45 protein-coding genes and 2 tRNA genes (1 of these 47 running past the window's edge) are annotated in these 57,671 nt (G+C 53.5%); 26 read left to right on the forward strand and 21 right to left on the reverse strand.

Features of this window, described 5'->3' with window-relative positions:
• Both HNQ64_RS23825 and HNQ64_RS23035 read right to left on the reverse strand, forming a co-directional pair.
• Positions 1–237 (reverse strand): hypothetical protein (locus HNQ64_RS23825; RefSeq protein ID WP_221305547.1); only part of this gene is annotated, 237 nt, incomplete at its 3' end.
• 264 nt (positions 238–501) lie between these two features.
• Positions 502–1,479 carry a D-alanyl-D-alanine carboxypeptidase family protein gene (locus tag HNQ64_RS23035; RefSeq protein WP_184213073.1) on the reverse strand — a complete coding sequence of 326 codons (978 nt, stop codon included), beginning with the start codon at positions 1,477–1,479 and terminating at the stop codon, positions 502–504.
• A gap of 181 nt (positions 1,480–1,660) precedes the next feature.
• On the opposite strand from HNQ64_RS23035, the gene HNQ64_RS23040 reads away from it, so the two are divergent.
• From HNQ64_RS23040 to HNQ64_RS23055, 4 genes are all read left to right on the forward strand, one after another.
• Positions 1,661–2,551, forward strand: coding sequence for a TerC family protein (locus HNQ64_RS23040; RefSeq protein ID WP_184213075.1), 891 nt, complete (start codon positions 1,661–1,663; stop codon positions 2,549–2,551).
• 89 nt (positions 2,552–2,640) lie between these two features.
• Entirely contained in the window at positions 2,641–3,534 is an 894-nt protein-coding gene (locus HNQ64_RS23045; protein ID WP_184213077.1) for a peptidylprolyl isomerase, read from the forward strand.
• A 92-nt stretch (positions 3,535–3,626) separates the two neighbouring features.
• Positions 3,627–4,577: a prolipoprotein diacylglyceryl transferase gene (gene lgt / locus HNQ64_RS23050; protein ID WP_184213079.1), complete on the forward strand. Its 951-nt coding sequence runs from the start codon at positions 3,627–3,629 to the stop codon at positions 4,575–4,577.
• Between the two features lie 83 nt (positions 4,578–4,660).
• Entirely contained in the window at positions 4,661–5,701 is a 1,041-nt protein-coding gene (locus HNQ64_RS23055; RefSeq protein ID WP_221305548.1) for a hypothetical protein, read from the forward strand.
• Between the two features lie 10 nt (positions 5,702–5,711).
• Here HNQ64_RS23055 and HNQ64_RS23060 read toward each other — a convergent pair whose 3' ends face one another.
• The 4 genes from HNQ64_RS23060 to pyrF are packed head-to-tail and all read right to left on the reverse strand — an operon-like array spanning position 5,712 to position 13,330.
• Positions 5,712–7,574, reverse strand: coding sequence for a tetratricopeptide repeat protein (locus HNQ64_RS23060; RefSeq protein WP_184213081.1), 1,863 nt, complete (start codon positions 7,572–7,574; stop codon positions 5,712–5,714).
• Between the two features lie 29 nt (positions 7,575–7,603).
• Positions 7,604–10,618 (reverse strand): excinuclease ABC subunit UvrA, encoded by a 3,015-nt coding sequence (locus tag HNQ64_RS23065; RefSeq protein ID WP_184213083.1) that lies wholly within the window; start codon positions 10,616–10,618, stop codon positions 7,604–7,606.
• 59 nt (positions 10,619–10,677) lie between these two features.
• Positions 10,678–12,672, reverse strand: coding sequence for a lysophospholipid acyltransferase family protein (locus HNQ64_RS23070; RefSeq protein WP_343075921.1), 1,995 nt, complete (start codon positions 12,670–12,672; stop codon positions 10,678–10,680).
• Positions 12,575–13,330: an orotidine-5'-phosphate decarboxylase gene (pyrF, locus tag HNQ64_RS23075; RefSeq protein ID WP_184213087.1), complete on the reverse strand. Its 756-nt coding sequence runs from the start codon at positions 13,328–13,330 to the stop codon at positions 12,575–12,577. The genes HNQ64_RS23070 and pyrF overlap by 98 nt, the downstream gene beginning before the upstream one ends.
• Before the next feature lie 74 nt (positions 13,331–13,404).
• On the opposite strand from pyrF, the gene purE reads away from it, so the two are divergent.
• Both purE and HNQ64_RS23085 read left to right on the forward strand, forming a co-directional pair.
• Positions 13,405–13,902, forward strand: a complete 498-nt coding sequence (gene purE, locus HNQ64_RS23080; protein ID WP_184213089.1) for a 5-(carboxyamino)imidazole ribonucleotide mutase — start codon at positions 13,405–13,407, stop codon at positions 13,900–13,902.
• Positions 13,903–13,997: 95 nt separating this feature from the next.
• Positions 13,998–15,140, forward strand: a complete 1,143-nt coding sequence (locus HNQ64_RS23085) for a 5-(carboxyamino)imidazole ribonucleotide synthase (RefSeq protein WP_184213091.1) — start codon at positions 13,998–14,000, stop codon at positions 15,138–15,140.
• Positions 15,141–15,162: 22 nt separating this feature from the next.
• On the opposite strand, the gene hisF is transcribed toward HNQ64_RS23085, so the two are convergent.
• Positions 15,163–15,924 (reverse strand): imidazole glycerol phosphate synthase subunit HisF, encoded by a 762-nt coding sequence (hisF, locus tag HNQ64_RS23090; protein WP_184213222.1) that lies wholly within the window; start codon positions 15,922–15,924, stop codon positions 15,163–15,165.
• A gap of 140 nt (positions 15,925–16,064) precedes the next feature.
• Here hisF and xerA point away from each other — a divergent pair, with 140 nt between their 5' ends.
• The 5 genes from xerA to HNQ64_RS23115 all read left to right on the forward strand — a co-directional run bounded on the left by xerA (position 16,065) and on the right by HNQ64_RS23115 (position 20,268).
• Positions 16,065–16,967 carry a site-specific tyrosine recombinase/integron integrase gene (gene xerA, locus HNQ64_RS23095; protein WP_184213093.1) on the forward strand — a complete coding sequence of 301 codons (903 nt, stop codon included), beginning with the start codon at positions 16,065–16,067 and terminating at the stop codon, positions 16,965–16,967.
• Positions 16,968–17,023: 56 nt separating this feature from the next.
• On the forward strand, positions 17,024–17,896 hold the full coding sequence (locus tag HNQ64_RS23100; protein ID WP_184213095.1) for an alpha/beta hydrolase: 873 nt from the start codon (positions 17,024–17,026) through the stop codon (positions 17,894–17,896).
• A gap of 157 nt (positions 17,897–18,053) precedes the next feature.
• Positions 18,054–18,680 carry an RNA polymerase sigma factor gene (locus HNQ64_RS23105; protein WP_184213097.1) on the forward strand — a complete coding sequence of 209 codons (627 nt, stop codon included), beginning with the start codon at positions 18,054–18,056 and terminating at the stop codon, positions 18,678–18,680.
• Positions 18,677–19,471, forward strand: a complete 795-nt coding sequence (locus HNQ64_RS23110) for a hypothetical protein (protein ID WP_184213099.1) — start codon at positions 18,677–18,679, stop codon at positions 19,469–19,471. The genes HNQ64_RS23105 and HNQ64_RS23110 overlap by 4 nt, the downstream gene beginning before the upstream one ends.
• 56 nt (positions 19,472–19,527) lie before the next feature.
• The gene (locus HNQ64_RS23115) at positions 19,528–20,268 is read left to right on the forward strand and encodes a LamG domain-containing protein (RefSeq protein WP_184213101.1); all 741 of its coding nucleotides are present in this window, start codon (positions 19,528–19,530) and stop codon (positions 20,266–20,268) included.
• Between the two features lie 70 nt (positions 20,269–20,338).
• Here the strand turns inward: HNQ64_RS23115 and HNQ64_RS24225 are convergent, their stop codons facing one another.
• From HNQ64_RS24225 to HNQ64_RS23130, 3 genes are all read right to left on the reverse strand, one after another.
• Positions 20,339–21,529, reverse strand: a complete 1,191-nt coding sequence (locus HNQ64_RS24225; protein WP_184213103.1) for a TIGR03943 family putative permease subunit — start codon at positions 21,527–21,529, stop codon at positions 20,339–20,341.
• 27 nt (positions 21,530–21,556) lie between these two features.
• A complete protein-coding gene (locus tag HNQ64_RS23125) occupies positions 21,557–22,579 on the reverse strand; it encodes a permease (RefSeq protein ID WP_184213105.1) in 1,023 nt (340 codons plus the stop codon).
• 99 nt (positions 22,580–22,678) lie between these two features.
• Positions 22,679–23,548: an alpha/beta hydrolase gene (locus HNQ64_RS23130; RefSeq protein ID WP_184213107.1), complete on the reverse strand. Its 870-nt coding sequence runs from the start codon at positions 23,546–23,548 to the stop codon at positions 22,679–22,681.
• Positions 23,549–23,835: 287 nt separating this feature from the next.
• Here HNQ64_RS23130 and HNQ64_RS23135 point away from each other — a divergent pair, with 287 nt between their 5' ends.
• A complete protein-coding gene (locus HNQ64_RS23135) occupies positions 23,836–24,567 on the forward strand; it encodes a hypothetical protein (RefSeq protein ID WP_184213109.1) in 732 nt (243 codons plus the stop codon).
• A 28-nt stretch (positions 24,568–24,595) separates the two neighbouring features.
• Here HNQ64_RS23135 and HNQ64_RS23140 read toward each other — a convergent pair whose 3' ends face one another.
• The 3 genes from HNQ64_RS23140 to HNQ64_RS23150 all read right to left on the reverse strand — a co-directional run bounded on the left by HNQ64_RS23140 (position 24,596) and on the right by HNQ64_RS23150 (position 29,329).
• Positions 24,596–26,017, reverse strand: coding sequence for a cryptochrome/photolyase family protein (locus HNQ64_RS23140; protein ID WP_184213111.1), 1,422 nt, complete (start codon positions 26,015–26,017; stop codon positions 24,596–24,598).
• Between the two features lie 76 nt (positions 26,018–26,093).
• Positions 26,094–28,577 (reverse strand): PSD1 and planctomycete cytochrome C domain-containing protein, encoded by a 2,484-nt coding sequence (locus HNQ64_RS23145; RefSeq protein WP_246431177.1) that lies wholly within the window; start codon positions 28,575–28,577, stop codon positions 26,094–26,096.
• A 71-nt stretch (positions 28,578–28,648) separates the two neighbouring features.
• On the reverse strand, positions 28,649–29,329 hold the full coding sequence (locus HNQ64_RS23150) for a class I SAM-dependent methyltransferase (RefSeq protein WP_184213113.1): 681 nt from the start codon (positions 29,327–29,329) through the stop codon (positions 28,649–28,651).
• A gap of 170 nt (positions 29,330–29,499) precedes the next feature.
• On the opposite strand from HNQ64_RS23150, the gene HNQ64_RS23155 reads away from it, so the two are divergent.
• From HNQ64_RS23155 to HNQ64_RS24515, 6 genes are all read left to right on the forward strand, one after another.
• Positions 29,500–30,240 carry a hypothetical protein gene (locus tag HNQ64_RS23155; RefSeq protein ID WP_184213115.1) on the forward strand — a complete coding sequence of 247 codons (741 nt, stop codon included), beginning with the start codon at positions 29,500–29,502 and terminating at the stop codon, positions 30,238–30,240.
• Positions 30,241–30,345: 105 nt separating this feature from the next.
• The gene (locus HNQ64_RS23160; protein ID WP_184213117.1) at positions 30,346–33,549 is read left to right on the forward strand and encodes an ABC transporter permease; all 3,204 of its coding nucleotides are present in this window, start codon (positions 30,346–30,348) and stop codon (positions 33,547–33,549) included.
• Between the two features lie 9 nt (positions 33,550–33,558).
• The gene (locus tag HNQ64_RS23165; RefSeq protein WP_184213119.1) at positions 33,559–34,131 is read left to right on the forward strand and encodes a DUF3592 domain-containing protein; all 573 of its coding nucleotides are present in this window, start codon (positions 33,559–33,561) and stop codon (positions 34,129–34,131) included.
• Positions 34,132–34,154: 23 nt separating this feature from the next.
• Positions 34,155–34,595, forward strand: coding sequence for a hypothetical protein (locus HNQ64_RS23170; RefSeq protein WP_184213121.1), 441 nt, complete (start codon positions 34,155–34,157; stop codon positions 34,593–34,595).
• Between the two features lie 598 nt (positions 34,596–35,193).
• On the forward strand, positions 35,194–35,403 hold the full coding sequence (locus tag HNQ64_RS23175) for a hypothetical protein (protein WP_184213123.1): 210 nt from the start codon (positions 35,194–35,196) through the stop codon (positions 35,401–35,403).
• A 3-nt stretch (positions 35,404–35,406) separates the two neighbouring features.
• Positions 35,407–35,697, forward strand: coding sequence for a type II toxin-antitoxin system RelE/ParE family toxin (locus HNQ64_RS24515; RefSeq protein ID WP_184213125.1), 291 nt, complete (start codon positions 35,407–35,409; stop codon positions 35,695–35,697).
• 594 nt (positions 35,698–36,291) lie between these two features.
• Here HNQ64_RS24515 and HNQ64_RS23185 read toward each other — a convergent pair.
• Positions 36,292–36,366, reverse strand: a tRNA-Val gene (locus HNQ64_RS23185).
• 107 nt (positions 36,367–36,473) lie between these two features.
• Here HNQ64_RS23185 and HNQ64_RS23190 point away from each other — a divergent pair.
• On the forward strand, positions 36,474–38,120 hold the full coding sequence (locus HNQ64_RS23190) for a S10 family peptidase (protein WP_246431178.1): 1,647 nt from the start codon (positions 36,474–36,476) through the stop codon (positions 38,118–38,120).
• A 234-nt stretch (positions 38,121–38,354) separates the two neighbouring features.
• On the opposite strand, the gene HNQ64_RS23195 is transcribed toward HNQ64_RS23190, so the two are convergent.
• Both HNQ64_RS23195 and HNQ64_RS23200 read right to left on the reverse strand, forming a co-directional pair.
• Entirely contained in the window at positions 38,355–38,888 is a 534-nt protein-coding gene (locus HNQ64_RS23195; protein ID WP_184213127.1) for a hypothetical protein, read from the reverse strand.
• 203 nt (positions 38,889–39,091) lie between these two features.
• Complete coding sequence (locus HNQ64_RS23200; RefSeq protein WP_184213129.1) at positions 39,092–39,871, reverse strand: SDR family oxidoreductase; 780 nt, start codon at positions 39,869–39,871, stop codon at positions 39,092–39,094.
• A gap of 142 nt (positions 39,872–40,013) precedes the next feature.
• Between HNQ64_RS23200 and HNQ64_RS23205 the strand changes: the two genes are divergently transcribed.
• From HNQ64_RS23205 to HNQ64_RS23220, 4 genes are all read left to right on the forward strand, one after another.
• Positions 40,014–40,376: a hypothetical protein gene (locus tag HNQ64_RS23205; RefSeq protein WP_184213131.1), complete on the forward strand. Its 363-nt coding sequence runs from the start codon at positions 40,014–40,016 to the stop codon at positions 40,374–40,376.
• 16 nt (positions 40,377–40,392) lie between these two features.
• Entirely contained in the window at positions 40,393–41,085 is a 693-nt protein-coding gene (locus HNQ64_RS23210; RefSeq protein ID WP_184213133.1) for a hypothetical protein, read from the forward strand.
• Between the two features lie 36 nt (positions 41,086–41,121).
• Complete coding sequence (locus tag HNQ64_RS23215) at positions 41,122–42,696, forward strand: ammonium transporter (protein ID WP_184213135.1); 1,575 nt, start codon at positions 41,122–41,124, stop codon at positions 42,694–42,696.
• A 424-nt stretch (positions 42,697–43,120) separates the two neighbouring features.
• On the forward strand, positions 43,121–43,429 hold the full coding sequence (locus HNQ64_RS23220; protein WP_184213137.1) for a hypothetical protein: 309 nt from the start codon (positions 43,121–43,123) through the stop codon (positions 43,427–43,429).
• 145 nt (positions 43,430–43,574) lie between these two features.
• Here the strand turns inward: HNQ64_RS23220 and HNQ64_RS23225 are convergent, their stop codons facing one another.
• Positions 43,575–47,135 (reverse strand): pyruvate carboxylase, encoded by a 3,561-nt coding sequence (locus HNQ64_RS23225; RefSeq protein WP_184213139.1) that lies wholly within the window; start codon positions 47,133–47,135, stop codon positions 43,575–43,577.
• Positions 47,136–47,386: 251 nt separating this feature from the next.
• Here HNQ64_RS23225 and HNQ64_RS23230 point away from each other — a divergent pair, with 251 nt between their 5' ends.
• Complete coding sequence (locus HNQ64_RS23230) at positions 47,387–48,178, forward strand: PIG-L deacetylase family protein (RefSeq protein WP_184213141.1); 792 nt, start codon at positions 47,387–47,389, stop codon at positions 48,176–48,178.
• 69 nt (positions 48,179–48,247) lie between these two features.
• Here HNQ64_RS23230 and HNQ64_RS23235 read toward each other — a convergent pair whose 3' ends face one another.
• From HNQ64_RS23235 to HNQ64_RS23245, 3 genes are all read right to left on the reverse strand, one after another.
• Positions 48,248–48,688, reverse strand: a complete 441-nt coding sequence (locus tag HNQ64_RS23235) for a host attachment protein (RefSeq protein ID WP_184213143.1) — start codon at positions 48,686–48,688, stop codon at positions 48,248–48,250.
• A 107-nt stretch (positions 48,689–48,795) separates the two neighbouring features.
• Entirely contained in the window at positions 48,796–54,753 is a 5,958-nt protein-coding gene (locus tag HNQ64_RS23240) for an Ig-like domain-containing protein (RefSeq protein ID WP_184213145.1), read from the reverse strand.
• Positions 54,754–54,787: 34 nt separating this feature from the next.
• On the reverse strand, positions 54,788–55,687 hold the full coding sequence (locus tag HNQ64_RS23245; RefSeq protein WP_184213147.1) for a tetratricopeptide repeat protein: 900 nt from the start codon (positions 55,685–55,687) through the stop codon (positions 54,788–54,790).
• A gap of 243 nt (positions 55,688–55,930) precedes the next feature.
• Between HNQ64_RS23245 and HNQ64_RS23250 the strand changes: the two genes are divergently transcribed.
• Positions 55,931–57,208, forward strand: a complete 1,278-nt coding sequence (locus HNQ64_RS23250; protein WP_221305550.1) for a hypothetical protein — start codon at positions 55,931–55,933, stop codon at positions 57,206–57,208.
• 70 nt (positions 57,209–57,278) lie between these two features.
• On the opposite strand, the gene HNQ64_RS23255 is transcribed toward HNQ64_RS23250, so the two are convergent.
• Positions 57,279–57,368: transfer RNA gene (locus HNQ64_RS23255), tRNA-Ser, on the reverse strand.
• A gap of 133 nt (positions 57,369–57,501) precedes the next feature.
• On the opposite strand from HNQ64_RS23255, the gene HNQ64_RS23260 reads away from it, so the two are divergent.
• On the forward strand, positions 57,502–57,671 hold the start of the coding sequence (locus HNQ64_RS23260; protein WP_184213149.1) for a TonB-dependent receptor. Its footprint extends 1,243 nt past the window's final position; 170 of the gene's 1,413 nt are visible here — the first part of the coding sequence; it begins with the start codon at positions 57,502–57,504; its stop codon lies beyond the right edge, outside the window.

Below are 57,671 nucleotides of genomic sequence, written 5' to 3' on the forward strand. Positions count from 1 at the left end.
GTTCTGAACGTACTTCTCCAAATCAAAGATACGCTGTTCAACGGTAGGTCCGGCCGGGGCCGCAGGAGCTTCAGCGGCTGGAGCAGCCGCAGGAGTCGGTGCGGGGGCTGGGGCAGCAACTGGCGCCGGTGCGGGCGCTGGTGCTGCGTCTTGGGCATGGAGAGCGCCGGTCAGGAGAGCGGCGGATGCCAGGAGTCCGCACGTGAACGTGCGCCAGTGGGGCAGGATTCGCATCATGTTTATGGGTTGGATCGGTGTTGTTAGGGAGAGGTGGCTACCTGGGGGTTATCCCTGGTTTCCGCCACTCCCGAGATGCAGAGCATTGGCCGTGCCAAGTTTCTGCATCATTGCTCACTTGTTCCTTATCCCATCATGGACGGTGGTCACTCGGGGAGTGACCTAACCATGGTTGCGCTGCGTTCAGCGATAAGCTGAAGGCTATTGTTGATGTTAATATCTTTTGTTAGACCGTTCGCAAGTTGCCAGTGCGGCATTGCCTTCTTAAAAGTTGGAGGCGGTCAATCCCCCCCCTTTGGCTCTTTGCAGGCCCCAAGACATGAGCAGACGGCCATCGTCCCAAATGTATTTTGTCTTTGTGCCGAGCTGCACCAAAATGACGTCGCGTCCGCGTGAGCTGGCGGTTGAGATAAGGCAGCGCCCGCTCGCCACGGTATAACCTGTTTTCATACCATTGCATTCCGGCATGCTGCCCAACAAATTATTGGTGCTCTTAAGGGTGACTGTGCTCCCGCTGTTTTTGCGGAAAGTATAATATTGACGACGCACGGCATCGCGGATGAGTGCGTTGCGATAAGCTGCCATGGCGATGCGTGCCATGTCTCGAGCTGTGGAATATTGCCCTGGAGCTGTAAGCCCGTGAGGGTTTTTGAAATTGGAGTTTGAGCAACCGAGAGACCTGGCCTTGGCGTTCATTTTGGAGGCGAAGGCGCTGATGCTCCCCGCATTGTCTCGAGCTAACACATTGGCGACGTCGTTGCAGCTTTTAATCAAGAAGGCGTACAGCAGATGTCTGCGTGTGTAGGTTTCTCCAGGGCGAAGCCCCAAGCAGGTGGGCTCCACTTTAACATCGGAGGCTGTAACGGTGACACGCTTGTCGAGGTTTCCTGCATCCAGCACCACGAGAGCAGTCACAAGCTTTTGTGTACTGGCCACAGCACGGGCGGTTTCGGCATTTTTAGAGGCCAGGTGTTTTCCTGTATGGGCATCTATCAATAAATATGAGGAAGCACGAATGTAGGGGGTATTGGAAGCCGCCGCAAACATGGGCTCCGCCTCCACCTCCCAGCCGGGGTTGTAAGCTACAGGCTGGGCGGTTGGATAAGCTGTCTGGACGTAACTGCGACCACTGAGGTCCCCGCCAGAGCGCATCTGCTGTTGAGTGCTGGAACAAGCTGAGAGAAAAAGGATCAGTAGTGAGGGGACTGTCAGATGTAAAAAACGAGTGAATGAAGAAGACATGGAGAAGGGGGGCTTAGACGAGGTAGCGTAGGCTATGGATACCGCTAAAAAAACGTTTTGCATCTAGGCGGGCGGGTCGCCTGGTGTCAACCTTGACTCCCTGCATCCGTTAGGCTAATAAACGGGAACTTGGCGATGCGCTTTCAACACTGAGAAGCGTATCCAGGTCATATAACAACTGATGCTTGCGGAAATATTCTCTCCTGCTGTTTGGCAGATTCTCACCGAGGCCCTCCCGGTCATTCTGTCATTGATCATTATTGAAGGTCTTTTATCGGTGGACAATGCGCTAGCTATTGCCGCCATGGCAGCCCACTTGCCGCATCACCAAAAATTCTGGGCACTGCGGGTGGGAATTATTGGGGCCTATGTTTTCAGGGGACTTGCATTGCTTTTTGCAGGATACATTATCCAAAACCCGTGGCTGAAGCTGGTGGGGGCTGCCTACCTGATTCATTTGATGGCTCACCATTTAGCCACTGCCCACAAAAATGCTCATGCTGAGCAGAATGGCACTGATACGATTAAACGAGGGTTTTGGGGAACCGTGGCTTCGATTGAGCTTATGGATCTGAGCCTAGGGGTGGACAATGTGGTGGCTGCCGTGGCGCTCAGTGATGAATTCTGGGTGGTCTGTACAGGGGTTTTTATTGGGATCCTGGCGCTGCGTTTTGTCGCGGGTTACTGCATAGGGCTCATCGAAAAATTCCCAATCTTAGAACACACGGCCTTTATCCTTATTGGTTATGTGGGGCTGATTCTCGTCACAGAGCTGACTTTTCACGTGGATATCACCACCTTGATGAAATTTGTGGGAATCGTGTCCATCATCGGCTTTTCGCTTCTTTATTCACGAAATGAGTCCGTGAAGGCGATTTCGAAGCCTATTCTACGATTTCTCATGCTGCCGATTCGGCTTTATGACCTCATCATTGGCAATTTGTTCATGGTCTTGTTCATTCCCTTCAAGTCGGCTTCGTCCCTCGTTCACCGGATTTTACCCCGACCGAAAACAGTGCCTGAAACGCCCAAAGAGGAAGAGCCAGGGCCTCCTCAGCCACCCTTGAGCTAATAACGCGTCAGACATCTCTCCCACCTACTTGGCCTGGAGAATAATACTTTCGCCTTGCCTGACTGCTGCCTCCGCGCTCCGTGTGCGGCATGGCACTGATCATTAATGGCGAAGAGATTGACGACGAAGTCATCGAAGGAGAATTCCGCAATGTCAAAGGGCACTACGAGCGCACGCTCCAGGTAGCCTGCTGCGAGCGTGATCAGGAATTCCGGGGCTACGCCAAGGATAATCTGGTTTCTCGGGTGCTCCTGAATCAAGAGTCTCTCAAGCGTTTTCCCACGGTCTCAGAAGAGGATGTTACCAACCGATTGCAAAAGCTCATTGAGGAAGCTGGTGGCGAAACACAGTTCTACATGAACATCGGCATGCCCTATAAGGATGAAGCCGTCGTCCGTGAGAATGTTAAGGGGGGCGTTCGTTTGGACAAAATGTTGGGGGACATTTACGGTGCAGATCCTGATTTCAGTGAGGAAGAATTACGCGCTGCTTATGAGCGCGATCTTGCCCTTTACATGACGGAAGAAATCATTCGCGTGGCGCACATCACGAAAAATCTGCAAGGAGCACAGAGCCGCACGGAAGTCTTCAAAACGATGCGTGAACTGCGCTCTCAACTGCTGGCTGGAGCGGATTTCATGACTCTGGCTGAGGAACACCGTGCAGATGAACAACAGCAAATTGACCTGGGCTGGTTCAAGCGAGGTGAATTCATGGAAGAATTCGAGGTCATCGCCTTTTCCATGAATGATGGGGAAGTAAGCCCTGTTTTCACGACGCAATTGGGATTTCATCTTTGCACGGTGCTTGGTCGCAAAGTGCCAGAGGCTATCCCTTTTGCGGCGGTGAAGGAAGCGGTGCGGCAGCGACTGCTGGAGGCACACAAAGACACAAAATTTAATGAGTTGATCGCTCAACTCAAAAAGGAAGCGAAGATCGAAGACACGGATCCTGATGAGTCTGGCGAAACGGCCCATCATTAGCCTGACCACGCACGACGAGGTGACTCTGGCGTAAGCTTGCGCATCCGTCGCTTGCCAGAACTCTGTTTTGACTCGAAAGCCTGCCTGTCCGCATGACCGATCTACTTGCCTACTATCTGCACGATCTCAGCCCCTACGTCGTCCGTTTCACGGATAGTTTTGCCGTGCACTGGTATGGACTGGCTTATGTCTTGGGTTTTTACCTCGCTTATCGAGTGATGCTCTTCCTGGCGAAACGGGGACTATCAGAGATCAAACCTGATCAAGTGGCCGATTTTATCACCATGGTGGCTCTATTTGGAGTCGTCCTGGGCGGGCGCCTGGGTTACATGTTACTGTACGATTGGGATCACTTTGTGACGGCCCCTTGGAGCCTTTTTTTACTCAATCAAGGTGGTATGGCTAGCCATGGCGGTATCGCTGGCGTGGCTCTATTCTTGCTCTGGTATGCCCGTAAGAACAAGATTTCCTGGACGGGCTTGGGGGATACGCTGGTGTGCGGTGCTCCATTAGGAATCTTCTGCGGTCGTATTGCAAATTTCATCAATGGAGAGCTCTTTGGTCGTGTCACCACGGTTCCTTGGGCGATGAAGTTTCCCACGGAGTTACGGCACGAGGATTTTGTTGCTCAGGGGGGAACCCCAATTTCCCTGCCTCCCGGCTCACAGCATAGCCCAGACATCATCGCTTTTTTCCAAACTCAGCCTGAGGGTGTAGCTGGGCTGGAATCCATCCTCCATCCTCGTCACCCTTCACAACTTTACGAAGCCTTAGGGGAAGGTTTGTTTCTTTCCGCCATCCTTTTGGCTGTGCGTCTGCGTTACCCTCGACTGCCTCATGGCATTTTGACTGGGCTGTTTTTTATTCTTTATGCGGTGGCTCGCATCAGCCTGGAATTCGTCCGGCAGCCGGATTCGGGCTCTGCGATGATCATGGGGCTCACTCGCGGACAATTCTTTTCGGTTTTTATGATTGGCATTGGAGCTGCATTTATCGCCTTTGGCTGCTTCCGTGGTCCGACTAAAGCAGTTCCTGCCCGATGAGATTGCCTTTCAAGGTGTGATTTTAAACCGGACAGCATTTTTATGCTGCTGCTGGACTGAGGATTGCACCTCCGCCATGGTCCATGATGGACACCGACGTTCAGATCACCAAACGCAAAGACTTCCTGCCGCTCACGGAGGAACTGGAGACTTACCTGGATGAGTTTGGGCGTCATTATTCGCTACCTGCCTCATATAAAGACTTGTTGGGTTTTACTGAGAGCTACCCTTTGGATGATAAAAATGGCAACCCAACCCACTGGGCCAGTGTCTTGTATCCACGAGAGCTTCAAGATGAGCTCTACCCTCGACTGACCAGCATTTACTCCCTGCTACGCACCGGGGATTTGCATGCTGTGCCGCATTTGTTTGTCGAGCGCGTAGACTATTGCGAATTTGGCAACTCAAGGCCTTTCCGAGTCAGGGTGGTCAATCAGTATAACGACAACTATGACCATTTTTACGTCAAGACGGCGGATGCCTCTCGCGTCTATGGTTTGGAGTTGGAGCATTTGCTTTCGCCCAATCGAATCAACTATCTAGCCCAGCGCAATACTTTGGTGGAGGAGCACATCGCTGGTGTGCCTGGAGACGTGTTCATACGTGATCACCTGGATCGTCCAGATGTGAACAAGGTGCGCATCGCCAAAGAATTTGTGAAGTTTAGTGAGCGCTGTTTTCTGCGATTGCTGGGAGATATGCGCAGCTACAACTACGTGATTGATATCACTCCAGACTTCGAAGATGTGCAGTATCGAGTGCGGGCGATAGATTTCGACCAACAAAGCTACGAAGGGCGTCGCAGCCTGTACTTGCCACAGTTTTTCAAAGAGAATAATCCAGTCGTGTGGCTGTGTGGAAAGTTGCTGAACTTACCCACGATGAATCAATACCAGGATGAAGAACGCAGCCTGATCGCTCGCCGTTACATCAGTGAGCATCAGCGCATCACGGCCCTGCTTCAGATCATGAAAAATAACCCTCGCGAACCTGCTGAAAAGGTCGCGCAACTGGCACGTGAACTCGGGGAATACCACCACTCAGATGCTTTTGACACCTGCGATAGTATGGGCGCTGTGGTTGAACGAAATTTGGAGGTGACACTGGGAAGACACCTGGTGTGATGATCTTCCCTTATCGCAAGGCTTTGGCCAAAAACGCACGCTCTTCAGGCAGCATTCTGTCCTGAGGCCCGATCGTCTGAACCACACTGCGTGCCGCATCCGCCGCGTTCCGTGCGTCACTCCCTCGCGCAATGCCAGCGAGAATGGCACGTTGCCCAGGCGATAGGATATTGACGTCCAAATTTTGCAGCAAAGCCGTCGCAGATTTGACATCGCCTAACCGCCAATGTGATAAAGCCACCAGAAGGCGGCGCAAATGATCGTCGGGACGTTGCTGGAGCAGTTTTTGAGTCTCATCCAGCGTCAATTCCAGTTGGCGACCCGTGAGCAAATTGATATACAAAAAACGTTCTACAAAGACGGGATCATCCGGCCAGCGACGTGCAGCCTCTGTAGCAGCTTCGAGCAGCCCCTCTGTATTACCATTGGCTTCGGAGGCGCGAATCAATCCTTGATAACCCTGCCGGTCTGTTCGGGTATTCAGAGCGGCACTTTTGTAGGCGCTTTCAGCGATGTCGGCATAACCACGCGCTTCGGCGTATTCGGCAATTTTCATGCACAATTCCCCACGCCGTTCGATGTCTGCGGCGTTCTTGGCTGCGGTCAGAGCACTTCGTACTTCTTCAGTGGGTTTGCGGGTGACAAAGGCTAAATGAGCTCGGTAAAATGCACTCACACTCTGGTTGAGGATGGATTCGACTTTGGGATCCTTCACCAAGCGTTCTAATGCTTCAAATCGCTGCAACATCGTCAGGGCTGTGAGATAGTTTTCCAAGAGAGGTTGGTACTCTTTGGCGTCTTCTTCATTCACAAGAGCCAAAACCTGAAGGAACTCTTTTTGTTCGACCAACCAGCGTACCATGGGCACCAGATCCTCGCGTTTTTTACCCTTGGCCATCTCAATCGCTTCCTGAACAAGCTGCACCTGCTGTGCAGGGTTCATTTGGAGTTTGCGCTTTAGAGCGGCTACTTGGTGCCAGCCTGTCGCTTTTGGGTGGCTGCGCAGTTTTTCAATAAGCCGATTTGCCTCATCGGGGGGTAAAATCTCAAAGCTATCGAGAAACTCGATGGCCTCGAGGCCGATGGCATCTTCTCGTTCTGCGACCGCCCAGGCACGGCGCATACCATCCGCTTGCTCACTGGGGTTTGCTGAGTCAGTTTGGATTTTGGCTACTCGCAGGCTGTGTGCCGCATCTTCGGGATGTTTTTCGGCATAGTTTTTGAGGGTTTTGAGGAGAATGCTGTTTTTCTGACTGCTGCTCCACACCTCTTCCGCCAATTTCATCGAAAGTGGATCCGTGGGAGACAAACTGAGCACTTCCTCCAAAAGACTAGCGGCTTCTTTGCCCCGGTTTAGATTCATCAGGGCTTTGACACGAGTTTGCTTGTCCTTCAACTCAGTCGCTCCATTGGCCTCCAGACGATCTAGGAAAAACAGGGCTTCAGGCCGTTTCATCGCGGTAAGATATTCCGTATTGAGGCGGATCGCACCGATGTTGTCAGGTGCCAGTTTGTAGGCTTCTTGGGCCTTAAAAACGGCATTCACGATCTGGCCATCTTCCGCCATACGACGGGATTCAGCGACCATCTTGTCCGCTTTCCAGTCCTGGTAAGTGTCCTGGATGGGTTTGGCATAATAGATGCCAAATCCCATCAATGTGAGGCAAAAAGTCGCGACGCCGATCCTTGCTGCCCAGCGTGCTGTTTTGGATTGACGATCCCGATGTGCCTGCGTAGGCGGCACCAGCCAGTGCCACAGGGTGACAAAAGGACGGAAGAGAATAAAAGGCTTCGGCTGTCCGTTTTGGTTCGGATCAATCGTCTGGTTGGTGAGCACTGCGGAAAAGAAGGGGCGGTTGGGGGAGTGTGCCAAGATAACGAACGCTTCCCACCTCGTCACGGTTAAATTTCCTCTTTGAGAAACCGCCCCGTCGCGCTGGACTCTACCTTAGCCACCTGTTCGGGAGTACCTTCGGCAACAATGCTGCCGCCTTGGTTACCACCGCCAGGCCCTAGGTCCACAAGCCAGTCCGCACAGCGAATCACATCCAGATGATGCTCGATGACGATGACCGTGTTCCCCGCATCCCGCAGGCGGAACAGCACCTGGAGCAGCGTCTGAATATCCGCAAAATGCAGGCCCGTGGTCGGCTCATCCAGCACATAGAGCGTGTTGCCAGTGGCCCGCCGGGCCAGTTCAGCAGAAAGCTTGATCCGCTGCGCCTCCCCCCCCGAGAGGGTGTTGCCAGCCTGCCCCAGGCGGACGTAACCAAGGCCGCACTCCTCCAGCGTGCGGAGCTTTTCCGCAATGGCACTGGCCTTGCCAAAAAAGCGAGAAGCCTCGCTGACGGTCATCTCCAGCACTTCGGCGATGTTGCGCCCCTTGAAGGTGATCTCTAGCGTCTCGGCATTGTAACGTTTGCCGTGGCAGTGGTCGCAGGTCACGTACACATCCGCCAGGAAGTGCATGTCTATTTTGATCTGGCCGTCGCCCTGACATTTTTCACAGCGCCCCCCAGCCACATTGAAACTGAAACGACCTGCTTCATAGCCACGCACACGAGCCAGAGGCAGATTGGAAAAAAGTTCCCGGATCGGGCCAAAGGCTCCCGTGTAGGTGGCCGGGTTGCTGCGCGGGCTGCGGCCGATGGGGGACTGGTCAATGACCACCACCTTGTCAAAGGCCTCAATGCCAGTGATGCCCTCGTGCCTGCCGGGTTCATCCTTGGCATGGTAAAAATGCCGCTGCAGAGCACGCATGAGGATGCGGTTGATCAGGGTGGACTTGCCACTGCCGGAAGGGCCTGTCACAGCGGTCAGGCAGCCGACGGGAAAAGAGGCCGTGACATGCTTGAGGTTATGCTCGGTGGCATCATGGATGGTGAGCCAGTCGGCAACCATGGGCACTGCACTCAGAGCAAAGGCCTCAGCTCTAGCCTTCTTTTTAGCTTGGGAACTGAAAATGGAAGCCTCTGCCCTGGGGGCAGCACGGCTGCTGCCCAGCGGACCTTTCGGGGACACTCTGCCTGAGGGGGGGGAGATGCGAAGTTGCTCACTCAGATAGGCCCCGGTGAGGCTGGCCTGGGTGGCCATGACTTCAGCGGGCGTGCCCTGGGCGATGAGCTGCCCGCCGTGAACCCCGGCTGCGGGTCCCATTTCGATGACATGATCCGCAGCACGCATCATGGCCTCGTCATGCTCCACTACCAGCACAGTATTGCCCAGATCCCGCAGACGCAGCAGCGTGCGGATGAGACGTTCCGTATCGGCTGGGTGAAGGCCGATGCTGGGCTCATCCAGCACATAGAGCACACCGGCCAAACCTGCGCCGATCTGAGTGGCTAAGCGAATGCGCTGCATCTCCCCGCCGGACAGCGTGCCGCTTTCGCGGTTCAGCGCTAGGTAGCCCAAACCCACCTGCTCCAGAAAGTCGAGCCGCTTGAGAATCTCTTTTTGCAACTCTTCCACGTAACTCCGCTGGTGTACGGTCAGCGTCAATGCCTGGACCCAACCGAGCGCATCTCGTATGGGGAGTGAACACAGGTCATGGATGTTGAGCGAACTGCCTTTTTTTTCAGTATCTTTGGTTAGGTGGCCCCCTCCAGTGAACCCAGAACTCAGCACCACGGCCAAGCTTTCCCGCCGCAGCCTTTTGCCTGCACAGGCAGGGCAGGGCAGGGGATTCATGTAGCGGGTGAGTTGGGTGCGCAGCGCGTCACTCTCCGCATTCGCGTGGAGTCGTTCGGCCTCCTTCAGGAGGCCCTCATAGGGTTTGGCCAGACTGCGTTTATTGGCTCCGGTGGTCAAGCCGGTGGTGATTGCCTGCTCCCCCGTCCCATGAAAAAGAGCTTCTTTGAAGGCCTTCGGCAACCCCTTAAAAGGCACCTCAACAGAGACCCCCATGTGTTTGGCCAGTGCCTCCACACCACGCTGGTGAAGTGCCTTCAACTTGGGGTTTCGCGACCACCAAGTCTTCACCGCGCCGTCTTTGATGGAAAGCTCAGGCTCTGGCACGATCAACCCTGGATCAGGGGCCATCAGTGTGCCTACTCCCTCGCAGGTCGGGCAGGCCCCGATGTGGGTATTGAAGGAGAAGTGCTGGGGGGTTAGCTTTTCAATGACAAAACCTGTGCGCGGATTTGCATAGGCCGTGGTGAAACTGAGAATCTCTTCGGGAGAAGCGCTGGTGCGTTCGCCTCCGCTCACCAGAAACTGCACCTCATTTTCATTCCAGCGCAGGGCGGCCTCGATGCTCTCCATGAGCCGTGCCTTCACGCCTTCGCGGATGACCAGGCGGTCCACCACAATTTCGACCCGATGTTCTTCACGCAGGCTGGGTTTCAGCTCTTCCTCCAGTTCCACTATTTCGCCATCCAGGCGCACGCGAACGAACCCCTGGCGGCGCAGCTTTTCAAACAGCGCCCGCAGAGTGGCCCCATCCGAAGGAGCCTGCGGGGATAGGACAACCACGCGGGTGCCTTCGCCCAGTTGCAGCAAGCGCTCGCCAATCTCCGCCGGGGTGTTTTTGATCAATCGTTCCCCGGTTTCTGGATCATGCGGTTGCCCGGTCACGGCATAAAGAACGCGCAGGTAATCGTAGATCTCCGTGACCGTGGCGATGGTGCTGCGTGGATTGGGCGCGCTGTGCACCTGCTCAATGGCCACCGCTGGAGACAGCCCCTCAATGAAGTCCACGTCCGGTTTTTCTAGCTGATCCAAAAACTGCCGCGCATAGGCTGAAAGGCTCTGCACATAGCGTCGCTGGCCCTCGGCATACAGAGTGTCAAAGGCCAGGGATGACTTGCCGCTACCGCTGACGCCGGTGAGCACGACGAGCTTGTGCCGTGGAATGTCCACATCAACGTTTTTCAGATTGTGCTGCCGGGCACCCCGCACCCGGATAAAGTCCTGCGCCATGCTCTATGATAAAGGGCGGTCAGCGGCTGGGCGCAAGCACTATGGCAAAGGCCTGGAGGTCAGCTTTGCTTATGATGCCGCGCCAGATAGCTGCGACAGTTATCCTCCCCCATGTATTTGGCCAGCAGTTTCGGGTCAGTCTCGGTGAGGTCCACGAGAATGAGGCCGTCGATGACGGAGGAGAAATCTTTGTCCACATTGAAGCTCAAGATCGTGCCGTTGAGCCGCAGGTAGTGCTTTAGCAGAATGGGGATGCCTTTGCCGTCGGTCTCAACACTGGAGATGAGGGCGGAACAGTCGTCCACGTCCTGCAGATTGGCGCTGATGAACTCACGCATCAGCCGGCGGCTTCGCAGATAACGGAAAGGATTGCGCGGTTTGACAAAACTGGCGAGGTCCTCGTGCAAGCAATTGCCCTGGAGGAATTCGACCATCATTTTGCGGCTCAGACTGTCGTAGTCCTTGCTGATGCTGACGGGACCGAAAAGCTTCCTGTAACCAGGATTACGCACCATCCAGTGCGCGATGCCTTTCCACAATAAAGGCAGGGAAGATAGATTCCGCTGATATTCCTTAATGATGAAACTGCGCCCCATCTCCACCGCACTTTCGAGGTGCGCAAGGAAGGGTTTTTCAAACTTGAAGAGAGTACTGGTATACAGTCCCTTCGGGCCGTATTCCCGCAGAATGATGTCTGCCCGCCCCAGGCGATAGGCACCTGCGATTTGCTGTTTATCCTCATCCCACAAAAACAGATGCTGGTAGTAACGATCGTACTTATCCAAGTCCACCTCGTTACCGGTGCCTTCACCTACATGCCGGAAGGTCACTTCGCGAAGACGCCCAATTTCCTGAAGAGTATCCGGGATCTCATGGGAATGGGCAGCATAAACACTGAGATTGCCTTGACCGGTGAGACGACCTCCGCGCTCCGCCAGTGCCTGCACTTCATTAAGAATGCGAGCACGATGCTCGGCTGCTAGAACGACCTCTCTCGAGGGTTTTGCCGAAGCTACAGAGGCTTCAACCGATGCAATGATTTTGCGTCGATTGGCCAAAACAAAGGTGTGGATCCGTAGATATTTGGTCAGTGTTTCGTCATCTTCAAACTTCCGCAGCTTCGCAAATGGAATGGGGGTGCCGACCCGCATCTCCACTTCGCTATCGCGTTTGTTGCAAAATTCACGCAGTAAAAGCCCTGTGCGCAGACGCGGGTGCAGGAGACCAGCAGCATGGAAAAGCGGGCTGTTGCTACCTGGGAAAAAAACAGGCAGTACTGTCGCCTGAGTGCGCCTAACCAATGAGCCGACATGGGAGCTCCAAACCGGCTCTTCGATACCAGATCCTGGCTTATAGCCAGAAACTTCACCCGCAGGGAAGATCACCAGGGTGCCACCCGTCTTCAGATGCTTCAGTGCTTCTTTCATCGCACCCACATTGCTACGTGCAGCGGCCTCACCCCCGAAAGGATTGACGGGAATGATGTGCGGACGCAAGGCTGGAAAGGCGGCCAGCATGGAGTTCGTCATCACCTTGACTTCCGCCCTCTGAGTGGCCGCGTAGTGGGCAAGGATAACTGGGTCCAAAATGCCGTAGGGATGATTGGCGATGACGATCAAAGGTCCTGATTTTGGAAATTCGAAATCAGTCGCTGCATCCACCGCATAGGTGGCATTCATGGTTTTTAAGACGGACTCGAACCATGTCTGACACGTTTGTCCCTGCGCATGATTTTTTTGAAGCTCGCATGCTCCATTGTAGATCTCATCCAGTCCGCGCAGTCCCAGAGTCCGGTCAAGGACAGGGCCAAGGATCTGATATGCACCACGTTGAAGCGGAGTGCGCAAATAGTCACGGAGATCGAGAATCATCGAAAAAACAGGCGGCAAGCTTGCGGGTGATTGCAAACTCGCAAGCAGACAAAGAGTGCCTTTCTTGTCACTTAAATCGCCTTTATCAAGCCAGGGCTTCTTGGATGCGGAGTTTCCAGTCGGCTGCGACTGTGGCAAAACCACTGCGCTTTTCCTGGTGGTACATGATGCCGCGGGAGACATTCACCAGCACAGGGGCCTTGCGACCACTGCCTTTTAAGGAAGATAAATCGCCACCCTGGGCACCAAGACCAGGGATCAAAAGCGGTACGTCTGGAGTGCGCTGTAAAACGTCTTGAGCGGCGTTGGTGAGGCCGATAACTAAACCGACTTCGCGGCTGACTTGAGTCATGTCTGCCACCAGTTCAAACACTTTACGATCACCGGTCGGTTGCAGTTCCACATCCACCGCGCCGGGGTTTGAGGTCACTCCCAGGAGATAAATACCCTTATCGGCATACTTCAAAAAAGGCTCCAGGGTGTCTTTGCCCATGTAAGCATTCAGCGTCACCGCATCTACACCGTAGGAATCATAAGCAGACTGAGCGTAGTAACCTTGCGTCTCCCCAATATCCCCACGCTTCACGTCGAAAATGACTGGGATCTCTTTGGGGATCTCTTTGAGGACCTGGGAAAGAATCCTCATACCCTTCCACCCCATCGCTTCGTAGTAAGCAGAGTTCGGCTTGAAGGCTGCCGCGTGGGGGGCAGTCTCCTCAATTACCTTGATAATGAACCGCTTGGTGGCCTCATCAGCCTGATCCATGCGCACGTCTAGGCCTACGCAAAGATTTGATCCCGTGGCAGCGATTCGTTTTTCCAGTTTCTCTCTGAAGGTCATGTCTCCCTATCATGGAAAGGGTAAGTGATTTTGGCAAATGGTTGCAGCCGCGATTTCTTCGGGCTAGTTGCGTTATGAGTTCACCCCTTGTTGGTATCATCATGGGCTCCAGTTCAGACTGGCCCACTTTGGAAAATGCAGCCCGCGTGTTGCAGGACTTTGGCGTACCCTTTGAAAAAAAGGTGGTCAGCGCACATCGCACACCTCAGTTGCTTTATGATTACGCCACCACCGCACAACCGCGTGGCTTGAAATGCATCATCGCTGGGGCAGGTGGCGCTGCCCATTTGCCTGGCATGACCGCTAGCATGACCACGATCCCCGTTCTTGGTGTGCCGGTGCAGAGCAAAGCACTCAGTGGTGTGGACAGTCTGTACTCCATCGTGCAGATGCCCGGGGGGATTCCCGTAGCCACTTTTGCCATCGGCAATGCCGGAGCTCTGAATGCCGGACTTTTTGCGGTCTCCATGCTGGCCAACGAGCAACCAGAACTGGCTGAAAAACTCAAAGCCTTCCGGGATAAACAAACGGCCAAGGTACTCGAGAGCCAGGCTGAAATCGAAAAAGAGTAATGCTATTTCTGCCTCGCACGGGCTCTTTTGTTTCACCTTCACTCATTCGCTCCGAGAGTCCTTTGAGGATGCTGAGTGAATCCGATTCTTATTCCATGTCTCCTTCTCCTCTCCTCCCTCCTTCCACGATCGGCATCCTTGGCGGTGGTCAACTGGGCCGCATGCTAGCCCTGGAAGCCCGCCGCAATGGTTATCGTGTGGTGATTTTCACCGATGAACCGAAGGGCTGCCCTGCAGGCCAGTTTGCCGATCTCGAAATCAATGCCGCTTACGATGATCGTGCAGCGCTGGATCGTTTCTTGGCCGAGGTGGATGTGGTGACGGCCGAGTTCGAAAACATCCCCGATGCTTGTTTGCAAGCAGTAGAAGCCGTCAAACCCCTGCGTCCGGGGAGGAAAGCTATCTACACGACCCAACATCGGGAGCGGGAAAAGTTGTTCCTGCGCGAACAGGGGATTGCCTGCGCCGAATTTCGAATCGTTGAAACCCTGGCTGAATTAGAAAAAGCTGTGGGGGAACTGGGCCGTCCGTGTGTCATCAAAACAGCGGCTTTCGGCTACGATGGCAAAGGTCAGGCCAAGGTCGTGGCGGAGACGGATCTCGCGGAAGCGTGGAAGGCTTTTGAGGGTCATCATGCCGTGGTAGAGCAGTGGGTGCCATTTTTGTGTGAGGTCTCGGTGGTCGGCGCTCGCAGTGTGGATGGCCGCATGGCCACTCATGGAGTAGTGGAAAACCAGCATGCTCATCACATCCTTGATGTCACTCTAGCCCCGGCCCGTGTAGATGCCAGTATCGTCGAGCAGGCTTTGGAACTCTGGGAAGCGGTGGCCGAGGGTTTGGATTATGTCGGCACAATGGCGGTGGAGCTTTTTGTCACCGCTGAAGGGCGGGTCTTGGTGAATGAAATCGCCCCGCGCCCACACAACAGCGGCCATTACACGATTGATGCCTGTGTGACCAATCAGTTCCAGCAGCAGTTGCGTGCGATCTGCGGTCTTACATTGGGAGATCCTTCGCAGCACAGCCCTGCCGTGATGGTTAATCTCCTGGGCGATGTCTGGCCTTCAGAACTCGTGCATCCAGATTGGTCCCCAGTGCTGAATCATCCTCGTGCCCACCTGCATCTGTACGGCAAGGCGAGTGCCCGGCCAAAACGCAAGATGGGTCATTATACCGTGCTAGGCGATACGTTGGAAGAAGCACTGGATTCTGTGGAACAGATCCGTCGGTCATTCTAAAGGCTGCGTTTGAGCGGAGGTGTTAAAGCCTCCGCATAGGCACACCTTGGAGGCCCAGGTACTCTTTCACGTCACCCACAGTGTATTCGCCGAAGTGAAAGATACTGGCGGCCAGAACTGCATCTGCTTTGCCCCGGCTGAGGACATCCGCCATGTGCTGCATATTTCCAGCACCGCCGCTGGCGATGACAGGAATGCTCACAGCTTCACTGACAGCCCGTGTCAGAGCGATGTCATACCCAGCCTTGGTGCCATCTGAATCCATGCTGGTGAGCAAGATTTCGCCTGCGCCACGCCGGCAGACTTCAGCCGCCCACTCTACGGCATCAAGTTCAGTTAAACGACTCCCGCCATGCGTGTAAACACTCCATGAGCCGCGCTCGTTGCGCTTGGCGTCGATCGCCACCACCAGACACTGGCAGCCGAAGGCCTCAGCGGCCTCGTCAATGACTTGGGGAGTGGAGACCGCAGAGGAGTTGATGCCCACTTTATCCGCCCCAGCGAGCAGCATTTCACGCATGTCCGCCACGGTACGGATCCCGCCCCCAACTGTTAGTGGCATGAAGCAGGACTCTGCCGTGCGGGCCACCACATCTACCATGGTCTTGCGCTTTTCATTGGTAGCGCTGATGTCTAGAAACACCAGTTCATCCGCTCCTTGTGCGTTGTACACTTTGGCGCATTCCACCGGATCGCCTGCATCTCTGAGTTGTAGGAATTTTGTGCCTTTGACCACACGGCCTTCTTTGACGTCGAGACAGGGAATGATGCGCTTGGTGAGCATGGGAATTTGCAGATTAAAGGCTGCTAGGGGAGAGTCAAGGGGCAGGGGAGTTCCCATGTCCTCATTCAACATCACGGCAACGGGCCTTTCATTTGGACACTGCTACGTTATGTTTAAGTCAGTCATTCGTCTTTACCCTCATGCCTTCACTGCACGCGCCTGATGTCCTTTGCGAGGCTTTCTTCCAGTTCATGGAAGTAGAGAGGAGGTCCTCTCCCCGCACTTTGGAAAACTACGCACACGCCCTAAAGACGTTTCGGGAAAAGCAGAAAAAATTTACGAGTTGGGAGGCACTCACGGCGGATGACTTTCGCCGCTATTTATTTGATCAAATGAAGCGTGAGATGAGCCGAGCCACCATTCGCCTGCATTTCTCCGCGCTGCGTTCTTTCTTCAAGTGGCTGACTCGCCGCCAGGGCTGGAAGACGAATCCTTTGCTGGATGTGCAGCTGCCCAAGCAAGAAAAAAAGCTGCCTGTGGTACTCACCGTGACGCAGGTCACTGAGATGCTGGATCTGCCGATGAAAACAGAGAAAGAGCGCACCGCCCCAGCCTGGGCTCAGGAGCGAGATGCGGCCATCCTCGAGCTCTTTTACAGCACCGGCATGCGTCTCAGTGAATTGGCTGGATTGAATGTCGAGGATGTGGACTCCTACAGCGATACGGTGCGCGTTTTTGGCAAAGGCAGTAAGGAACGGCTTTTACCCATCGGCACACCTGCGATGGAGGCGATTCAACGATACCGAGTGAAGGCTGGTGTGCACAGCGGGCCGCTTTTTCTCAGCAAGCTTCGCAAGCGGATCACCAACCAAGCTATCGGCGATGTGGTGGAGAAGTACTGGAAGAAGTCCGGGCTGCCAGTGCACATCACACCGCATAAACTGCGCCATAGCTTTGCCACGCATTTGCTGAACAATGGTGCCGACCTACGCAGTGTGCAGGAACTCTTGGGCCACGCCAGCCTCAGTACCACGCAGATCTATACCCATGTCTCCACTCAGCGAATGAAGGAGGTCTATGATGCCTCGCATCCGCGGGCCTGAAAAGCTATCTGGCTGGACGCAATGTTGTCTAAACCGAGTGCGTTAATGAAGTTTTTATGAAGTGCTTCCTTTGTCTTTTCACGGCTCTTGTTTTCACCGTTATCAACGCCAAGGCCCAAGTGAAGAAGATGGATCCCGTGGATGAGTTAGCGGCTACTCTGACGCCGACTCGCTCAGTGATTTACAAAAAGGTCGCCGATCGTGAACTGTCTCTCCATGTTTTCGAACCAGACGGGCATCTGTCAACTGACCGGCGAGCTTGTTACATCACGATCCATGGCGGCGGCTGGACAGGTGGAAATGCCAAACGCATGTATCCATTTGCGGCTCACTACAGAGAAAGGGGGCTCGTAGGTATCAGTGTGGAATATCGTCTGCATCAGCCCAAAGAAGGCGTGACTGTCTTCGACTGCGTGAAGGATGCCCGAAGTGCTTTGCGCTATGTTCGTGCGCACTCGCAAGACTTCGGGATAGATCCCCAGAAAATCATTGTCAGTGGGGGCTCTGCGGGTGGCCATCTGGCTGTGGCAACGGCTTTATTTGCGGATGTGAATGAAGCTGGGGAGGATACATCTATCTCGGCTGAGCCCAATGCACTTGTGCTTTTGTTCCCGGTGATTGACTGCTCTCCAGACGGGTATGGACAGGTCAAAATTGGCAAAGACTGGAAAAAGATTTCTCCGGTGCATCAAGTGAAAGCAGGTTTACCTCCTACCATCACCTTTCATGGTACCGGCGATACGGTGACGCCATTCATCGGTGCTCAACGGTTTCATGACTCCATGCTGAAGTTAGGAAATCGCAGTGAGCTGGTCGTCAATGAGAGCGGAACTCATGGTTACCTCATGCGAGATCGCGTTTTATTGGACGATACTTTCGTTCGCAGTGATGCATTTTTGACCTCGTTAGGACTGATGGTTTCACGCTGAGTCAAAGGACTAGCAAAGTAAATAGAGCGGTGAAACGAAACGAAGATCAAAGAATTCTGGAATATCTGCGGAATTCATTCTCACACTTTTGGCCAGGCAAGTCGCCAACGCGGCCTATTTTTAATTGTGTTCCTTGGTTTCGGCAAATTTTTCTTCAATGAACTCCTTCGTTCTTTCGCCCCTGCTTGAATTCGCCGGGATGTCGGCCTTACGTGAGTTTGAAATTGACCCCGTACCGATAACGAAGTCTGCTACTCCTCGCATGGCCCCAGCGCCCGATTTTAAGCAACTCATTGATACTCACTATCAAGGGCTTTTCCGCTTCGCCCAAAGCATGTGTCGGCGCGAAGGCATGGCTGAAGATCTTGTTCAGCAGACTTTTCTACAATGGGCTCGCAAAGGCCATACATTGCGAGACTTGGATAAGGTTAAAACTTGGCTTTACACCACCTTGTATCGAGAGTGGTTGGCTGTTGCCCGCCGAGAAAAGAAGCATGAGCACGTTGAGTTTGAGGCAGAGCTTCATGGTAGCACCCTAGACCTTCCGGAAGAAGACCCGCCCACACTAGACTCGGCCACATTGCATCGGGCTCTTGATGCCATGGAAGAACACTATCGTGCTCCTTTGGTTTTATTTTATCTGCGAGAATTGTCGTATCGCGATATTGCAGAAACGCTGGATCTTCCAATCGGAACCGTAATGTCACGGCTGTCACGGGCGAAGGATTCCTTGCGGCGTATCCTCCAGCAGACAGGAACAACCGATTTGAAACCCCGCTCATGACTCCTGAAGAAGCCAGAATTAACCTTGATGCTTGCTCATTGCGTCCAGGCGACGCTGAGCCTGAGGCTCGTGCGTTATTGAGTCAAAATCCTGAGTTGTCTAAGTGGATTGACAAGCGCACGGCCTTTGATGAAAAAGCTGCTTCTGCATTTGCCCAAAAAGAAGTTCCAGAGGGGCTGAATGATCGTCTTTTGGCAGCCCTGATGGCAGAGCCAGTTTCGGCCTCTCAAACCACGAGTAAAACATCTCGGCAGCCTGTTCTAAAGTCTGTTTGGATGCCATGGTTAGGACTGGCTGCTGCTATGACCATTGCGTTTGTGGCTTTGCGCTGGAGTAATACTGCACCTGAATGGCGAGCTGAGGCACTTGCCATTGCAGATGGTTTACAGGGAGGAACTTTGCCGCTAGACGAATTTTCTGGTGATCTTTCTCATTTGAAAGCTTTTTTAGCCAATACTAAAGCACCTCAACCCAATGAAATTCCCAAAGAGTTGAGGTCTTTTTCCACTCTTGGATGCAAGGTTATTGTGATCGGTGGACGTCCTGCCTCAGTGGTGTGTTTTCAGATTATGAAAGACAATCCGGCGCACCTCATTACCTTTCAAGCATCAGGTTTGAAGGACAGCCCGAATGGAAGTGAACCCCAATTTTCGCAACATGGAAACTGGCAAATCGCAACCTGGAGATCGGGTGATCAGGGCTATTTTTTAGCAAGCAAAGCTCCAGCGAAAACGCTTCAGGAGCTATTCACTTGGATTCAAAGCCTGGGCTCACTGACCCGTTTGGTGTAGCTTGGTAAGATTCGTCGAGAAATTTGCGACAAAGACACGTTCTGGCTTTCGTCATCATGAATGTTCTTTGCCCCCTTTCTTTTCTCACGCTGATCTCATTGAATTTGCTGGCCTTGGAGGATCAACCGACCCTCATGACCAGCCGTGGTAAGTTGCTGGTGAATGAAGATTTCGCTCAACCTCTGAAGCCCTTCGATGGTAAGTCCAACGGCTTCGCTTCAGGTTTTTCGGGCTGGCGCTGGAATGCGGTGCCCCGTGGTGGCAAATGGGCGGTGGAGGAAGGCGTTTTTACCGGGCGTGAAACGGCTGAAGTGAAACACCCGGCTACGGCTTCTTATGGATTCATGTATAAAGATGTCATCATCCAATGCCAAGTGCGGATGAACGATGTGCCTCTCGCGGGTCGCAAGTACCGTAGTTTGAGTGTGCGCACGGTGGATGCGAAGGATTATGTGTGCAGTATCCACCTGAGTGAAGGTGGCTTTCGCATCACCAAGGATGATAACGATCACGCCGGCCCAGATAAGGCAGTTCCGCTTGGAGCAGCTAAAACACCTTTAAAACTCGATGAGTGGCACACCGTCGTCTTTGAAGTACTAGGCAATGAAATGCTGGCAACAGTGGATGGCAAGAGCCTCACCGGGAGTCACGAGTTGATTGATCGCCAAAAACACAGTCTCATGTTCGTTGTGGGTGTGGAGGGTAGTGTGCGTCATCTGAAAGTTTGGGAGGCTTTTCCCAATGCAGACTGGCCTCTAAACAAAACTAAAATTCAAGCCTCTACTTTAAAACCCTGACTATAAAGATCCCCCTGGATTGAAAATCTCAGGAGGAAATTTGGATCAGGTTAAAAGGTTTTCGCCGGATCTAATAGATCATCGTATTGTCTGGAGCTGTGGTCTCCTCGATGTGGGTCGCTTTAATCACAGGAATGGTCTGATCTCCATCCTTTTCATAACTCATGATGCCTGAAATTTTGACCCACGTCATTTCCTTGAAATCAGGCGCCTTTTTACCAAAATCCACAGGAACAGAATAAGGACGCGCATCGGCAGCGCAGCACTGCACGAGCATGCGGAAGATACGCAGACGATGACCGTTGGCATTGTTCACTTTTTCAGGCAGGACCTGAGCGGTAGTTTCGATGGGCTGCCCCGTGATGACACGCTGCACCTCCAAGTCACCACCCGTGTAATAAATTTCAGGTACTTGCAGGACAAATTCACCTTTGCTGTTTTGTTCGATCTGCTGCTTCAAATCTTCCAGCGTGAAGCTGCCATAACTCTGGGCTTCTTTTGGTGGAGCCGAAGATGCTTTAGCGACGGCTTCTGGATCATTGAATTTCTCTGGGGCCGGAAGAGGGGTGTCGGGTAATGGAACAGGTTTTGGAGTCGCACGGCTTGGTTTTGAGCCGTCACCACGCAGAGTGAATTCATCCGCCCGTGCGGTCGAGTTGTAGTTTTGGTTGTACACCCCTTTGTTCAGCACCGCATTCGCACTGTAACGGTCTGGAGATTGTATGGCGGCCCAGGTGATCGGAGCTGCGAGGATGAGAATGGCTACCAGCCGCCCGGTCCAGCCACTTTCTTCCAAGATACCATGCCCATGGTGATCATGCGTGTGACTGTGGACGTGGGCATGAGTGTGGTCATGATCGTGATCGCAAGCATGATGAGTGTGTCCATGGTCATGCCCGCAGCCTTCGTGATGGGCATGCGAATGAGCGTGGTCATGGTCGTGCCCTCCACAGCAGCCAGATTTCGCTTCTTTGCCATGATCATGCCCACAGCCTTTATCATGGCTATGATCGTGACCACAGCCGCCGGTGCCATGGTCGTGACCTTCACAACCGGCGACTTCAGAGCCCATCGTTAGCAAATTAAATAAACCCATGATGGCCAATCCGATGCCTGTATAAAGCACCATCGGGCGGAAGATTCCGTCACCCGGAAGGTATTCGTTCACACGGCCAGAGTAGTGGAAATAGAGCAGGACTGCACTCCAGAGAAGAAGCAGGGCAACACTGATGAGGTGGATTAAAGTACGGGTTCCGCTCATGAGAAGTGAAATGGCTAAAGAATGAGACTATTTGGAAAAAATACTGGTGATAAATTCCCAGGATTTTTCAGGAAAGGCACGAGGATCATTAACGAACAAGGTCATAGGGCCCGCTAAGACAGCAATGAGAATGAACGTGCCGAGTAACATGGCGATGACCATGCGGCGTTTGAACACAGCCGCATACATGAACATGAGTTTGATGTCCATCATCGGGCCAAAAACGAGGAAGGCCAGTTTGGCCGCCATGGAGAAGGAAGCCATAGGGGCTGCAATGAAGGCATCCGATGTGCTGCATAGAGACAATACGAAGGCCAGTCCCATGATGGATGGGATTGCCAAAAGTTCATTGCCTGCCACACGATCCAGCAAGGTCTGATCCACCTGTGTGTTGAAGACGGAGGTAATGATGACGCCAATGGTAAAATACATGCCTGTATCCAGGAAGTCTCCCATGGCGGTGCGGAAAGCATGCACCAACCGGGCATTAAAGCTGGCCTTTGAATCATTGCCTTTGGCGTTTTCAGCGGCCGAATCTTCAATCTCTTGAGCGATGTTCGTTTTAAGGACCTGGGCAGGTTTAAAACGCAACACGATGAGACCGATCGTAACTGCGACAAGATAGCCTAAAGCGAGCCGTGAGATGGTCATCGTGGCGTTGCCAAAGGTAGCCCAGCCAGTCACTTTTTCGAATTCCTTGAAAGCTGTCAGCGTACTTACCGCCACGATGGGATTCATGATTGGCGCTGAAAGCATGTAAGAGAGCGCGCAGGAAAGCGGCAGTCCTTTTTTCACGAGCCTACGAATCACCGGAACGACGGCGCATTCACAGACGGGAAAAATCAGGCCCAAAAAGCCAGCTATAAGCGTGGATAAGACCTTGTTTCTAGGCAGCACCCGTTCGAGCAATTTTGCAGGCAGAAAGGCGTCAATGAGCCCCGAGAGGAGCGTGCCGATCATGATGTATGGAGCTCCTTCAAAAAGGATGCTCAAAAAAGCCATCAGGACATCTCCAAAGGGACTGGGTTCGGGCAAGGCAGCTAAAATCATGCAGTGGCAGCTTTAAACGTGCGTCGCCACCCGATTCAAGCGGGAAACCTTCAGTCTGAACTATTCAGGTAAATAAATTTCACCATTTGCAGCTTCGCCTCAATCCACCTTGCCCAAGCCGGCTTCAGGATCTGGCTCTAAAAAGCCCAACTCCACAAAAAACTCATCCATGGCCATCAATGTGGCTTCATACATCTCAAAGGAGAGATTGAAATTGAAGAAACCGTGCCCTTGACCTTCAAATTCGATCAATCGGCAAAAGTTTTTCTTCTTGGAAGACTTTTTTGCAAACTCATAGGTGCCACCGAAAGGCACCACTCTGTCTGCCGTGCCGTGCATGATCAACATCGGCGGCAAGCCCGGTTTGATGGCACGAATCAGGTTGGCATCTTTAGCTACGCCTGCATCAGGAAAGCGATCCAAACCAAAGCCTTTCTTAGAGGTATCCAGAACCGGGTTGAATAGCACTAGCGCGTTTGGAGAGGGACTACTATCCAGAATATCTGCAGGGTCGTCAAAGCCACTGAGCATGGCAGAAGACGTGATGGCATGGGCACCTCCACTGCCACCAACACCGACAATCTTGCCCGGATTGATACCAAGCTCCACCGCATTGAGGCGAATCCAGCGCATGGCAGAGCGCGCATCTGCAATTGCTTCGAGAGGCCCCCCATGATTTCGGTGAGTGATCCGGTAATCAAAAGCCATCGTCATCATGCCGCGAGAAGCAAAGTAAACGCAGTGTGGCGCAAACTGAGCGATCTGGCCATTGTCCCAGCCACTGCTAAAGAAGAACGCCGCCACCGATTTTGGGTATGGCGGGGCCTTATCTGCATCAGGTTCCCAGATATACACGGGCAGGCTGATATCGCCTACAGTCTTGTAGATCTCTTCGCGAGCAGATTTGAGGAGTTCCCGATTTCGGTCGAGTGGGAGTGTTCGTTGATGACCTTCGCCGGGTGATTCCATGATTGCGTGTGGCAGAATCGTGACTCTTGCAAAAATACGCGATCCAGCAACATCTTTTCCTGGCCTAGAGGCTTCATTGAGGATGTATTTACGTGCCAGGTCTCCTTAATTTCTGCGACACTCCCCCCGTGAACACTTTTGTCCGACTTCTTTGCCTTTTTTTGGTTCTCAATCTCAACACTAGGTCTGAGGCGCAAGCCCCTGCTTTACGACAAAATTTAGACGCTGCGTATCAGAAATGGCGTGCCGCTATCCTGGCGCAGGATGCACGAGCCTGGGCAAATTCCGTGACACGATACCGCCAAGTCGTCACACGTAATTTGATCGTAAGTCAAAAACAACCTTTCCCGCAGGCCGTGTTTGCAGTGCCGCTGGATCCTCCAGATATTTCAGGCCTTCGTCTTTTAGAAGCCCAGGCCGTGGGACCCACTGCCCATACCTTGTATTTCGGTAAAGTGAATCTGGGCGGGGACCCTGGGCAGATTCCTGACAGCGTTCTCATGCTGAAGTTTTTCAATGAAAATGGCAGCTGGCGTTTTGATAGCAGCAAAGTTCTCAAGCTGCTGGATCATCCTCAGCTGATCGCTCAAATGAAGGGCTCCGCACCCATGGATTTTTTGGACTACCCTGAGTTTACCCCTCCTGGACAGGTTCCTCAGGTGCCAGCCTTGTGCGAAATTCCTGAAAACATGGCGGGCTGCACGCTTCAGTCTTTTGGGTATGAGACCCGAATGCGGGTGAATGGATTCGACTATCCTGTCATGCAAGATCATGCCGAAAAGTTCTTCGTCATTGGAGGGCTCAAAAATGGAGCCAACGATGTGTCTTTGATCATCAAACCGACAGACATTCCCGCTGGAGAAGAGCGTCTCCTACAGTTAGATTTTTTTGTCCTCACTGGCAAGGCCGGGAAACCACCTGTGCGTGTTTTCCATTATGATACCAAGGAAGCCACCATTGTGAGTCCGCTCAAGCTGCCCGTAACGATTACGGCTGACGTCTTAGATAAAGGGCGATGATGTATTTCATACAATTCGTTAGACTGGGTTACTTGCCGCGATGTTTGGCAAAGATCGCCAGTGTACGATCTCTCTCGGTGGAGTGATCCACCATCGGTAACGGGTAGCCTGGAGCAAGGGCTCGATTATCCTTTGGGGGAGCCAGGAATTTCTCTTGCGACACGTTTTTCAGTTCTGGTACCCAGGTGCGAATGTAGGTGCCGTCTGGATCATAACTTTTCGTCTGAGTCCATGGATTTTGAATACGGAAATAGGGAGCTGCATCTGCACCTGTGCCAGCGCTCCATTGCCAGCCACCATTGTTGCTGGCATTCTCACCATCCAGCAGATGCTGCATGAAAAAACTCTCTCCCAGTCGCCAGTGACAATGCAGATCCTTGGTAAGAAACATGGAAACAATCATCCTTACCCGATTGTGCATGAAGCCAGTGGCTAGCAACTCGCGCATGCCTGCATCCACAATGGGAAATCCAGTGCGGCCTTGGCTCCAGATCTGAAAATGCTCATCCGAACCGGGCCATGGCATGCCGCGGAATTCAGGGGCAAATTCCTCTTCAAAGACAGACGGGTTATTCCACAAAATGGCGAGATAAAACTCACGCCAAGCCAGTTCCTTGATGTAAGTTTCAATGGAAGTTTTGGCATCCGCTATCGTAGCTTGTGCCGCAGCACTTTGGCAGCGGGCATACAATTCCCGAATGGAAATGAGACCGAAGCGTAGATCTTGGCCGAGACGGGAGGTCGTCGTGCCAGCGGGAATGTTTCGCTTTTGAGCATAGCTGTGCAAGGTCCGATTTTCGATGAAGTTCTTCATTCGCTCTCGCGCTGCTCGCTCACCAGGGATGGGTAGTTGTGCAGTGTTCTCCGGGAGTTTCCAATGTTGAAGGGTCGGCAGTGGCAGGCTTTTCACTGCCTTCCCAGGCGCAGTTCCGAGGCTGCCCAGTTTTCCAAGTGTGGGTGTTTTGTCCAGGCCCAGCCAGTTACGCGAGTAAGGAGTATATACTCGGTAGGGGCTTCCGCTGCCTGTGAGCACTTCATCAGCTTCATGCAGCACTCGGTCCTTGTAGCTATGGCATTCGATGCCGATGCGGCGACACACCTCCTGCACCTTCTTTTCCATCTCACGTCCATAGGGATCGTAGTCGCGATTAAAATACACGGCTTTGGCTTCAGTTTCTTTGATGAGCTTTTCCAGTTCTTCATCGGCACGCCCACAGCGAAGGATGAGCCGACTGCCCAGGGTTTCTAAATTTTTGTCGAGGGATTCCAAGCAACCGCAAAGAAACTGCTGGCGCGCAGACCCCGTCCACCCGTGATGGGCTTTCCAGTCGCTCAATACATAAACAGGGATCACTTGAGCTCCCTCTCTAGCCGCTTGATGCAAGGCGGTGTTATCCATCAGCCGGAGATCGCGGCGGAACCAGTGAATGACGGTGGAGTGCTGAGGCATGGCGCAATTTACGTCACTCCTCAAATGTCGGATGAAGAAAAACAGATGAATCTCAACAGTGCCTATTCGCTGTGTATTAATCCACGTAACGAAACTCGGCGCTGGCCAATAATGATTGGCAGAAAAGTGTGAATAGTCGGTATTCATCCGACTTGTGCTCGCTTGCACTGATACCACGTGCCGCTTGAAAAAAAGCATTGGCTAATTCTTTCTCTGCTTGGTCAGGTGCTCGGTTAAAGCAAAGTTCAAATGCTCGTTTTAGATAGGCCTCTGGATTATTTTTTCCCCGCAGTGCTCGCTTGGCTAAAGCAGCAGCCCTCTGCTGCACCCAAGGGCCATTGAGTAGGTAGAGAGCTTGCAGAGGAACATTTGTCACATCGCGATTCCCTGTGACCAAGGTGGGCTCTGCAAAGTCGAATAATTCCAGGACATCGGGCAGGTGATCTCTCACCACAGGAAGATAAATGGAGCGACGTAGGCTGCCATCTAAATCCGCTGGCAAAGCGGTATTGAAACCCATCAAAGAAACAGACTGACCTGTAAATTCTGTGACCAGAGAACCCGGACGGCGGCTGACATCCAGCTCGCCTGAGATAGCGAGCATGGAGTCACGAATCACTTCAGCATCCAAACGTCGTTTATGTGCCCGCCACAGCAGGCGATTGTCCGGGTCTTTCTCAAAGCCATCTTTTCGGTAGTCGGAGGCTTGCCGATAGCTTCGGGATAACACGATTTCTCTGACCAGCGCTTTGAGTGACCAATCTTGCTGAATCATTTGTTGGGCTAAAGTATCCAGCAACTCTGGATGCGAAGGCCTTTCGCCACTGTAGCCAAAATTGTCCGCTGTCCTCACCAACCCTACCCCGAAGAGATGCCGCCATACGCGATTCGCGATGACACGAGCAGTCAGTGGATGTTCTGGATGAGTCAGCCATTTGGCCAATTCTAAGCGACCACTTTGAACAGGTCCCGGAGCGGAAACAGATAGATCAAATACAGCCGGGAACCCTCGCGGGACGGCTTTGACTGGTTGAGCGATTTCTCCGCGATTCAGCAACTGAGCCTCTTGAATGTGGGCAGCATCCTCGACGCCCATACATAGGGGTAAGGCATTGCCTTCATCATCCACCGTCATCAGTTGGCCATCGATGCCTCCTCGTGTCCAGAGAATGCGGATGGCATTGCTCAGCAGTCTGAAGCCTTCATGGCTGATGTCCCGGCCCTCTTTTTGAGCCTTTTTGATGTAGGCTTCTTGCGCTGTCTGCTCAGCATCCAATTTGTTTCGATCCGCTCGGAGTTGCCTTACCTTTGATGGGTTAAGGGGCTTGTTAGGGATCAATTGGGCTGGGAGTTTGGGCAGTCGAATGAGGCTGCTGCCGTTGTTGTTCTCGGAATCAATCCAGGTGCCATAATGAGTTTGGGTACTTTGAAAAATACCCGCTAGTGCATAATAGTCCTCCATGCTGAAGGGCTCACTTTTATGATCATGACAGCGTGCGCAGGCTATCGAACTGGCGATGATGGCCCGTGTCACGGTGTCCAATTGTTCATCGGCCAAATCGGCAGCAAACTGGGCCTTGTTCATTTCATTCAGCCCTTTCGCACCCATGGCCAAGAACCCAGTGGCAATCAGATGCTCCGCCCGTTCGGATTCATTTTTGGCGGGTAGAAGATCTCCCGCAATCTGTTCGACGATGAATCGGTCATAGGGTTTATCTGATTGGATGGCATCCACCACATAATCGCGATAACGCCATGCATGAGGAAAGACGAGGTTGGACTCCCGGCCATTGGATTCCGCAAATCTCGCTACGTCTAACCAATGACGTGCCCAACGTTCGGCAAATCTGGGGCTCTTCAGAAGCCCGTCCACCGTGCTGGCTAGGAGTCCCTCTCTCGTCTCCAAAGCCGTCCAGGCCTTAACAAAGGTTTGCGATTCTTCAGGCGTCGGCGGCAGGCCAGTGAGGTCCAGATAAAGGCGCCGTAAAAGCACGCCTGGAGCCGCATCTGGGGAAGGGGAGAGCCCCTCCCTTTCCAACTTCGCTAGGATGTGATGATCCAAATCCCGCCGCGCCCACCCTTTGTTTTGGACCTCTGGATTTGGGTGTTTCTGCGGCTTTTGGTAACTCCAGAATTTCTTTCCAGCGGCCACATCCACAGGTGGCCTTTCTTGAATAGGGGCGGAAGAGATTCGTGGATCCACGGCTCCTTCTCGAATCCAGGTTTCAAAATCTATCGTCACTGCTGTCGCCAGAGCGGGGCCTTTTGGCGGCATTGCCAGATCTGGATCTTCATGCCGCATGGCCGCCAGCAGCAGGCTTTTGGTAGGCTCTCCTGGGACTACTGCAGGGCCACTATCACCGCCCGTTAGCAGTCCTTGTTTGCTATCCAGTGACAATCCTCCTTTGGTCTTACCAGATTCTGCGGAATGACATTCATAACAATGCTTCACCAAAACGGGGCGGATCTTGCCTTCAAAAAAAGCCGTGTCTGTCCCCATGGCCGCCCTGGCACTGCTCATGAAAACCGCCGCGCCCAAAATGAAGAGGTGGAGATTCATGCCTGTATCGTCTCAAAACGCGCCATCAGTGGCAAGCTTTGCAAACCCCCGCCCGCAGTTCCCCAAAGCAGTCACTCTTTAGCTAACCCAAAGAACATCATATGTTGCCAGGGCAGTTCATTGAACTCCCGCACCAGCTTAAAGCCATTGCTTGTCAGTTCTTTATTGATCTGAGCCTTGGTCATCTTGTGCTCAGGTTTGATCGGCACACTGTCATCTTCTGCACGGAACTCGACCAAAACCACCACTCCATCGGGTTTTAGCGCCTTACGGATGCCTGCTAGCATCTGCTCGGGGTGGGAAAACTCATGATAAACATCCACTAACAGGACTAGATCACAAGACGCCGCAGGCAGCATGGGGTCATGCATCTCTCCGATGATGCTCACGATGTTCGTGATGCCCTTGGCCTCAGCTCTTTTTTTGAGCATCTCAATCATTTCCACCTGCACTTCCACGGCATACACTTTGCCATCTTTGCCCACCGCTTCGGCCATCGGCAGCGTGTGGTAGCCATTGCCACTGCCCATGTCACACACAGCCATGCCGGGTTTGAGTTTTAACTCTTCGCGCATCCGTAGCGTCGCCTCTTCTCGGTCTCTTTTGTGGCGGATCAGCCACCCCGCTCCCTGCCAATGCATCGTTTGGGCGATTATTCGGCCCTGATATTCCGTCAAAGCTGGAGGAGGGGCTGATACCTGAGCCTGTAGCCCCAGAGCCAGCAGCATAAAAAGCAAAAAACGGTCATGCATGCTCATCTTAACGTCTTTGCCTCGCATTCCCTTCGACCTGAAAAAATTAAAACCGCAGCTTTGCACCGTATCTAAAATGCACCTATTTACAGAAATTATGGAAAAGTTTAATATTTACGCTTGAAATAATTTTAATAATTCATAGATTATTAATGAAGCCTTACAAAAATATGAAAAAGCTGATCCTCATCCAGAACGACTATCCTTCCACTGGCAAGAGCACGCTGGCTCATTGCTGTGCCCGTTATCTCAGTGAGCACGGTGCTCCCCACCAACTGCTTTCCCTCGTGGACGAAGCTGGGCATGACACCTCCGGGTGCGTTTTCGATGCGACCACTCTTACGGCCGATAGTCTGCTGGATAAACTGGATGAAAGCCCCATCACCATCTTGGAAGTGGCCACCGGGATGGGAGAGTTTTTTCAAAAACTTTATCAGACTTCTCAAATGGATCTCATTCTACCAGAGGCCAGTGTTAGCCTTTCTGTGGTCCTGCCAGTGACCAGCGAGCATGATAGCTTCGATTCCGTCCTGGAGGCTGCAGAAGTCTATTCGGACAATGCAGAATACACCATCGCCCACCTTATCACCAGCAGCTACGAAGACGATGACAAAGTCTGGGACACCAGTTATGCCGCCCGCGTCATGGATATGTTCGAGGCTGTCGAATTGTACATTCCCGAAATCGGCATGCACCTGGAGATGGAGCTACGTTCGCATCACGCCAGCTTGGATGACGCTTTGATGGACCCCCAGGCAGACGAGCATTTCGGCAAAGATTTCACCAAATGGATGGGCCGCGTCATGGGGCAGGTGGACAGTGCACGCCAATACCTTTTCGGTGAAGCCTTTCGCCCGACCACCGCGCCGAAGCCAGTCAAAAAGAATCGCATCAAAGCCCGCGCTCTGTGAGCTATCTTACGGCTGCTTGTTGAAACTACGCAGGTGCCTCCAGTTCCCGCGTAGTTTTTCCGTGCCGCTTGCGCAGCATTGCAGGTGCAGCCACGTATAGGGAGCATGTCTTTGTTCTCTTTCGTCCTCTCCTCAGCCCGGCATTATTGGCGCGGACACCTGGGTCTTCTTCTGGGTACCTTTCTGGCATCCGCTATTTTGAGCGGCTCTCTACTGGTGGGAGATTCCGTCCGCGCAAGCCTTCGTCGGGTTGCAGATCTGCGTCTGGGAAAGATCCAGGCTGGTGTGCTTGGTGGAGACCGTTGGTTTACGCAAGAATTGGGCACAAAGTCTCACGCGGTTCCAGCCATCATGGCCATTGGTTCCACGGCTTCTTCAAATGGCAAAGTGCGGGTCAATGGCACTCAAGTGCTCGGTGTGGAGGCAGGCTTTTGGCAACTGAGCACCAGCGGCAAAAACATTGAACTTGCCCAAGGCCAGATCGCCCTCAACGAACCGCTCGCACGCAAGCTCTCCGCGAGAGTGGGTGATACCGTCCTGGTTCGCCTAGAACGCCCCAGTGCCATTTCTCGTGATGCCCCTCTCTCCGGTAGCACCAATGAAGACGTGTCTCTACGTCGCACCGTTGGAGCTATTGTTTCAGCTGAAGATTTTGGGGCCTTCCAACTCATCGCCTCACAAGTATCTCCCGACTCCGTTTTTGTTCCGCTGGCAGATCTCCAGACGCAGATCGAAATGGATGGGAAGGTGAATGTGCTGCTCTCTTCATCCTCCACTTTGAGCAGCGATAGCGCCGCTTTAGAAAAAGCCAAGACACTGCCTGACTTTGCTCTCAAACTCCAACGAGTCACGGCACCTCGCCAGGAATGGGAGGTCAGTACCGATCGCGTTTTTATGGACCGTTCTCTGGCGAGTAAGCTGCTTGCTCGCCCAGAAAGCTATGGCGTATTGACGTATCTCGTCAATGGCTTCACCTCAGCCAAAGGAGCCACCCCTTATTCCATGGTTACCGCCACGGACAAACTCAATGTTAGGCTCTCTGAGATCGTCATCACCCAATGGCTAGCAGAGGATCACGGCCTCTCGGTGGGGGATAAGCTGAATATCATCTACTACGTCGTGGGTATTGGTCGAGAGCTTAAGGAACAAACAGCCACTTTCACCGTCAGTGGTATTCTACCCATGGATGATCCCAATGTCACCCGTGCCTGGACTCCTGATTTTCCGGGTGTTTCGGATGTGGACAATTGCCGCGACTGGGATCCCGGCATCCCGATGGATACCAAAAAGATCCGCGATAAAGATGAAAAGTATTGGGACGATTACAAAGGTACACCCAAAGGTTTCATCAGCCTGGAAGATGGGAAAAAACTCTGGGCCAATCGTTTTGGCAATCTCACCTCGATTCGATTTGCCGATGCAGCTCAGGATGAAACAGCTTTACGTAAAGAGATGGCCTCTGGCCTCGCTCTCGCAGATATCGGTCTCACACCCACGGATCTTAAAGGTCAAGCCACAGCGGCAGCGAAGGGCAGCGTGGATTTTGGTGGGCTGTTCATTGGCCTCAGCATGTTCCTCATCGCTGCCGCTCTCATTTTCGCCGCACTCCTGTTCCTCTTCACTCTTGAGCGCCGTTCTGCCCAAGTCGGTTTGCTTTTAGCCATGGGGTGGACCTCTAAAATGGTGCGACGCTCCTTGTTAGGTGAAGCGGGGGTGCTTGCCGCTATTGGTGCCATCCTTGGTGTCTTTGGTGGTGAGCTCTACACCAAACTAGCTCTCAAAGGTCTCAGCGGGGCTTGGTCAGGCGCTTCCCAGGGCCTCCCGCTCATCTATTCCGGTAGCCTAGCCACCAAAGCTGGGGCCGGTGTCGGGGCTGTCATTGTGGTGTTGCTCACTCTGTGGTGGGCCAGCCGCCGCCTTTTTAAACAACAAGCACGTGATCTGCTTGGTTCTTGGAGTGCCGATGACGCCGCAGGGCAGGGGACACCACGACCCCGTTGGCGGAAGATCATGCCTTTCGTTTGGCTCGGTGGAGCTGCTGCTCTCATGGCCACTGGCAGCCAGGCTACAGCACCCGAGGCTGTTGCGGGCATGTTTTTTGGCAGCGGCTTTTTACTCCTCATGAGTGGGCTCTCTCTGGCGCGTCATTGGATGAATCGTTCGTTAGGCCTTGCCCAGACTTTGTGGCAGATCGGCCTGCGCAATGTCACTCGCCGTCCCTCGCGTAGCCTTGCAGTTATGGGGATGATGGCTGGCGGTATTTTCCTCGTCACAGCGGTGAATGCTTTTCGCATGAGCGCTGGAGACGTGGCCAAACCTACCTCGGGCACTGGCGGCTTTGCACTCATCGGTGAGTCTTCTTTACCGATCTATGAAGACCTCAATACACCCGCAGGCCGTGATGCCTTTGGCCTGGACGAAGAGATTTTAAAAGGCGTCACCATTGTGCCTTTCCGCGTCCGGCAGGGGGATGACGCCAGTTGTCTCAATCTCAATCGCGCTCAAAAACCTGCTCTCGTGGGGGTGGATCCGGCCAAGCTTGAAGGCCGATTCAGTTTTGCCGGCAAGGGAACCTGGTTAGGTCTCAACGAACCTCTCCAAGCGATCGCTGACCAGGCCACCGCTATGTGGGGTCTGGGCCTCGGCGTGGGCGGCGCGCTGGATTATCAAGATGCCGCTGGAGCCACTCTCCAGGTCAAACTCCACGCCATGCTCGCCGGGTCTGTTCTCCAAGGAAAAATGATCATCAGCGAGCAGTCCTTTCTCTCCACTTATCCAGACGTGGCCGGTTATCGCGCCTTCCTCATTGACGCCCCAGCGGATCAAGTGGATGAAGTCAGCGCCCACCTCACCCGTCAGCTTGAGCAGCGTGGATTGGCACTTGAGCGCGCTAAGGACCGTTTGGAGACATTCATGAGCGTGCAGAATACCTACATTGGCATCTTCACCGTCCTCGGTGGCCTGGGCGTTCTCCTGGGCACCGCTGGTCTTGGCATCCTGGTTGCCCGTCACGTGCTAGAGCGCCGTGGCGAACTAGGCCTCATGCAGGCCGTGGGTTTCCCGCCAGCCTCTCTCCGCCGACTAATCCTTGGCGAGCACATCGCCCTCCTCATTATCGGAGTCTTGTTAGGAGTCGTCAGCGCGATCCTTGCCGTTTGGCCCAGCCTACAGCAAGGCGGTACGGCACTTCCCATTTCCTTCCTCAGTATTCTCACCCTCACCATCATCCTCTTCGGCATCCTTATCTGCTGGATCGCCGTCTCTAGTGCGGTACGTGGGAAGCTCATCGAAGCCATCCGCAGAGAGTAAATAAAGGGGATGACGCACGGCGCTGCCATCAACTCGGAAAAGGTGTCTATGCAGGGAAAACTGACCAACAATCGCTACAACCTGCTTCGACTCTCTTCCCCTGGCAGACGAGAAAGATGGACCTCAAAGCTGGGAAACTTCCTGCTCTGCCTCGGTTTGCTGGTGGGATTCCCCTTGATGCTCGCTGGTCTAGGCTATTCCGTTTGGCGGCATTATGACTTATTGCACCACGGCATTGAAAAAAGAGTGCTGGTTCTGGGCTTGGATCGAACCACCTACGCACCTAAAGGTGGAGCCACGTATGACTACCGATTGGAAGTGGATGGGCGACGGTTCACTCAAGGTTTCAGAACACAGTTACCCATCGGCCATCAAGTCACCATGCTGGCCTCGCCCACGAACCCTCGAGACCTCACCCCGGGTAGCAGAAACAGCACTTGGTTTGAGCTTTTTTCGGCCACTTTAGGGGGAAGATGGCTCACCCTCGCAGTGCTGGTTGGGTTCCCAGTCAGTGTCATTCTCGCCACCCCAGAACTTTTCAGATTGATGCATCGTTCTTGGAGGAAGGTGCTCAATCGTTGATTCTTCTTATAGATTGACTTCCCATGCCGATCACCAACATCATTTCAGATAGCCTGGACCGATCATTCAGTCTCTACCGTGATCTTATTGACTCTGTTGATGAAGCCGCACTGAGTTCGAAACTACCATCGTTGCCCTCAAATACTTTGGGGCTCCAGCTCTGGTGTGTGGTGGGCGCAAGAGAGAGCTACACCAGGGCGATCATGGCCAATCAATGGGCCGGTTTTACCTGCTCGCTGGAAACGGCCACCCTCATAATTCCAGTAGCCGAGGCTCTCAGTCGTTCCGCCCAGGCAGTTTCAGACGTCCTGAAATCCATCGAGACTTATACCGATGTCCAGAACCGCTTGATCATCGATCTGTTGGAGCACGAAGCCGCTCATCACGGCCAACTCATCCGTTATCTCTACGCCCTAAAGCTGAGCATCCCATCCAGTTGGAAATCCAGATACTCTTTGGCATAAAGTATTGGTGACAAGAAAACCCAATGGGAATCCATCAAAGATGGAACGAAGATTCTTAAATCTTCGACATTTCAATCTGCCACTTTGCTAAAACTAGAATGGTGCGCGGTGCAGGCTTCGAACTGGAAGCCTTCCCTTATCCCATAAAGCCGGGAACGCTTTACCCGGTCAAAATACGTGCCCTTGTGCAGAATGACGCATTTGGCGAGGTCGTCGCGGCGTGGCCCTCATTCGTAGCCATCAAGGCACCCAATCCTAGCCCTTCGAAATCATGGCAAGGAATACACCCTCCAGGGCCGTGCTGCGCTTGGATACAAAACGTGGGCACCCAAAGCGGGGCAGCTACCGACAGGCGGAACGGGTGTGCCCGACCGCCTGCCCCGGTGGCGGCACGCCAGATGCGGCGGGCTTGTCTAAAACGCATATTAGAGCAGGAGGGGCATACCAGAAGCAGCGCCCTCCCGTTTCGACGCCGTATGATTTGCATGGGGCGTTTTCGTCCCGCCTGCTAGCTAGACCCTCAGCCCCCTCCTCCTGAGCTCTTTGAATCCACAAATCTGAACTGGCACTTCTTTTCGTTCTATCCTATATTCTTAGTATGTCACATGTCGCAGAGTTGATCAAAGAGGCGGCCAAGCTTGATATGCTGGATCGTGCTGAGTTAGTGTCTTCGCTCCTTGAAGACCTAGATCCCTGCCCTCGCCACGTGAGCGATGAGGAGGCCTTGCAACGCTTTCACGATTTGAAATCTGGCAATGTCAAAGGGCTCTCTGAGGCCGATTTTTGGAAAGCCTGTGGGCGGAAATAGCTGATGGAGATTATTCGCCATCCAAAGCTTGCCGAGGATATCCGCGATGCGGCCCTACACTACGCAGAAATCTCGGAAAGGGTGCTTGCTGCTTATTGGAGTGAGCTAGATTCGGTTCTGGCCTCAGTGAAAAGAAATCCGCGCAGCCATCACTATGATTCATGTGGTTTGCGCAGAGCCAGTCTCCGCAAATTTCCTTATCACTTGCTGTATGAGGTTGATGATGATGCCATTTATTTGGTCGTTCTCAGACACGATAAAAGGCACCCCGATTATGGGGTAGATCGTCGCTAGGCCTAACTTATCTTTGTGGGATAAATCGGTGCTTGCGCCTTAGTTTTTTGAATGGAGTTGCTCTTGAGCTCTGGCTACCAGACTCCCAGCTAGAGTCTCTAATAATGAATTTTTTGAAAGCCCAAAAAATGCGAGGGCGCTGGGTCGTAAAGCGCGAAGATTTCATCCGCTTTTTAAATCAGCTTCCACTGAATTTTTGAGCCATGCTATTTTCAAATCATAGCCCAAAGGAGAGCGCTATTTTCGCTTTTATTATTTCGACGATCCCAAGGATCTTGTGAATGACTCGACCAGGCGCACAACGAAAGAGGCTGCAACTAGGTATGCCAAACTACTTTTTGAAAAAAGCCCCGCTTGAGCGCGATGGCCTGGGGTCTTCCCAAGCTGAACGTGACGCCAGCAAGAAAGACCTGCGGCTTCACCTGAATAATTTTCTGGATTCGCGGGAGAGAGGGGAATACCCGAACATCAATCTGTTCCAGGGCGCCAAAACGTATCGAGAAGTGTCTAGGTGAATAGTGGTATGGATTCGGTTTAATCCGTTGAAAATGAACCATTTGACAAGAAATGTCGCGACGTGGCGAACTGTTCAAATGGTGCGCGGTGCAGGGTTCGAACCTGCGACCCCTGCCGTGTGAAGGCAGTGCTCTACCGCTGAGCTAACCGCGCGGTGTGTGGGATGGCTAGTTAAGCGCTGGATCTGACCTTTGCCAGTTCTTTTTTACAATAAATGAAGGTTTTAAAGGAGTCGGCCACAGATCCGTTTATGTTTGATCATGTTCCAGATGCCCAACTCTCTGCGGATTCTCTCCTTCATCGCGCTCACCACTTCGATAGCTCACTCCCAGGCGACTCCAACAGAGCCTGAAAAAGCGGTGCTGCCGCCTCAAGAAAAGAAGGCGAATGAAGGGCAGGGTGGAAAATTTATGAAGGAGGACAAGGGGAATAAAGAAGCAGCGGCTGACAAAACTGAAGGGGCGAAAGATGAAAAGTCTAAGGAAGACACATCAGCGGACAAATCCGAGAAAAAGACTCAGACGGAGCATAGCCTGACTCTCAATGGCCAAAAGATCGATTTCACCGCGACGGCTGGCCTACTGAGCCTGAAAGATGGTGAAGGTAAGGTCACGGCAGATATCTTTTACATCGCCTACACCAAAAAAGGTGTGGCCGATCCTGCAAACCGTCCGCTCACGTTTTCCTTCAATGGCGGTCCGGGGTCATCCTCGGTGTGGATGCATCTAGGACTACTGGGACCCAAGCGCGTGAAACTACGTGACGATGGTTTTGCCGTGCCTCCTCCTTATCAACTGGTAGAAAATGAGTTCTCTCTTCTGGATGAAACGGATCTTGTGTTCATAGATCCGGTAGGCACGGGATATAGCCGCGCGAGTAAGCCTGAGGAGGCCAAGAACTTCTTTGGTGTGAATGAGGATGCTCGTAGCATCGGCGAATTCATCCGACTGTACATCACCAAGAATACTCGCTGGCCCTCGCCTAAATTCCTGATTGGTGAAAGCTACGGCACCACGCGTGCGGCGGCTCTCAGCGGAGAGTTGCTACGCACGCATCGGATGAATCTCAATGGCATCATGCTCGTCTCTACCGTGCTCAACTTTCAGACCATCTGGGGTTCCGAAGGCAATGACCTGCCATTTGTTCTCTACCTGCCAAGCTTCACGGCCACAGCTTGGTATCATCAAAAACTGCCTGCTGATTTGCAGAAGAAACCGCTGGCTGAAGTTTTACAGGAATCCGAGAAATTTACCAGTGGAGACTACAATGAGGCTCTTCTTCTTGGGGCATCTTTACCTGCTCAGCAGCGTGCAGCCGTGGTGAAGCAGATGGCACGTTTCACGGGTTTGTCAGAAACGTTTGTCGCCGCCTCAGATCTACGTGTTTCACTGAGTCGTTTTAATGCCGAATTACTGCGAGATCAGCGTCTGGTAACGGGCCGTTTCGATAGCCGTTACACTAGCTACATGCGTGACCGCCTGGGTAATGAGGCTGAGCGTGATCCTAGTGCAGACGCTGTCTTCAGTGCCTTTGCTTCCACCTTCAATCATTACGTGCGCCATGACCTCAAGTTTGAAGATGATCGCCCTTACAACATTCTTGGCGGAGTGGGCAAGTGGAACTGGGATGCCGAGAACCAGTTTGCCAATGTCTCTGAAATCCTCGCTGAAAGCATGACGGCAAATCCTTTTTTGAAAGTGCACGTCTCCAATGGATTTTACGACATGGCGACGCCTTATTATGCAGCTCGCTACACCTTCTCTCACTTGAACATTCACCCAGAGTTGATGAAAAACATCACCCAGGATGATTACACGGCCGGACACATGATGTACCTCAATCTGCCTGACCTGAAAAAACAAAAGGAAGATCTCGCTAAGTTCATCCGCGCGGCTTCCCAAAAGTAGGGTGGAAAATATACTGTAGGCAGACGCTAAAGCTCGACCTCATTTCGAGCATTCCTATCCCATGCCAAGGAACAGGGCTTGCCGAAACCCTGCTCTTTGGGAAAAAGATGAAGGCGATCAAGACGAGGCCAACACCGCTTTTTGGGTACGCCATGAGTTTCGCCTATCCAATGGATCCAACATTCGACCAGGCAGGCAGAATGGCATCACGCTGCGGCAAAGCTTTTTCTGCTTTTAGCTTTCAGGATATACAGCCACGGCCATGACACCTTCACTAGGCAACCATCCCACCACTTCTACGCGGCGGGGGGTCTTGGAGGTTTTGCTGCCCATGCCTTGACTGACAGTGTCCAAAAGTTGCTTCTGTGTATCGGCATTCACGTCACCACCGAAGAAATTAGCCAAGTTGGTCAAAATGGGAGCAGGCGCCTCCATGCCGACAATGGTAACCGGCGTGCGATTTTGTCCGCTCGCCAAGATTTGTTCGCGCATCATTTCTGGCGACAAGCCGCCTGGCATCAGGATAAGCTTTCGCAGACGTGCGACGGTGGGCGCATGGATCTGTGGCTGGGCCATTGCAGCATTGGCGCTGGCGGCTGCTACCGGGGGCTTGATGGACTTTGTTGGTTTTAGAAAGCGTGTCTCAGAAGATACCTCCTGGACTGAATATTCAGGGCCTCCTTCAGGCAGTGGCAGCAGGCTGTCCTGTGCGTAAACACTGGCGCAGAGAAGGCTGAGGAGACTGGAAAAACGAACCAAGGAAATCACGAGGGCGTGGTTTTATCAGCCCGCTTGTTTTTAAACAACAATTTTTTGACCCAGTGACAAAAAAACAATCGTTTTTAAAATGTTAATTGGCCCTCGGGAAAAGTTACCCCGGGCAACTTGGATGAGCAATGAGAACTCAAAGGTTGCCTGTGCGAACTAGCCAAACGCCCCCCTTGAATCATCCAGGGGGGGCAAATAAAACCTTAGATGGTCATGGAACTGTAGCCGCCATCCACCACCATTTCCTGGCCGGTGATGAAACTGCCTGCTCCGTTGGCGGCCAGGAGCAGGGCTGCACCTACGAGTTCATTGGCGGAGCCAAAGCGGTTCATTGGGGTGTGGCCCATGATTTTGGCTACGCGATCTGGTGTCAGAACTTTTTTGTTCTGCTCGGCAGGGAAAAAGCCCGGTACCAGCGTATTGACGCGGATATTCAGTGGTGCCCATTCACGAGCAAGGTTCTTACTGAGGTTATGAACGGCCCCTTTGGACATGCTGTAGGTAAAGACTCGACTCAGCGGGAGCAGGCCAGACATAGAGCCCAGATTGATGATGGAGGCAGGCACTTTCTGTTCGACAAAGTATTTCCCGAACACTTGACAGGCTAGGAACACGCCTTTGGTATTGATGCCCATGATGCGGTCATACTCTTCTTCCGGGATATCCAAAAAAGGAGTGGCGGAGTTTACCCCAGCACCGTTCACGAGGATGTGGCAGCCACCGGAGCGCTCCAACACCTGATCGAGCAGCAGTTGTAGATCTGCTTTGCGGGAAGCATCCGCACTGACAAAGTAGCCTTCGCCACCAGCCGCGTGGATGGCCTCCAGACGCTTTTCTGCCTTGGCGGGATCACGCCCGACTAACACGACTTCTGCACCTGCACTGGCGTAACCTTCGGCAATGGCACCGCACAATTCACCGGTACCTCCGATGATGACGGCGGTTTGATTCTGGAGGGAGAAAAGTTCAAAGATGGAAGACATGATGGGGAAGGGGAGAGGCACAGTGACTCAACGTGAGTAAGAGCAAGACTTTTGCCCATGTCGAATACAGAACGTTCGTCAAGGCCAGAAGTCACATTGCAGACTGCCTAAAAGTGGCACGCTGCGTGCTTATTCTTGGGGAGTGGAAGCCACCAGAATCATTCCCATCACAGCCAGCCGCCCCGTACAAGGTCAACAACCTGCCAATGTCATTCGCATGGAACCTGATCCTGGTTTGATCAAAATGGATACTCAGCAGGGACGCGAATCGTTGTCCGGGGGAGATGCCGAATCTTCTCAGCGTTTCGCCAGCGAGGTCAAGTACGTCACTTATTATGCTCAAAAGCTAGCCGATACCCTGGGCATGCATCAGCTCCAGCTTGGCATCATTGAGGATCGAGAAGGCCAGACGGCTTTCCAAAATTCCACCAACGGATGGCATGGTGTGGTTAGTAGCAATCGTCGTTCCTTGAAACAAGTGCGTGAATCTCTGACCCGAGGCTGAAAAGGCACATCCCAGCATGAATTTAAATTCACTCATCGGGGCCGTTGCAGCCCTGCAGCGACTGGAAGGTGTGGCAGGTGTCATGCTTTTCAAAGGACGGAACACGGTGCATAAACAAATGCCTTTCTCTGAAGGACGCGCGCTGGATCTCATGGATGTGCTCGGGCAGATGCTGGAGGGATACCGACAGGTGCGGAGGAAGATGCGTCAGGTCTATCTTGAGTTCGATGGGGGCACCCTTTTGGTTCTCATTCAGGATGAAACGATCTTGGTGTTTCTCCTCACCGCGAGGGCGGATGCAGACCTCGCTGCCAGCGCCGCTAGCGTCTTGCTGAATGACCATGCGCTCGTGCTGACTCAGTTGTCCACTGAAGCGGCCGATTCTGTTTCGCGAGCCCACGATGGAATTGAAGAGCTTGTGGTTAGCAGCCCTCGTCGTCTTCAAGAAATCACGGACAAGGCCGAAGTCGTCGTCAACAACTGGGGGCAGGTTCGGAAGCAAGTCGAAAGCATCCTGGGAAAGGTCATGGGACGTGCCCAACTTTCGATGATGATTGACCGAGTCATGGCGAAACGAGGGGTGCAAGACCCCTATCGTTTGCCGCCGGCCGAGGTTCGAAAACTTGCAGAAGCCTTGATCGAACAGGTGCCTAACACCACCAAACGTCAGGCCCTGCTGAGTGAGCTAGAAACTCTTTTAGCCGAATAAATTCATCCTCCCTTCACGCTTTTACTTTCGTCATTCATGATCCGTTATCTCCGTTCTTTTTTCTTCCTGATCGTCATCTCAATGGCTCACTCCGCAGATGGCCAAGATGCGTCTGTAGCCCCGCCAGCTATTGAGCAAAAGCTGGATGGGATCATGGAAAAACTAGACGCCAATGAGCGCGTCAATGCACGCCTGGACAGCATTCTGAAAAAGCTAGATGCGAATGATCAGGTGGTTAATCGCCTGGATGGTCTTTTGGAAAAACTGAGCCAGAGTGACAAAGCTACAGCCCCTCAAGCCACTTCCCCAGCAGCCACGCCAGCCAACCTTGCCAATCCAGTCACTGAGGGGAATGCAGTCCCTGTAGGTGCCCTTGAATCCCTCCAGTCTAACATCAATTATGTCTGGATCGTCATCACTGCCGCCATGGTGTTTTTCATGCAGGCAGGCTTTGTGATGTTGGAGATTGGAGCCTGTCGGGCTAAAAACACCATCAACATTGTGATGAAAAGTTTCCTAGACTTTTGCATCTGCGCCATTGTTTTTCTTTTGGTTGGGTTTGGCCTCATGTTTGGCACCAGTTGGAGAGGGCTTGTTGGCATGGACGGGTTTTGGCTCTCCACGTTTGGAGCTGACCATCCCATCTGGGTTTTTTGGTTCTTCCAGTTAGGCTTTGCTGGAGTTTCCTGTACCATCCTTTCCGGAGCTGTGGCCGAAAGAACAAAGTTCATGGGCTACCTGCTCTATTGCGCCCTCTTTACCATCTTTATCTATCCAGTGGTGGGGCACTGGGTATGGGGAAGTTTTGCCGGCACCTTTGGCATCGGCGGGGAGAAGGGTTGGCTGGAGGCACTTGGTTTTGTCGATTACGCAGGCTCTTCAGTGGTCCATGCCTGCGGAGGTGCATGTTCTTTAGCTGGGATTCTAGCCGTTGGGCCTCGCGTCGGGCGTTTTGGCAAAGATGGCACCCCACGTCTCATTGCTGGACATAATATACCGCTTGTTGCCTTGGGCGTTCTCTTGCTGTGGTTTGGCTGGTTTGGATTCAATGCAGGATCATCCTTAAGCGGTAGTGGGGTCATTGGTCGTTTGGTGGTGAATACCACCATCTCCCCGGCTGCCGCAGGTTTGGCTGCCATGGTCGCCATGTGGTTCATCCAGGGACGTGCAGATGTGAATATCGCCATGAATGGGGCATTGGGTGGTGCTGTGGCTATCACGGCCTGCTGCGGCAATGTGACTCCCGCTGCGGCCATCCTCATTGGTCTATTCGGCGGCATCACCACCACCGTCGCCACCATCGCGCTGGAGCGTCTGCGCATAGACGATGCCGTCGGGGCCGTACCAGTGCATCTGGCCTGTGGTTGGTGGGGCACCCTGTGTGTCGCCCTCTTTGATGAAAAAGGTTTTAGCATCGAGCGCCTCGGGATCCAGGCTCTAGGGACCTTCAGCATCAGTCTCTATGCCTTCATCTCCTGCTCCATCATCTTTGCTTTGATCAAACTAGTCGCTCCCACTCGCGCAACGGAGGAGGAGCAAATCAATGGCTTGGATTTCTCAGAGCATGCGGCCAATGCCTACCCCGATTTCCAAACAACGGAACAAGCTTAAGCTCATGCCGCAAACTCTTCGGGCCTGAGCATTTCGGGTGGGATAAACTTAAGCGCAAGACTTCAAAAGACGTGAAGTCCGTCTTCATCCGCCCTTGATATGAGGAATGACTCATATCAAGGCTAGTAGGCAACTGCAATTGCCCATCTTTTTGATAATAAGGAAGCTTCCTGGCCCTTGGCTTAATTCAAAGAGCCACGGCTTGAAACTGGATGAATGAGCTTCATACCGCTGAATCTCCACTCGCTAAAATATCCACGCACCGCAGCCAAACATCTCCCGTTTCTACCCAAAGCAACAATCTTGTCACGATCTTGTGAATTACCATCTCTGATTATGACAGCTATTGGTCCGTTTGAGATGCTTTCGTGGTGATTTGCCTAGATTGGCACGAATCTTGGTGTTTCATTAAGCTCCCCCCCCTATGACAGACACAGATCTTTCAACAAAGTACACCCGCGTCGTGAAAACCAGCCTGGGCCAGTGGGTTCAGGCCATGGTGGTCAAAGAACCTCTGGCCATCACCCCGCAGATTCATTGGAAAGGCGTCGGCCGTATGCTTCCCGTGCGTGCCCTGCCGGAGAATGTTGAGCAAGCGCGTCGTGCGGCTCTCAAAGACCGCCGTTTTTTCCGTCACTGCGAACGCTGCAATGAAGTCCGTCCTGTTTCGCTCATCCTTGAAGCTGGCGTTTGCATGGACTGCATTCACAAGATGCAAGCCGTCGCGGCCTAACGTCTTTACACTCATAAAGCCAGACGCTCAGAAGAGTGTTTGTAGTTTTATCGTGTTTTGATGCAGCGATGAGAGCCAATCAAGCAATCGTGCCCAGAGTGTTAGGTCTGGGCACGATCATCATAGTCTTCCACTGCTAGCTGGCTTATTTCCCAAGCCGCACAAGCAGGTCTTTGCTCTCCACGCTTTCGCTGATCTTCACACAGATTTCTTGGACCGTTCCCGAGGTGGGCGCGGAAACAGCAGCGAACATCTTCATGGCCTCTAGGGTCACGAGAGTTTCGCCCTCTTTGACTTTCTGGCCCACACTCACGGCGATGCTGGCCACCATGCCGGGCATCGGTGCGCCTACTTGGGTCGGGTCAGCCGGGTCAGCCTTGGTCTTCGTCACCGCATCCTTGGCCAGCAGCTTGTTCGTCACCGTCGTGTGACGGGGATAGCCGTTGAGTTCAAAGATGGCCGTCTGCTGGCCGTTCTGGTCTGGCTCGGTCATGTTCAGCAGCCTCACGAAGAGTGTTTTACCAGCCTCCAATTCGATGTTGATCTCTTCCTTCTGCTGCAAGCCGTAGTAGTAGGCCGGCGTGGGCAGGGCTGAGACATCGCCATAGGTTTTGCGGAACTCCGCAAACTTCAGGAACACATCTGGATACATGAGGTAGCTCCACACATCGTCTTCAGTGGGCTTCTTCTTCATCTTCTGTTCCAGCTCGGCGCGCACCTCATCCAGCTTGATCTTTGCGGCGTGCGTTCCTGGGCGGCCGTTGATGCGTTTGCCGCCTTTGCCCACGATGGCATCGGCCAGCGCATTCCACTTCTTGCGGCTGTCGGCAGCCTTGTCGGCCTCCATGCCGTAGAAGGGCTCGCCCAGCCAGCCTTCAAACATGCTCGTCACGTCCTTGCTCCACTTAGTGCCAGCGAGCTGGAAGATGTCGCCCGGCTTCACGCCACGCGCCACGCACTCGATGGCTAGGTCGCCCACCACTTTGGAGGAAGGTGTGACTTTCACGATGTCGCCGCAGAGCTGGTTCACCTCCGCATACGCGTGGGCGATCTCCGGCCAGCGTGGCCCTAGGCCCATGCCAATGGCCTGTTCCTTGAGGTTCGTGTACTGGCCGCCAGGCATCTCATGCAGATACACTTCAGCGGTGCCGTAGGGCTCGCTTGTGTCGAAGGGTTTGTAAAACGCGCGCACGGCCGCCCAGTAGTCGCTGAATTCCTGCAACGCTTCCGTATTCAGTCCTGTGTCACGCGGCGTGTGCTGCATGGCGGCGACGATGGAGTTCAGGTTCGGCTGGCTAGTGCCGCCAGACATGGAGGCGATGGCCGCATCCACCACATCTACTCCGGCATTGGCTGCCTCGATGATGCTGGCCGCATTGAGGCCACTGGTGTCATGCGTGTGGAAGTGGATAGGGATGCCCACCTCGTCCTTCAGCGCTTTTACCAGCTTCTTCGCCGCATACGGGCGCACCAGTCCGGCCATGTCTTTGATACACAGCATGTGCGCCCCCATCTTCTCTAGTTCCTTGGCTAAGCGCACGTAATACTTCAGGTCATACTTGTCGCGTTTTGGGTCCAAGATGTCGCCGGTATAACAAAGAGTGCCTTCACAGATGGAACTTGTGTCCTCGCGCACAGCCTGCATGGCTGCCGTTAGGTTGGGCAGGTAGTTTAGGCTGTCGAAGATGCGGAAAATGTCCATGCCGTTTTGGGCAGCATGTTTGATGAATCCCTTCACCACATTGTCCGGGTAGTTGGTATAACCCACAGCATTGCTGCCACGGAAAAGCATCTGGAGAAGGATGTTCGGCACCTTTTCGCGGATATCGCGCAGGCGCTCCCACGGGTCTTCGCGCAGGAAGCGCATCGTCACGTCAAAGGTCGCCCCACCCCACATTTCCAGGGAGAAAAGGTCTGGCGTGCGCCGCGCCACGGCATCCGCCACCGCCAGCATGTCATAGGTGCGCATGCGGGTGGCCAGCAGGCTCTGGTGTGCATCGCGCATGGTGGTGTCCGTCAGCAACAGGCGCTTTTCTTTGGCCACCCAGTTTTTGCAAAATTTTTCCGGGCCCATCTCCGTGAGGAGCTGCTTCGTACCAGGAGCCGGGGCCACTTTGTGATCCCACTTCGGAATCGGTGCGGCGATGAAGGCCTTGCTGATCTTGTGGCCCTTGGCAAACGGGTTGCCATTCACCACCGTGTCTGCCAGATAGTTTAGCAGCTTCGAGGCACGGTCCTTGCGCGCTACGAACTTCAGCAGGTCTGGATTGTTATCAATGAATCGTGTGGTCGCCTGGCCGGTCTTGAAGTCTTCATGGTGCACCACGTTCATCAGGAATGGGATGTTCGTCTTCACCCCACGAATGCGAAATTCGCGCAGGCCACGGTCCATGCGATCCAGCGCCTGCTGGTAGGTGCGGCCATAGACCGTCATCTTCACCAGCATGGAGTCATAATAAGGCGTGATGACCGCATTCGTCGCGCCGAGTGCACCGTCCAGTCGCACGCCAAACCCACCGGCACTGCGGTAGGTGAGGATTTTGCCAAAGTCCGGTGTGAAGCCGTTCTCCGGATCTTCGGTGGTGATGCGGCACTGGATGGCGTAGCCGCTCTTTTCGATTTTGTCCTGGGCAGGCAGGCCCAGCGGCTCATCATGCACCTGGTAACCCTGCGCGATGAGGATCTGGCTGCGCACGATGTCAATGCCCGTGATCTCCTCCGTCACCGTGTGCTCCACCTGGATGCGTGGATTCATCTCGATGAAGAACCATTCGCCCGTTTCGTGGTCCACCAGGAATTCCACCGTGCCGGCATGCGTGTAGTTCACTTCTTTCGCCAGCTTCACCGCCGCTTCGCACAGGCCATCGATGATCTCCTGCTTTACGCCATAGCTCGGCGCCTGTTCGATCACCTTTTGGTGGCGGCGCTGCACGGAGCAGTCACGCTCATGCAGGTGCAAAACATGGCCGTGCTTATCCGCCAGGATCTGCACCTCGATGTGCTTCGCCTTGCCCACAAATTTTTCCAGGAACACCGCGCCGTTGCCAAAGGAGCGCAGAGCCTCCGTCTGCGCCTCGTCCAGCAGCTTCTCCAGGTCCTTCGCCTCGCGGACCACGCGCATGCCACGCCCGCCACCGCCGAAGGCCGCTTTGATGATCAGCGGAAAGCCGATCTTCTTTGCCACCGCTACCGCTTCTTTGCGGTCGCTCACGGGCTCATCCGTACCTTCTAGGATCGGCACGTTCAGCTTGCGTGCTACATTGCGGGCAGCCGTCTTGTCGCCCATCATGTCCAGGATCTTCGCCTCAGGGCCGATGAAGATGATGCCGGCATCTGCGCAGGCTTGGGCAAACTGAGGGTTTTCTGAAAGGAAACCGTAGCCGGGGTGGATGGCGTCCACGCCCTTTTCCTTGGCCAGGGTCACGATGCCCTCAATGTCCAGGTAGGCACCCAGCGGGCCTTTGTCCTTGTTCAGTTCATAGGCTTCATCCGCCTTGAAGCGGTGTGGGCAAAAGCGGTCTTCCTGCGCATAGATGCCCACCGTTTTCAGCCCCAGTTCCGTGGCCGCCCGCATCACGCGGATGGCGATCTCGGAACGGTTCGCGACCATCAACTTCTTGATCGGGCGGATTCCCGTCGGGGCAGACGGTTTGCTCGATGCAGGGGGCGCAGTGCGGGGGGCTTTGGCGGCGGCTTTCTTGGGCATGGTTGTAGGGTTGGGAAAGGTAAAGACAGGCGATTTTCAACGTCAGCCATCCTTTTGCAAGGCTTGGCGAATTTCAGGGCATTTAAATTTTATCGTTCAGGCTTGGAGAACTCAATGAAACGATGGTTTCCCTGCAATCTAGCTCCTTCAAGCCCACACGCTGGATCGTAAATATCCCACAATGAGACATCGGAACCGGAATCTGTGACAACAGCATGGGAAATCGGACGTAGCATGCTGTCCTTCCCACCATGCCCTCCGTACTCGCTCTCTTCGCCCATCCTGATGACATTGAATTTGTTGCCGCTGGCACCATGCTCCTCCTCCAGGAGCGCGGCTGGGACCTGCATTACATGAATATGTGCACGGGCAATGGTGGCTCGGTGCAAATGGATGGCCCCACCACCTCCCGCACACGTCTGGCGGAAGGGCAGGAGGCCGCCCGCATCCTGGGGGCCACGTTTTACCCGCCCATCGCCGATGACCTGGAGCTCACTTACAGCGTGCCATTGCTGCGTAAAGTAGCTGCGGTGGTCCGTGAGGCACAGCCCACCATCGTCCTCACTCATTCACCTGCCGATTACATGGAAGATCATCAGAATGCGCAACGACTGGCTTGCACCGCCGCGTTTGCCCACCCGATCCAGAATTTCGTCACCGATCCGCAACGCCCCTCCTTCCTGCATGACGTGACCGTTTATCATGCCATGCCTCACGGGCTCTGCGATCCCCTCCGCAAGCGCATCCACGCCGGTGCTTATGTCAACACCACCAGCGTCCATGCGAAAAAGCGCGAATCCCTCGCTGCCCACGTCAGCCAAAAGCATTGGCTGGATGTCACGCAGGGCATGGATTCCTACCTCGTCAGCATGGATGAATCTTCGCGCAAGGTCGGGGCCCTTTCTGGTCAGTTTGAGTTTGCCGAAGGCTGGCGTCGTCATTTGCATCTGGGCTTCAGTGCCACCGCAGTGGATCCTCTCAAAGATGCCTTGGGTGAAGACTGCCTTATCAATGAAAGCTATGAAGCCTCGCTGAAAGAGTAGAGAAAGCGGCTACTTTCTGTCGCCAAGAAGCAAATGGGGCCATGAGAGATTCCGCATGGCCCAAAAGTCTCACACCTCGGCCAGTCTCTTCAAGAGTTCTTCTGGCGTTTGTCCATTCAGATTTTTCTTCACTCGCAGGACCAATTTGTCACGCATGAGTGGTGGCAGTTGGTCTAAAACGGCACCGTGAATCTCAGGTGAGGCCACCAGTCCCCAGGTGTCGATGTTATGTTCGTCGATCAATTCCCCGATTCGCTGACCAATCTTGCGAATAGCGCGCAGTTCCAACTCGGCTTCCAAGGGCAGTCGCTCGGCGGATGAATTGCCCTGTCCCATGGATTCCATGGCAGAAAAGCCACCGGCTTTGTCGGTGACTTGGTCGCTTAATTTTTCCAGTGATTCAGGAATGTCCATGGCATCAAGGGCAGTGATTCGCCCCTCTGCATGTCCGCGATAGGCAATGAAGTGTCCGCGATCCGTGACGATAAGAAGTTCAGGCAAGGTTTTCATGTGGAGTCAAGTTTCTTCTCCTTCATCGCTACCGCTTACCTATCTGGCCCTCAGGAAGTGTAGATGATACAAATCACCGCGCTCCCTGAACGTAAAAAGAATCTTCGCTACTCTCGCACACTCAAACGGAAAAAAACACGGCTCGGCAATGTTTCCCCCGTCGCAGGAGTGGCGATCGCTTGCATCACTTGCGGATCCTCTGCGGGGGATGATTCAGTGGTGAGTGCGACGTTGAGTGAAAGACTGCCATTGTTCTGGCCACTCCGGAACCAATGAATCAGATCTGTGGACCATTCGACTTCGGCTGTGATGTCCTGCCGATTCAAGGCGCGGTTAAAACCAAAGATCGCGTTACTCTGAGTCACCGTGATGGACATCATGCCTTTGTTCCGACTGTCTCCAGGCAGAGAGCCCATGTAGTATTCCAAAAGATTCGACACACCATCACCATCAGCGTCATCATTGGCACCTCGTTTGGCGGAATCTTGGATCAGGTTGAAAGACCAATTTTGAACAGGCCGGTCGGCAATGCTAGCTGTGGCACTTGAATTCATCCCAAGGGTGTAACTTGTATCTGCAACAGCTGCGATTTGGACCACCTCTCCACCTTCAGCTAGGTCATCCGGTAAAATCACCAAGGGTAAATTGGCAGACGATTGCCCCTCTGGGATGACGATGGAGTTCTGAAATCCTGAATAATCCAGTCCAGTGGTAGCACTGCCAGCCGCGGCTAGAGGCACCGTTAGGGCACTGGTCGTGCTGCCAGTGCGTGAAATAGTAAACAACACAGCTTGGTCGCTTCCGCTTTCACCGGCGGCAGAATCAGGCGCTGTAAGTGTGACAACGCTGGCTGCATTGGATGTCGAAAACGGAATCACAAGGATGCGTAGATCGATCGGCTGATGCGTCCCGTTGATCTGTGGTAAATCCTGGGTAAATACTCGGAACTGATTGCCGTTAGTGGCCCACGCCACGATGTTATCTTCCGCTGCCGCAGATCGGGATGAATCAGCGGTGATCAAGAGTGCTGCTGTCGAGGGATTGATGACTGTTCCATCACCGAAAAGTAGGTCCATTCCCTCAGATCCAGGGATTGCGGTGAGTCCCAATTCACTCAGGCCTGCATTCATGTGGGTGACTGCCCCTCCACTGCTGATGGCCGCTGCAAAAACGCCCATCGTCTCTGCTGGAATGTACACAAAGCTAAACGTGCCCGCCTGCCCAGACGCATCATTGTCACGCACATCCACCACCCACCGACCGTCCTCGGTGCGAATCGAGCAAACATTGTCTCCTAAGGATCCCCCATTGCCATTGGTCACTGCCAGTAAATTGCCTGCCGTGGACAGTCCATCGATCCCATAAGTTCCTAGAACACTCAGCAGAGACACAGATACCCCCGCAGGAAGATTGCCACTCAAAATCGCGCCCGTGCTATCCACACTTGCACCTGTCCATCCTGCTTCATACGGCAAGTAGGCCACACTGATACCTGCTGTCTCTTCGGCTGTGGCAGGGTTTGCGGTAGAGCTGTTGTCATTCGCATTGTCCAGCACGCTGATATTGGCACTGCCATCCGTCCCCGCAAAAGGCAGAGCAAGATTGTCCAGAGCATTTAAGCCGGCAGAGATGGTCGTTGGGCTGTTCCAGTTCGTTGCCAGCGTAATGCCAGAATTGAAGGGGATCACTGCACCAGAAATCTTCAGGGACAAATCACCCTCGTTGTTTCCAGGCAAGTTGAAATCATAGGGCGGTAGGCTGGTTCCCACGACTGTCCACGCTGGCAGGTCAAACAAACCGACCGAGCGTTTTTTGGAATCAGTGGGCACCGGGGCTTCGACGAAAACGGACACCGTCACTGCAACAGAATCTGCAACTTGCCCGAGGCTGTCGGTGGCTTTGGCGGTGAATGTGTACGTGCCTGGCGGTAGATTGGTTAGACTGAGGCTGAATGGGGCCTGGGTATCCAATCCCAGAGAGGTCATGGCTGCAGTTCCTTTGAAAAATTCCACCTGACTCACGGGTGCCTCTTTATCGAGAGCATTGACCGTTAGTGTCACATTCCCAGGTGCTGGGATCGCCGTGCCATTGCTGGGAGCAGTTATCGAAATAGTGGGCAATTCATCACCTACCTGAACAGTGATTTTAGCGATGTTGGAAAGCGTGGCCGCATTCGTATTGTCCACCGCAACCGCCGAAAGATTGTGCGTGCCTAACGATGGATTTGTCCATGCAAAGGCATACGGAGCCGTCGTGTCTTCTCCCAACTTCACCCCTTCTCGGTAGAATTCCACACGCCGGATAGAACCATCCGCATCTGCTGCTGTGGCGGTGAGATTGATAGTCACGGGTGTAGCAAAAGCAGCCCCCTCGATAGGGGTATCTAAGGTAATCGTCGGCGCCTGGTTCTCTATCGTGCTGAAACGCCGGGGTGTAGAACTACTGGTTAGGCTACCATCGGAAACAGCGGCATACCACTCGTAGTTTTTTCCAGCTTCGAGGCCTGTCCAATTCAGGGCAGCCACACTGCCCCCTGCTGGTACGGCAACTGTACCCAATGGCACCCAGTTCATCACTGGAACCTGCATATTGTAAGGAAGCTGAACCGTGGATTCCCAAGAGGGAATATCATCACTGGCATTGACAGCACGATCAAGAGTGGGGGAGTAACTTTGCAGACGGATGGAATTGCTCGCGGGTGAGAAGGTCAGAGTCCGAAGAAATCCATTGCCGCCATTGGTCGTCCCTTGGTAATCGGAAAGCACCGAGTAAACGGTTCGGCCCTCGTAAACATCTGCTCTCCGTCCCTCTGCATGGATGTGCCCGCAGAGCATGAGAAAAAAGTTCGGGTTGTCCTTCAGCGCATCATAGATGCCTCGACCTTGTGCGCTAAAATTGGCTGGATTACCACCGCCGATGATGGAATGGCTGGTGGCGATAGCTCGCCGATGTGGATGAGCTTTCAGTAAAGCATCTGCCCAGTTGAGGATGGCGGCATTTGGGGTCGTATCATAGGCAAAGTGAATGGCGATGAAATCCAGTCCACTCGCGCTGAAAAGCTGATAGTTATTCGTATTGTCACTGCCATAGTTTCCTCCCCAATAGGTTCGCTTGGCGAAACGATTGATGCCAAAATATTGATTATAAAAGGAGGTAGAACCACCGTCATAGTTGCCAATAGGGTCGATGTCATGATTGCCCGGTGCCACGCCAAAGGGGACTCCGTGTGCGAGCAGCGTGGTCACCGGATTTTCTAAGCGTGCCATGGCAGCAGAGGCTCGTGTCCATTCGATGTCGTTGCCTCCATTGTTACCCTTTTGCACGATGTCTCCCATGTGACTCACAAAGGCGATATTGCGAGCATTCCTGTTGTCCACGACCCACTTCGTTTGCGCTCCAAAAGTGGCGATGAGTTGCTGCACCGTGATGGTATCGGCATGGCCAGATGCACCCTCAGAATAGAATTGAGTGTCAGGGATTTGGATGAGATTGAAATCGGGGCCTGGAGCTATTGGCGTGGTATGACGACCGTAAAAAGTTACGGTCATCGCATCGCCGTTGTCGTCAAAAACATCCGCCTTTAGCTGAACTGAGGCTTCAGTAACTGAGGTTTCATTCGCTGGTGTAGATAATGCCACCGCAGGATGATTCGCTGAGGGAAGAATATGCAGGGTGGCTACATCGCTTTCACGGGTTGCTCCTCGTTCGTCCAGCACCCGGGCAGTAACCGTGTATTGACCGATCGCAGGGGCTAACCAAATGTATTGATAAGGGGCGCTCGAGTCTTCCCCCACTTTCACCCCGTCCACCAAGAAATCCACCTTAACCACGGGGCCATCTTCGTCAGCAGCGATCGCCTCAAAAGTAACGGGGGATGAGACTGCCGCGCTGGACACTCGTGGCGGCTGAGTCAGTGTGATCGTGGGTTCGATATTTGGCACACCAAAAGGCACACCAGCCACCCAAAGGGGGCCACTGGTCAGTGCGCCGACATCAGCTCCGGCCGAACTCGCAGTCGTTGTGCCGCTGCCTTCATTGAGACCAAAACGTCCGATCAAGCCCGTAGCACTGATGATGGGTTGATCTTTACTCGAAGCGATCTCTGTCGCACTCCGTGCATAATTCCAGACACGTGCTTCATCAATACGCCCTCTAAATGCACCTTCTGCAAGACCGGCAGAATTCAAAGCGGTGCCGATACCAAAATGCTGAATGCTGTCATAACGTGGGCGCGCATTTGCGGTGACTGTTGTCGTGCCTACTTCCACTCCATTGAGATACAATTTCCACGTGCTTGAGCCATGGTCAAACGTTGCGGCCGCGTGATGCCAGGCATTGTTAGACACAGGGTCGTGGCTGGCCGTGATGGGGAAGTTTACACCCGCAGCGATGCCAGTGCCGGGCTGTGCTTCAAAGTCAGCCACGAGTTGTCCCGCTGAATTGATACCAAAGAAGATGTTGCAGTCCACGTTACTGCCATCGCTTTCCCCACGGCCTTTGCCAAAAAGCGGCACAGCACTCACACCTCCTGAACCTGAGCCTGATGTACGGCCAGCTCCCTCACGCCTGAACCAGCATTCCAGGGTGAATCCTGCATCGCTCATTTGCCCCACGTTCAGTGTCGGCGCAGTTCCCATCGTCACGTAGTCATTCTGGCCATCGAATGACAAGGCTGTGTTGGCTGGGATGCTGGCGGGATCCAGCGTGATGGTCACCTGGGTTAGGGGTGTAGTGGCCACATTTCCTTCATTATCCGTAGCTCTAGCTTGGTAGTCATAATGACCGGCTGTTAGACCGACATCTGTGAACGAATACGGGGCGCTGCTATCTGTTGCAATGACTGCCCCGTTGCGCAGAAATTCCACGTGGATCACACTGCCATCGGCATCTGTCGCGGTGGCTTCCAAGTCAAAATTTGCAGTTCCCGTGGCTGAGGCTGCCGGGGCAGGGGACGTCAGCGTCACGACTGGCAATACTGGCGCGGTAAAGAAAGCAAAGCTGAAGACATCATCTGCGGCCGCTGAAGCATTTTGAAGGTTAGGCGTTGCTGCGGGAAGATCGCGACATTCAATAACCCAACGGTTATTTGCCTGATCCCAGGCGGATGAAACGATGTTATCTGTAGTGTTGCCCACACCACCCTCCGGACTCACCAAGAGCGTGCCAGTCTGGTTAGATTCTCCGGCGATTGTGAGATACCAGATACCTGTTGCACCTTTGGTGACACCGATGTTTTTACCTGGAGTATGGGCGGAAATATCCAGGCTAGCATCGCCATTGACTCGGCCAATCGCAGTGAGTTTTTCGCTCCCGACTTTATCGAGTGGCAAGTACACAAAACCGACCCCGTCATTTTCATAGCTGGCTCCATCCACTCCATTGTCATGGCTATAGATTGTAAACGAGCCATTCGCGTTCGCTTGGGACAAAGCGTAGTTATCTTCGTTTCGTGCTCCAGCGACCAAGAGGATTCCGTTCTGAGCGGCATTGTTTCCGGTGAGGGAATTGAGGTTGAGCGTGTATTGCCCACTGGGCGAGGCGAGATCAATGAAGTGGGTATTTAATCCCAAGGCAGAGTTTCCTACCAACTGAGTCAGCTCGCCATTATTGACAGTATTTCGGGCGATACCGCCGATCCATCGAGTGTAAGGGAAGAAACCAAAATTGACATCCATATTCACCTCGCCTCCAGCCGGAGAACTGAATAGTGCGATGGTATAATCTGTTAGACCATCATTGGGACCGAAACCCGCCGTGGCAAAAAAACGACCGATGGTGTCACCTTGGGCCGTGTTATCTCGCGACAATTCAGAAACGATGGGAATGAGCACCCCAACATCTGGATCCACACCCGTGCCGAAGTTTAGGCTATAGTCACCTCGGTTTCCCCCTTCGATAGAAAAGTGGGCTGAGCTCCCCGCCTTCTTCGTGAGGGTGACAGAGGTCTCCTCATTGCCGGCATCATTTTGGGTCACCGTAAGTCCTCCAAACTCGGTGCTTTGAGCTGCGACGAAAAGGGGTAGCCAGAAACAGGCCATTGCTAAAACATGAGGCAAACGAATCATATCATCGGGGGGATGGACCAATCTTAAAAATGCATTAGCGGACTAATGGTGTGACTTTGACGGGAGCAGGCGGAGCCACCACGACAGTGGTCGCTGGCGTCTCCCCGAGGGCTCGCTGGGCCTTCTCTAACAGGGTAGCGAAGTAAGGTTGTCCTCGTTCTAAATTCGGTCGGGCTAGGATGTGATCTCTTAACTCCAGCCAGATCTTTTGGGCCTCTTTCGGCCGTCCCCACTGACCTAGTAGTTGCGCCTTTCGCGCTAGCCATTCATGCGGCTTTGGACTGACTTGGTACAGCCCTTCTAGGTGACGTAGTGCCACCTCATACTGTCCCGCATTCACCGTCATTTCGAAGGCTCTTTCGAGCAGTTCAGGGTGCGATTGCAATTTTGTTACTGCTTCATTCAATACCCTTGCTGATTCGGTGATATTGCCCTTTGAGAGCCAAACATCAGCCATTTCAAAAAACACCTCAGCTTCTGGCTGGCTGCAATTCTCGATCACTTCTTGAAAGTCACAGATCGCTTCGTCCGGTCGCTGGAGTTGGATTCGCACCCGGGCACGTTCTGTGAGCGCCTTCGCATGTTTCGGATGCGTTGCTAGAAACTCATTCAACATGGATTCTGCTGCCCGCCATTGGCCGCCTTTGGCGAGAGCCATACCCTGCACCAGCGCCACTGGGTATTGGCCTGGCGCAAGCCTTTCTGCACACTCCAGCGCCACCAAAGCCGAGCTCCACTCGCCATGTTCCTCACAGATCACAGCGAGGCGAAAATGCAGGTCCGCATTTTTCGGCTCGTTCTTCAATGCCTTCTCAATCTCGCTCACCACCTCATGGTAATCTCCATGGGCATCAGCATACCCCGCGCAGCCCCAAATGAGGCTGAACATCAGAATGCGAAAGCGAGTAGCAGAATAATAAGGCAGGAGTGCCATTCACAGCTCCAAAGCTCCAAATTCGCTGATTCCCAAGTGAAGGTTTTGACACAAGCTTTTCGCCGCTATGAGCACCCCAACTCAATGCCCCCTGAAACCATGGACATTAGGGTTTCGCCCCGCATGACATCTCTTCTGTGTGACATTAAAATCACGTCTCTGAAGGCATCAAAAACAAACGGACGATCTTGGGGAAAGGTAAATTGCGGCTGAAAATCAAGCGAGCATTCCGTACATTCCTAGATGCCGTTTCGTCTTCTTCTTTTCTCTGTCGCGCTCCACAGCTCCTTTCTTCTGGCGGTCGATCCTCCCTCGCTCTCCAAATCTCAGCTCACCGAGCCGATGAATCAGGCCTGGGATGCAGTCTGGAACCGCTTCTACCTCGATAAAGTTCAGACCTTCGCCGATTACCTCAGCAGTTACGAAAAAGGCCAAGAACAGTCCCACCTGCCCAAGGCAGAAGAGGTGAACCGACAATACCCGAATCCCTGCGGCTATGGCACAGGGATGGAAGATGGGGACATCCTAGGTGGAGCCATGCTTAGCATCCTTTGTGATCGTTTTGCCGTCACCGGAGAGGAAGATTTGCGTGAGCGCGCAGCTAATGTTTTTGAAGGGCTACGCCGCTGCGCGACGGTCCATGGCGTGCGTGGCTTCATCGCTCGAAATGTTTGCCCAGAGGATGGCACTGGAGTTTACATCAATTCTTCTCGGGATCAGGTTACCCACTTCGTTCACGGCCTGTGGCAGTATTATCACAGCCCCCTCTCCACAGATCTCACCCGCCAGCAAACCCGCACTATTATGGCCGATGTGGCCGAGCGGATGATCGAATTCGTTACACCGGAAAACGACTATGACTTCTGCCGTGCCGATGGCACACGCTGCCCGCTGGGCATCTGCCGCATGTGGAATGTCCAGGCGCATGAAGCCGCCCGCCTGCCCATGATCTATGCCGCCGCCTGGGATGTGACGCACGATGAACGCTACCGCAAAATGTGGCGTCAGTATGTGGCTGAGGCCATCGAACAATCGGCCTCGCCCGATCCGCACAAACCCGCTTATGCCCTGCTCCAGATGCAATGCTCTTTAGAAGTGCTGCATGACTTGGAGCCTGATGCAGCGCTGAAGGTGACCCTTCAGGCTCGAATGGCCCATGTCCGTGAGCTAGCCCTGAAGCGCTTTACCTGGGTCGCTGGAAAGATCGCCACCAAAAGCCCCGAAGAGATGCGCATGCTGGGCCCTGACTGGCGCAAGGTCTCCGTCTGGAAGGACCAAAAGGGCTATCAAGTTCCCCAGTGGGGGCCGTATCGCGAGATCTGGCACCTCACCCGCGAAGCTGGCGAATCCGCCCTTGTCATTCTCATGATCAATCCAGAAACGGTTACCTCTGAGCAAAAAAGCAATTTGGAGAAAATGATCCTAAAGACGGACTACCTGCACAACTCCAGTTGCGGCATCATCTACCACCTTGCCGCCTATTGGAAAGCCTGCCGCCATACTGTGCTGAAGAAGCACTGATCTGATTTGTGGCCCAAGCCTCCCTCTCCAAAGGTCATCGATGAGTCCAATCCTCTGTGAGAAAAAACAGTGGCGGTGAGAGAGGGATTCGAACCCTCGGTAGCGGTAAGGCTACGCATCTTTAGCAAAGATGTGCTTTCGACCACTCAGCCATCTCACCAAAACTGTCTGCCGCAGTGCGGGCAGGCGTGACTATTAGCGCGACACTGGGGCCGTCGTCAACGCAAAAGATGCAGTTAAGAAACAGAATCTCCACTTCCCCCTCAGCAGGTCCTGCGTACTCTACCTTGTCTATGAATAATGGGAACCCTTCTGACCGACCTGGCACTCTCGAAAAAGCGCTCAAGATCAACCTCGCCCACAAGATCTACGGCACCTTCGCTGAAATCGGGGCCGGGCAGGAAATCGCCAATTGGTTTTTCCGGGCTGGCGGCGCTTCCGGCACGGTGGCCAAGACCATGTC

Source organism: Prosthecobacter dejongeii, from assembly GCF_014203045.1.
In the GTDB taxonomy this organism is placed as follows: domain Bacteria; phylum Verrucomicrobiota; class Verrucomicrobiia; order Verrucomicrobiales; family Verrucomicrobiaceae; genus Prosthecobacter; species Prosthecobacter dejongeii.

What these genes read in the sequence shown, in the direction of transcription:
- HNQ64_RS23035 (WP_184213073.1), bottom strand. Translation starts at nt 1,479, where the DNA reads ATGTCTTCTTCATTCACTCGTTTTTTACATCTGACAGTCCCCTCACTA.
- HNQ64_RS24515 (WP_184213125.1), top strand. Translation starts at nt 35,407, where the DNA reads ATGGAGATTATTCGCCATCCAAAGCTTGCCGAGGATATCCGCGATGCG.
- purE (WP_184213089.1), top strand. Translation starts at nt 13,405, where the DNA reads ATGAGTTCACCCCTTGTTGGTATCATCATGGGCTCCAGTTCAGACTGG.
- HNQ64_RS23045 (WP_184213077.1), top strand. Translation starts at nt 2,641, where the DNA reads ATGGCACTGATCATTAATGGCGAAGAGATTGACGACGAAGTCATCGAA.
- HNQ64_RS23220 (WP_184213137.1), top strand. Translation starts at nt 43,121, where the DNA reads ATGACAGACACAGATCTTTCAACAAAGTACACCCGCGTCGTGAAAACC.
- HNQ64_RS23200 (WP_184213129.1), bottom strand. Translation starts at nt 39,871, where the DNA reads ATGTCTTCCATCTTTGAACTTTTCTCCCTCCAGAATCAAACCGCCGTC.
- HNQ64_RS23175 (WP_184213123.1), top strand. Translation starts at nt 35,194, where the DNA reads ATGTCACATGTCGCAGAGTTGATCAAAGAGGCGGCCAAGCTTGATATG.
- HNQ64_RS23085 (WP_184213091.1), top strand. Translation starts at nt 13,998, where the DNA reads ATGTCTCCTTCTCCTCTCCTCCCTCCTTCCACGATCGGCATCCTTGGC.
- HNQ64_RS23105 (WP_184213097.1), top strand. Translation starts at nt 18,054, where the DNA reads ATGAACTCCTTCGTTCTTTCGCCCCTGCTTGAATTCGCCGGGATGTCG.
- HNQ64_RS23140 (WP_184213111.1), bottom strand. Translation starts at nt 26,017, where the DNA reads ATGCCTCAGCACTCCACCGTCATTCACTGGTTCCGCCGCGATCTCCGG.
- HNQ64_RS23250 (WP_221305550.1), top strand. Translation starts at nt 55,931, where the DNA reads ATGCCGTTTCGTCTTCTTCTTTTCTCTGTCGCGCTCCACAGCTCCTTT.
- HNQ64_RS23125 (WP_184213105.1), bottom strand. Translation starts at nt 22,579, where the DNA reads ATGATTTTAGCTGCCTTGCCCGAACCCAGTCCCTTTGGAGATGTCCTG.
- HNQ64_RS23235 (WP_184213143.1), bottom strand. Translation starts at nt 48,688, where the DNA reads ATGAAAACCTTGCCTGAACTTCTTATCGTCACGGATCGCGGACACTTC.
- HNQ64_RS23100 (WP_184213095.1), top strand. Translation starts at nt 17,024, where the DNA reads ATGAAGTGCTTCCTTTGTCTTTTCACGGCTCTTGTTTTCACCGTTATC.
- lgt (WP_184213079.1), top strand. Translation starts at nt 3,627, where the DNA reads ATGACCGATCTACTTGCCTACTATCTGCACGATCTCAGCCCCTACGTC.
- HNQ64_RS23170 (WP_184213121.1), top strand. Translation starts at nt 34,155, where the DNA reads ATGCCGATCACCAACATCATTTCAGATAGCCTGGACCGATCATTCAGT.
- HNQ64_RS23165 (WP_184213119.1), top strand. Translation starts at nt 33,559, where the DNA reads ATGACGCACGGCGCTGCCATCAACTCGGAAAAGGTGTCTATGCAGGGA.
- HNQ64_RS24225 (WP_184213103.1), bottom strand. Translation starts at nt 21,529, where the DNA reads ATGAGCGGAACCCGTACTTTAATCCACCTCATCAGTGTTGCCCTGCTT.
- HNQ64_RS23160 (WP_184213117.1), top strand. Translation starts at nt 30,346, where the DNA reads ATGTCTTTGTTCTCTTTCGTCCTCTCCTCAGCCCGGCATTATTGGCGC.
- HNQ64_RS23215 (WP_184213135.1), top strand. Translation starts at nt 41,122, where the DNA reads ATGATCCGTTATCTCCGTTCTTTTTTCTTCCTGATCGTCATCTCAATG.
- hisF (WP_184213222.1), bottom strand. Translation starts at nt 15,924, where the DNA reads ATGCTCACCAAGCGCATCATTCCCTGTCTCGACGTCAAAGAAGGCCGT.
- HNQ64_RS23230 (WP_184213141.1), top strand. Translation starts at nt 47,387, where the DNA reads ATGCCCTCCGTACTCGCTCTCTTCGCCCATCCTGATGACATTGAATTT.
- HNQ64_RS23150 (WP_184213113.1), bottom strand. Translation starts at nt 29,329, where the DNA reads ATGCATGACCGTTTTTTGCTTTTTATGCTGCTGGCTCTGGGGCTACAG.
- HNQ64_RS23145 (WP_246431177.1), bottom strand. Translation starts at nt 28,577, where the DNA reads ATGAATCTCCACCTCTTCATTTTGGGCGCGGCGGTTTTCATGAGCAGT.
- HNQ64_RS23040 (WP_184213075.1), top strand. Translation starts at nt 1,661, where the DNA reads ATGCTTGCGGAAATATTCTCTCCTGCTGTTTGGCAGATTCTCACCGAG.
- HNQ64_RS23065 (WP_184213083.1), bottom strand. Translation starts at nt 10,618, where the DNA reads ATGGCGCAGGACTTTATCCGGGTGCGGGGTGCCCGGCAGCACAATCTG.
- HNQ64_RS23155 (WP_184213115.1), top strand. Translation starts at nt 29,500, where the DNA reads ATGAAAAAGCTGATCCTCATCCAGAACGACTATCCTTCCACTGGCAAG.
- HNQ64_RS23190 (WP_246431178.1), top strand. Translation starts at nt 36,474, where the DNA reads ATGTTCCAGATGCCCAACTCTCTGCGGATTCTCTCCTTCATCGCGCTC.
- HNQ64_RS23130 (WP_184213107.1), bottom strand. Translation starts at nt 23,548, where the DNA reads ATGGAATCACCCGGCGAAGGTCATCAACGAACACTCCCACTCGACCGA.
- xerA (WP_184213093.1), top strand. Translation starts at nt 16,065, where the DNA reads ATGCCTTCACTGCACGCGCCTGATGTCCTTTGCGAGGCTTTCTTCCAG.
- HNQ64_RS23115 (WP_184213101.1), top strand. Translation starts at nt 19,528, where the DNA reads ATGAATGTTCTTTGCCCCCTTTCTTTTCTCACGCTGATCTCATTGAAT.
- HNQ64_RS23055 (WP_221305548.1), top strand. Translation starts at nt 4,661, where the DNA reads ATGATGGACACCGACGTTCAGATCACCAAACGCAAAGACTTCCTGCCG.
- HNQ64_RS23245 (WP_184213147.1), bottom strand. Translation starts at nt 55,687, where the DNA reads ATGGCACTCCTGCCTTATTATTCTGCTACTCGCTTTCGCATTCTGATG.
- HNQ64_RS23225 (WP_184213139.1), bottom strand. Translation starts at nt 47,135, where the DNA reads ATGCCCAAGAAAGCCGCCGCCAAAGCCCCCCGCACTGCGCCCCCTGCA.
- HNQ64_RS23240 (WP_184213145.1), bottom strand. Translation starts at nt 54,753, where the DNA reads ATGATTCGTTTGCCTCATGTTTTAGCAATGGCCTGTTTCTGGCTACCC.
- pyrF (WP_184213087.1), bottom strand. Translation starts at nt 13,330, where the DNA reads ATGACCTTCAGAGAGAAACTGGAAAAACGAATCGCTGCCACGGGATCA.
- HNQ64_RS23070 (WP_343075921.1), bottom strand. Translation starts at nt 12,672, where the DNA reads ATGTCTCCCGCGGCATCATGTACCACCAGGAAAAGCGCAGTGGTTTTG.
- HNQ64_RS23110 (WP_184213099.1), top strand. Translation starts at nt 18,677, where the DNA reads ATGACTCCTGAAGAAGCCAGAATTAACCTTGATGCTTGCTCATTGCGT.
- HNQ64_RS23210 (WP_184213133.1), top strand. Translation starts at nt 40,393, where the DNA reads ATGAATTTAAATTCACTCATCGGGGCCGTTGCAGCCCTGCAGCGACTG.